Genomic DNA, 57,671 nt, shown 5'->3' with positions numbered 1-57,671 from the left:
CCAAGACCGGCCTTTTCGGAACGAGCGCCGAACAATGGAAGCTGCGCGAGGGATGGCTGGCATTCGCCGGGAGTGAGCAGGCGATCGAGGCAGTGCGCGGCAACGACGGGATCCTTGCGGTCGCGGCCGATTACCTGAAGCGTATGCCGCGGGAGCTATTTTTGCTGGCTCGGCACGTATCGCCAGTGCTCTTTCTCCTGGGGCTTCTCGGCATGTTCAGGAAGCGCTCGTTCCTGCTCGCCGCCATGATCTCGTTTCTTCTTTTTCCCCCGTTCACGTTCAGGAGCGAGCCCCGCTTCATCTATCCGTACATCCCGCTCCTGCTGCTCTACGCGTTCGTCGCCGTCGAGGGCATAGCGAGGCGCGGGTACCGGAATGCTGCATTGGCGTTGGGCGTTCTGTCGTTCGGCGCCTGTTGCATCCTGAACAGTGACCAGGTGACGCAGCCGGTGTCGAACGGGTATGGGTGGGCGAAGCGGCTAGGGCGCCGCTTCGACGGGCAGATTTCTCCGGTCGATGCGGTCGCCGACCGGAAACCGTTCTTCGCCTTCTATGCGGGAGGGCGGTACGTCGAGATCCCCGTCGGACCGTACGACACGACCCTCGGCGAGCTATGGAAGAACGAGGTCGAGTATCTCGTTCTTCATCCTCCGCTCATCCATGTCATTCGGCCGAAGCTTCGGCCGATCCTCTACGACGAGGCGGTCGTGCGGGGCGAGTTGAGATATTCGCAGATCTACTTCGCCTCCGGTGTCGCGGCGATCTACCGGCGGAACGCGCGTGCCGGGGAACTCGAACGGCGGCGCCTCGTCCCTGAAAGCGGTATGCGCTGCTCGGGCCCGGCATGGTCTCCCGATGGAAAAAGTATCGCGTACCGGACGATCGATCGATACGGGAGAGGAGAGATCCGCGTGATTTCGATCGGGGGCGGGCAACCCAGGCGCATCGCGGTCGGGGAGGGAATCGAGGATCCCGTCAGTTGGGCGCCCGACTCAAAGCGGATCGCGTTTTCGCGACTGACCGGCGAGGGGTACGAGATCTGCGTATTGGACGCGTCGGATCACGTAGAGTCGGTGATCGTGGCGGACGGCAGGAACGTGTCTCCCTGCTGGTCGGGCGACGGCGGGGAGATCGTGTTCTGCTCGGATCGCTCGGGCGGGAGCGAGATATGGGTGAATGATCTCGAGACCGGGCGATCGGAGCGGCTCACCGCTGTCGGCGGAATAAGCTATCCCGCTCTCTCGCCCGACGGAAGACGTGTCGCGTACATACGGAAGGGCGACGGCCTGTGCGTGCTCGACAGGCGTTCCGGCGCCGTCGTCACTGTCGAGTCGCCCAAAATGGTTCATTTCAGGCCGGCTTGGAGCCCGGACGGCGGATTCATCGCCGTCACGGCCAAGGACTGGGGGAACACGGATATATATGTCATGGGCGCCGATGGCCGGAATGCGCTGCTTCTCACCAAGGGGGGTGTCAAGGAAGGCATGCCGGCATGGAGTCCGGACGGCGAGTCCATCGCCGTCGTCTCGGTCACCGACAGCAGCATGGCCATCGACATCCTGACGGGCATCGCACCGTACAGGGACAGCATCCTCGAAAGGAACACGATAGAGGTGTTCAAATCTCCGCGGCAGGGCGCATCCCTGTAACGCGTGAAAGACGTAGTTGACTGCAGCCGCTGGAAGCCGAGCACCGGGCGGTGCGCCCGTCGATTCGTTTTCCCGCCTCATATCCCGATTGACGCTCGCGCGGCCGTCGCGTAGCATGATTCTCGAAGCGGCTGTTTCAATCAATACATCGCACGTGCGGGCTTCCTCCGGTGCGTCGCGTCGGCGGTTCGCCCGAACAAGGAGGAAGACATGAAACGATCGATCCTGCCGGCGCTCGTTCTCGTCGCCGTGCTCGCATGTCCCGGCGCCGCCGAGATCGCGGACGCCGTCAGCTACCAGGGCGTCCTCACCGACGCCGGGGGCGTCGCGGTGCCCGACGGCGCCTACCCGATCACCTTCAGGATCTACAACGTCGCCTCGGGCGGCACGCCCCTCTGGGAGGAGACGCACCCGTCCGTGCAGGTGACGAAGGGGATCTTCGGTGTGATGCTCGGATCGGTGATGAAGCTCGACCTCCCGTTCGACGCGCGCTACTACCTCGGCGTATCGGTCGGAGCGGAGGCGGAACTCGCGCCGCGCGTCGAACTCTCGGCGACACCCTACGCCTTCGCCGCGAAGGGGGTCCACGGCGAATCGAACATCTTCCCCTCGAGCGGCAACGTGGGCATCGGGACGTCGACATCCCCCGGGTATCCCCTCGTCGTCACCGGGGAGAGCGACACACAGGTGGGGATCCTCTACAACGGTCACAACGGCAGCTACTCCAGCATCTACGTGAACGCCGCGGAGTCCTCCTCGCGTCCCGCCATCGGGTACATGCGGGGCGGGCTGCGCGCGATGACCCTTTTCGACACCGACGACCACTTCAGGACCCGGATCGACGGCGTCAATCTGCTGAGCCTCGCCCCAGACGGCGATTACGGCATCGGCGTCTACAGCCCACTCGAGAAGCTCGACGTGGCGGGGGCCGTCCGTCTCGGCACGACGGCGAACACGCACGCCGGCACGATCCGCTGGACGGGGAGCGACTTCGAGGGATACGACGGCTCGAACTGGCAGTCACTCACCGGATCGGGCGGTGGCGCGCTCCCGCCGGGGATCCTCGGCATGACGCTGCGCCACGACGGCATGGAGTGGCACCAGACGAGCAACCTCTACAACGACGGCATCCACATCGGCATCGGCACCACGTCGCCGGCGACGGACGTGCACGTCAGCGGCACCGGCACGGTGGGGGAGCGGATCTCGACGGCGAGCACGAACGGCCGTTCGGAGATCGATCTCAAGACGCCCGGGGGCGATTACGACTATCTCCGCCTCGCGAAATACGCCGCCGAGGCGGTCGGCACGACCGCCAACGGCATTCCGCTGGCGAACCTCTCCATGATCCATGCCGGGACCGCCGCCGGGCCGATGCTGATCGACGTCATGACGGCCGATCCGCTCATGTTCGCCACGGGCAACGTCGAGCGGATGCGTCTCGACGCGACGGGCAATCTCGGGCTCGGCACGACCGAGCCCGCCGCGCGCCTGCACGTGGACGAGGACGTCAGGATCGGCGCCGCCTCGCGCAACGGCAGCCTCACCCTCTACGACGAGCTCGAGCAGACGACCGCGGCGCTCATGTACGACGTGAACGGCGAGGGCGGCTACTTCTACGTGAAGCGCGATCCGACCTACACGGCGTTCCGCGTGGACGGCAACTACAACGGCACGGGCGATCCGCTCGTCTCGATCTTCGGCACCGGCGGCTCGGCGGTCTTCGACCTCGGCACGACCGGGGACGACGCCGTGCGTCTGCCGGCGAGCTCGATCTCGAACGCCGAGATCGTGAACGAGGCCGGCGCGGCGAGCTTCGAGGAGGGGGGCCTCGGCGTCACGATCGAAGCCAGTCCGGCGATCACCGTGATCGCCTCCCAGAGCATCACCGTGCCGACCTCGGGCTACGTGCTCGCCATCGCGACCTGCCAGGCGCAGATCGGACACGTGACGGGAGAAACGATGGGAGCGAACTTCGGCGTGTCGAACAACGCGTCGATCTTCCCGGCGAATCAGGACGTCTACCTCGGGTTCGCCGGCAATTCGCCCACGGGGACCTACAACGTGCCCGTCACCTGCTCGGGGCTCTTCCAGGTCTCGGCGGGGACGCGGAACTACTACATGCTCGGCACCACGTTCGGCGGCACGTATCTCGCCTACGACCGGCAGCTCTCGCTCGTCTTCATCCCCACCGCCTACGGCACGGTCGAGCCGACGATCGCTGGTCCGGGCGAGGATGTCCCCGGCGAGCCGATGACCGCGGCCGAGCTCGACGCCCAGCGGGCGGCGTCGATCGCGGCGAACGTGGCCCGGATGGAGCGGGAGCTCGCCGAACTGCGCGCGCAGGTGGAGTCGCTGCGGCAGGAGGAGCCGGTGGAGTAGGAAACACGCGGCGCGGTCGAATACACGTGAGCCCGGGGACCCCCCGGCCCCGGGCTCGTCGCTTCGGTTCGCTCCACTGCTTCGAGAATGAATCTATCTGTAGAAACCCTTGATCGCTCCCCACGATGACGCTTCCGTGCCGATCGTGATGTCGTGCGAGAAGGCGGTGAAGCACTCGCCGCCGTCGCGCGCGCCGTCGAAATCCTCGTCGGCGAAGGCCCAGACCCGCAGCCCCTCGCAGTAGCGCCACGTGATCTCGAGCTCTCTCGTGTCGGAGTAGTTGTTGCCGTTCGCCGCCGGCGTGAGAGCGGCGATGTCGCCGATCGGCACCACGGGGCTCGCGATCCGGACGCCGTTCACCGTGATCCGGGGATCGCAGTCCGCGCGGTCGTACCAGTCGAAGATGAGAACGACGTTCCTGAAGATCCGCGGCGTGTTGCTGAAGGCGTCGACGACGATCGTGAAGGGATTCTCGTTGAAGAAATACCCGTCCAGCCCCTCCCATGACGGCATGAATCCGTAGAGGCCGGGCGCCTGGTAGATCGTGTGGTCGATCTCGTCGGTGTTCGTCTCGAGGAGCACCTCGCCGCCGCGATCGTAGGCGGCGTCGTAGAGCGGATGCCCGGGGGCGACGGTGTAGTATTCCGACGTGTCGTACATGTAGAGTGCAGGCGCGGTCGGGTAGACGATCAGGCAGGGATCGGCGGCGGCGCCGGCGGCGCCGAAGAGGGCGGCCGCGAGCGCCAGCGAGATGATGATCGATCTCCGGTTCATCGTTGTGTCTCCGTTTCGGACTGCCGGGTCCTTTCCCGGTCGCCGCGTTTCTGTCGGGCGCCCGCCGATGACGGGCGATTGATGGCGCCTTCACCTGTACGGACAAAGCATAACAAATAATATTGTAACTGTCAACATTGCAATAAAATGAGATCATTATTAATAATTATTACAACGAGTTGCGGGTTCCATCGACGGGTGGCGCGGAGATGGGAGGCGAGCCGTCGCGGTAAAAATAATTGACCCCCGCGGCATTCCGCCGCGGGGGTCGGATTCGTTCACTGACGGGGGGGTGAATCAGGAGAGGCTGTCGAGCGCTTTCCTGATCTCGCCGGGGTCGGGCATGACGCCGGGATCGTCCGAGACCCATGCGTAGCGGATGATGCCCTTCTTGTCGATGACGAAGGCGGCGCGCTTGTCGACGCCCTTCAGGGGGCCGAGCTCCTCGTGGAAGGCGCCCCAGGCGGGGCCGACCTCGCGGTTGAAATCGCTGAGGAGCTGGAAGGGCAGCTTGAGTTCGTCCTTCCACTTGGTGAGCACGAAGGGATTGTCCACGCTGATCGCAACGACATGGGCGTCGAGGCCCTTGAACTCGCTGAATCCGTCCCTGAACGAGCACATCTCCGCGTGGCAGGGCGGGCTGTAGGCGAGGGGGAAGAAGAGGACGACGATGTTCTTGACGCCGAGATGATCCGAGAGCGTCCAGGTATCCTCCATCGTCATCGGGATGGTGAAATCGGGGGCCCGATCGCCGACGTTGAGCGTTGCCATGGTGGCCTCCTCCGTGTGTGGGTGATAGTCGCGAGCCGTATCGAGAACTGTTTCGATCATGGACCACCGGGCGACGCCGGTCAACCCGAATCCAAACGGACTCAGTCCCCTGGCAGGGCGACAGGAGCCTTTCCGTCGAGCTCGTCGAGAAGGAAACGGGCCGATCCGGCGCTCGCGCTGTGGGGGTAGCTCGCGATCAGTTCCCTGTAGGCGTCGCGGGCCGCCACCGTGTCGCCGATCTCCTCGACGCAGGCGAACCCGATCATGAGCAGCGCCTGCGGCGCGTATCGATGACGCGGGTGGAGCGTGACGATCTTTCGCCACGTCTCGATGCGCCGGGCCGGATCGCGCAGGCCCTGCGCCCGGTCCCAGAGCGCCTCGGGCGTCTCCGCCGCGCGGGCGGGCGCCGGGTGCCCCCCGCTGCCGCCGGCTCGGCGCCGTCCTGCCGCAGGCGAACCTTTCTCGTAGAGGCTGCAGCAGGCGCGGCGGAACTGGCGCCGGTCCGTGCGGACGTATCCGGCGTTCTCGATCATCTGCCGATGCTGCCGGTCGTTGATCCCGCCTGATAGCAGGAGGATGTTGTCGTGTTCCCGTTCCTCGAGAAGCGCCTTCACCTCGCCCCAGTCCCGGGGATGCCGGAAGTTGATGTCGGCGACGCGCCCCCGGCGGAGGCCGCGCAGGTAGTAGTCGAAGTATTCCTTTTGGTGCGCCACGGTGACGAAGAGCGTCCTCTCCGCGTCGAGGATGCGGCTCGACGCGTACTCTGCCGCCTCGCGGAACTGCTCGCCGGACGGCCGCGAGTAGAGTCGCGTCGAATAGACGAGCTGGTCGGTGAGGAGCGCCGCGAGGAGGACCGCCGCGGCCGCGTGTGCCCCGCGGGGCAGGGGGACGAGGGCCAGGGCTCGCGCGACGAGCAGGATCGCGGCCGGCAGCGAGATGATCATGTTCCGGTTGGTCAGGATCGGCGAGGAGACGCGGGAGAGGATGAACGCCGCGGCGAAGGGGGCGACGGCCCAGAGGACGAGGCCCGCCTCCCGCGAGACCGCCGCGCGGCCGAGGACGCGCCACGACCGGCGGGCGACGGCGACGCCGAGCGCGGCGAGGGCGAGCGCCGGCGCTGCGGCGAGGGCGATGCGGCCCATGATCCGGGAATCGTCGAAGAAGAATCGCCAGACATGGAGCAGATGGTACCACGGGCTGAACTGCGGGCGCCGGATCCAGATCGGCCCGCGGGCGAGTTGCTCGCGCATCGCGGGGAGCCAGGGAACGAACACGAGGAGGACGGCCGCGTAGAGCCCGGCGGCCCGGAGGAGCGCGCGGCGGTCGGTGGCGAGGAGCGCGAAGGCGAGAACGCCCTGGAGGGCGACGAGCAGCAGGCCGAAGTAGTGCGTGTAGCAGGCGGCGATCGCCGCGGCGAAATAGAGGATCCCGTCGCGGCGGGGCAAAGTGGCGGTTGTGCGGAGGCCGCGGATCATCCCGGTCCAGAAGAGGGTCGAGAGGATCGACAGGAGGAGCAGCAGCGAGTAGGCGCGCGCGATGCGGCTGTACGTGACGGGGCACCAGAGCGTGGCGATCATCGCGGCGGCGTAGAGCCCCTCGCGCCACGAGAAGAGCGATCGACCGAGGAAAAAGATCGCGACGGTCGACAGGATGCCGAAGAGCACGGAGGGGAGCCGAAGGGCGAGAGCCGACTCGCCGGCGGTCCGCTCGACCGCCCACATGAGGATCTGGTAGCCGGGCGGATGTACGTCGGGGACGACGCCCTCCCTGACGACGTCGATCGGTGATGAGAAATCGCTCCGGTACCAGGTGGAGAGCTCGTCGTTGTTGAGGGATGCTGCCGTGCAGTTCCACAGGCGCAGGCCGGCGGCGAGCACGATGAAGATCAAAAGGGCGGCGGCGATCTCGCCGCGTCCGCCCGTGATTTGCCGAAAGCGCGTCATCGCTTTGATACTTCCTTGAACCGAGGGTGAGAGCCGTCCGGATAGTATATCAGATAAGCGGCATCGCCGGCAACCGACAAGGCATTTTCCTTGACCTCGCGCGGCGAGCGGGTACAATAAGGCGCGAACCTGCCGGGGATGCGGGGATTGGGAAGGGTTCGAAGGTTCGTTTCTTTTTTTTACGCAGGAGGCATGGTGATGAGTGGTGTCAACAAAGTGATCCTCATCGGCAATCTCGGCGCCGATCCGGAGGTGCGTCACACGCAGAGCGGAAGCCAGGTCGCGAACTTCCGTATCGCGACGAGCGAGGTCTTCAACGACCGTGACGGCAACCGGCAGGAGCGGACCGAGTGGCACCGGATCGTCACCTTCGGGAAACTGGCCGACATCTGCGGCCAGTACCTCAGGAAGGGCAAGCAGGTGTACATCGAGGGCCGGATCCAGACGCGCGACTGGGAGGACAAGGACGGCAACAAGCGGTACACCACCGAGATCGTCGCCAACACGATGCAGATGCTCGGCCGCGCGGGCGACCAGGGGTATGTCCCCGGCGAGGCTCCGCAGCGCGCCCCCGCCGACAACGGCAGCCAGGCGGCGCCGGCGGACGATGACGACGACCTGCCGTTCTAGCTGACCGGGGCGCGACCGGCGCGCCCGCGGGGCGGAACGGTTTGCCCGGCACGCTGCGCGCCGTTTCCCGGACGAGGTTCGACAAGGGACGCCGGGTTCTCCCGCGGGGAGAGCCCGGCGTTTTCCGTTGCCCGCCGGGGCGGGCGGCGCGGGGATGGGGCCCTTCCGCGCCCCGTGGATTTCTTCTTGACACCCTCCTGCACGCTTCGTATCTTTACTATGGTTATAGTAGATATCCGAGCATACGAGGAGGAAAGATGAAACGGAAGAAGCCGAAACTGACACCCGTCGAATGGGAGGTCATGGAGGCGGTCTGGGCGATCGGCGGGGCGCCGTCGGTGCGGGACGTGCTCGAGCGCGCCTACCCGCGCGGGGAGAAGGCCTACACCACGGTGCAGACCGTCATGAACACGCTCGAGCGCAAGGGGTTGCTGCGCCGCAAGAAGACGGGGCTCGTCAACTTCTACGAGCCGGCGCGATCGCGACGGGACCTGGAGCGGGACGAAACGGCGTCGATGATCCGGCGGGTCTTCGGCGGATCCCCCGCCGCCATGGCCAGCGCTCTCCTGTCCCTCGACGGCCTGGGTCGCGAGGAGATCGACGAGATCAAGCGGCTCGTCGCCAGGAAGGAGCGGGAGCTCGGAGAGGAGGGATCGTGAACGCCGCAGTTTTGATCCTGAACGAATGGGGACAGGCATGGGCCGGCTATTTCGGCGTCGCCGTCCTCCAGAACACCGTCGTCCTCGCCGCGGTCCTCGTCGCGCTGCGCCTCATGCGGCGTTCGCCGGCGGGCGTGCGCCACGCCGTGGCGGTCGTCGGGCTCCTGAAGCTGCTGCTGCCGCCCTTCCTGCCGCTTCGCCTCGGCGGGCCGGCCACCGTCATCGCCGCGCGGCTCGGCCGGGCGGTCGGCGCGGAGGGATTCACGGCCTGGTGGGAGACTGCGGGCGGCGCGGCGCGGACGACGGCGATGCCGGCGGCCGCCGGCGCCCGCCTCGATCCGGCCGCGATCGCCTTCCTCGCCTGGGGCGTCGTCGCCTGCGTCCTCCTCGCGTGGACGGTCCGGGCGACGGTGCGTCTCGCGCGCGACCTGCGCGCGGCGACGCCGGCGCCCGGCGCCGGGCGCTACGAGCAGGAGACGGGCGTGCAGGTCATGCGCAGCGAACGGATCGTCCTGCCCCTCGCCCTGTGGCTCGTCCCGGGCAGGGTCTTCGTGCCGCCCGCGTGGGACGGGTGGACCGACGAGTGCCGGCGGATGGTCGTCCGGCACGAGGCGGCTCACCTGCGCCGCCTCGACGGGCTCGTCCAGGCGCTGCAGCGCCTGGTCCGCGCCCTCTACTTCTTCCATCCCCTCGTGTGGGTCCTCGATCGCCGCCTGGAGGACTGCCGGGAGATGGCCTGCGACGACGACGCGGTCGGGCCCGAACATCGCGCCGGCGTCGCCTATTCGAGGTACCTCGTCGAGATCGCCGAGTCGCTCGTGCGCCCCCCGGCGCCGGGCGTCCCGGCCTCCTCGCTGATCGGCGGACGCAACGGCCTGCTCCGGCGGGTCAGGTATCGAATGGAGGAGGATGTCATGCGATCGATGTCGAGGAAACGTCGGCTGCTCGCGGTCTGCGTCGCGGGCGTGCTCGCCCTCTCGCTGTCGTGGTACGGGGCGACGGCGCAGGAGCAGGCGGATCCCCCGCCCCCACCGCCTCCGGCGCAGCCTGAGCGGGAACCGGCGCCTCTGCCGGTGGCCGAGCCGGCGCCGCCGGCCGCGAGCGAACCCGCCGCCGCTCCGGCGCCCCTCCGGGCGCCCGCAGCGGTCAGCATCGTGATCATGAGGAACGACGTGTTCGTCGACGACGAGCGCGTCGAAATCGACCTGCTCGCGGACCGTCTCGAGCGGATCGCGGCCGACGCCGGGGAGAAGGCGGTCGTCGAGATCGTCGCCGCCGACGACGTGCCGATGGAACAGGTGCACGCGGTGCACCGCGCGCTCGTTGCGGCGGGGCTCTCCCGCGTCCGCTACGACGGGCCGCATCGGCAGGCGATTCCCCTCGTGCTGCCGCCCCCGGCGGCCGCGGAGCGGATCGAGTCCCTGCCGGCCAAGCTCGTGATCGACGTGCTGATCGGCGGCGACGGGCGCGTCTCCGTCGACGGCGAGACGGTCGAGATGGAGCGATTCGTTTCGATCGTCGAAGGGCGCCTGGTCGGCGAGGGGAGCGGGAGCGTGGTCAGGCTGCGCTCCGCCCCGGATGCGCCGAAGGGCGCCTTCCAGGATGTCCTCGAAGCCCTGAACGAGGCGGGCGCGAACCGCGTGTTCGTCGATTTCCTGGAGACGCCCGGCGACTGACGGTCCCGCAGGCGCGACACCCTCGATCCGTCGCGGGGCGCCGCAGCGCGCGGCGCCCCGCCCTGTTTCTCGCGGCCGCGTCCTTCTTTCCGCGGCCTCCCGCCCACTCTCCCCGATTGCGGCCTGCGCCCGGACGGCGTATAGTCGAAGCCGACGCTTCGACGAACCCCCGCTTACGGAGGCATGCAGCGATGACCAGATCGATCCGTTCTCTCGCCGCCGCACTCGCCGCGATCCCGCTTTTCGCTTCCTGCACCCTCGTCCACGAACCGCCCCGGGAGAACGTTTCGATACGGACCGAGACGATGCGCGGCGTCATCGAGTTCCTCTCGAGCGATCTCCTCGAGGGCCGCGCGCCGGGGACGCGCGGCGGCCGCCTCGCCGAGGAGTACATGCGGAGCGTCATGCGCACGCTCGGCATCGAGCCCTGGCAGGGATCGTATTTCCACGAGTTCACCCTCGAGGGCTTCACGCTCGAGTCGCTCGACATCGAGGCCGCGGGCGTGCGCCTCGCCCTCGGCGACGACGCGGTCGGCTCGTACGTGGGGGGCGGCGGTCCCTTCGCCCTCGAGGGGGAGGCCGTCTTCGCCGGCTACGGGATCGACGCCGCGGACTGGGAGTGGAACGACTACGGAGACGCCTCACTCGCGGGGAAGATCGCGATCGTCCGCGTGAACGAGCCGGGGCGGGACGACCCGGACCTCTTCGAGGGGCCGGCCATGACCTACTACGGCCGCTGGACGTACAAGATCGAGGAGGCGGCGCGCCGCGGGGCGCGGGGGATTCTTCTCGTCCACACGACGGAGACGGCCGGCTACGGCTGGCCCGTCGTCCGCAACTCCTGGGGGGGCGAGGAGCTCTACCTGCCGTCGATGATCGGCGGCGACCTCCTCTTCCGCGGCTGGATCCGCGAGGAGCGGCTCCGCGAGATCCTCGCGGAGGCGGGGCGGTCGTTCGACGAGCTCTGCCTGCTCTCCGAGACGCGCGGCTTCCAACCCGTGCCGCTCGGCTTCTCCGTGTCGATCTCCGGGACGGCGGCGCACCGGTCCGTGACCGCGCGTAACGTCGCCGGCGTCATTCCCGCCGGCTCGCCGGCCGGGGACGGTCGGGCGATCCTCCTCTCCGCGCACATCGACCATCTCGGCCTGAATCCCTCCCTCGAGGGGGACGGGATCTTCAACGGGGCGATCGACAACGGCGCCGCCGTGGCGGCGATGATCGGGACGGCCCAGGCGCTCGCCGAGCGCAGGCGACAGCTCAGGCACCCGGTGATCGTTCTCGCCTGCGGGGCGGAGGAGGCGGGGCTCCTCGGCTCGCGCCGCTTCGCCGCCGGGCTCGACTCGTCGAGCGTCCTCTGCAACGTCAACTTCGAGTCGTCGCCCGTCTGGGGGCCGTCGCGCGACCTCTTCGCCGTCGGCGCGCGCCACTCGACGCTCGACGGATTCATGTGCGAGGTGGCCGCGGAGATGGGACTCGAATACGGAATGTTCTCGATGTCCGAACAGGGCTTCTTCTACCGCTCCGACCAGTTCAGCTTCGCCCGGCGGGGGATCCCCGCGATCTGGATCTCGGCGGGGGAGGATTTCGAGGACGGCGTGAACCATATCCGGGAGTTCTTCACCGGCGAGTACCACACGCCGGACGACGAGTACGATCCCGCCTGGACGCTGGAGAGCACGGCGCAGACCGCCGAGGCGGCCGCCCGGCTGGCCGTGCGCGTGGATCGCGCGGGGGCGGTGGTACGCCTGCGGGGCCGGCGCGCCTTCCCCGTGGGGGAGTAGCCGCGCGGCCTTATTTTTCTTGCATAATTCCGCAGGAGGCTATACATTAAGGCCTCCAAAAGCAGACTCGAGCACGTGGTGCGCCGCTAGCTCAACTGGCAGAGCAACTGACTCTTAATCAGTAGGTTCGGGGTTCGATTCCCTGGCGGCGTACCATTTAACTTCTTCCCTGACAATCAATAACGCGACCATGCCCGCTTTGGTTGGGTCGTGGAATCGTCTGCGGTGCTGGCGGCGATTGATCCAAATCGTCCTCGACATATCGGTGGTCATGGTCCTCGTCTTCACAACCCGCGGTCAGGAATTGTTCCGCTTGAAGACCGCGTTTTCGTATGATACCCTATATTTATGAGCGGCTTGAAGATATGCCATTTGCTGCTGTGCTTCCTCCTCGCGTTTGTCACCCTCGGCACGGCGGCGGCGGAGGCTGCCGCGCGACCGCCCGGATTGTCGCTGCCGGCCGTCGACAGCCTCTTCGCTGCGGGTCGGTACGATACGGTCGCCGCGGCGATACCGGGGATGCTGGAAACGGCAAGATCTTCGGGCGATTCGGCGGCTGTCGTCCATCTGCTCGTCCTGCAGGGACGGATGGAGCTCGCATGGGATGCTCGCAGGGCCGAAGCGACCCTCGAGGCCGCCCGCCTGACGGCCGAGGCCGCGGGCGACACGGCGGGCTGGTCGGACGCCCTCGGATTCAAGAGCATCGCGACCGCCTTCCTCGGCAGGTACGAGGAGAGCGTCGAGCTCAACGGGAAACGGCTGGCCCTGTGCGTGCGCTCCGGCGACCTCGCCGGGGAAGCGTGGGCGAGGACCGGCCTCGGATACGTCTACCTCAAGACGGGCCGGTTCGAGGAAGCAGAATCCGAGTATGCCAGGGCAGCCGGGGTGTTCGAGCGCGGCGGCCGGACACACGAACAGCTGATCGCCCTGGTCGGTCTCGGACGGGCCCTCAACGCGCGCAAGCGCCCGGACGCGGCCCGCGACGTCTACCGGCGGGTCCTGGAGACGAGCATCGAGATCGACGACACGGCGCGCCGGTCCGAAGCCCTCAACAACCTGGGCAACCTCGAATACCATTACGGCGACATGGCCGTCGCCGCCCAGTACTTGCAGCGCGCCTACGAGTTGAACCTCTCCATCGGCGACGGGCGTGGGGCGATCGTCCCCGCCACCAATGTCGCCCTGGCCAAGTCCTACCTCGGCCAGTACAGCGACGCGGCGGCGATACTGCTGGAAGCGCTGGAGAGATGCGAGACGCGAGGGTACCGGGACCTCGCCGGCATGGTCCTCTGCACGCTGGGTCAGGTCCGGCTTTCCCAGGGCCGGACCAATGAATCGGCCCGCATCTATCGACGGGCGCTCGCCCTCGGGGAGGGGCTCAGCCGCAAGCAGCGCGACGATGCCGCATACGGTCTCGCCCGCGCGCTGGCATCGAGCGGAAAGGCCGATTCCGCGGCCGCCGTCCTGGTCGACGCGCTCGACAACGGAATGCTCGCCGAGTTCGAACCGGGCATGGGGCAATATCTCTCGCGGTGCCTCCGCCGGCTGGGCAGAAACGAGGAGGCCCTCGCACGGGCCCTGGCGGCGGTGGACGCGGCACGGCGCACCGGGTCGCTCGAGGACCGCTTTTTGACATCCCTCGAGCTGTGCGCCGCCTACAGGGCGACCGGTGACCCGCGCGAGTCGCGCGACTGGTATCTCCGCTCCGTGGACACGCTCGAGGACTTCAGGCTGAGCACGGGCGCCCTCGAGTGGCGGGAAGCGCACGGCCGGATCCGCGACCTCGTCGACGTCGGCCGCGTGCTGCTCGAATACCCGCCGGAGGACTCGTTCGAGACACGGGCCGCCGCCCTCTTCGACCTGCTGCAGCGGTTCAAGGCCCGCACGCTCGCCGAGCGGATGACGGCGCGCGGACAGCGCCGCACCGAGAATGAGGAGGCAGGGCCGGTCCAGACGATACGGCTGTCCGCCCTCATGGAAGAGGTCCTGCAGCCGGGGGATCTCTTCGTCGATTTCGCGGTCGGCGATTCGGTCACCTTCCTCTTCGCCGTCGATTCCCGCTCGTTCCGGCTCGTCGAATTGCCCGGACGCGATTCGGGTCTCGCCGAAAAGATATCATTCTTTCTGGAAGGGCTTGACAGACCGCCCGGATCCGATGGCGGCGTCGATATATCCGCGGAAGAGACGGCCCGCATCGGCGCGTCCGTCTCTCGCCTCCTCCTCGGCGAGGTGGACAACATGGTGCACTCGGCGAAACGGATACTGATCTCTCCCGACTCGTACCTCAGCGCCGTCCCCTTCGGCGTCCTGCCGGCGCCCGGACCCGATCGCGCCCGCCTGCTGATGGATGCGTACGAGATCGAGTACCTGCCGTCCGCCACGGTCCTGGCTCTCCTTCGCGACCGTCCCGCCGGCCGGGGGGACCGCGCGTCTGCGGGCGGCATCGTCGCGCTGCTGCCGGCTGGAGACGCCGGGATGAAGGGGGCGGCGAAAGAGGTTTCGACCATCGCCCGGATGCTCGAAGGCGTCACGATACGGGAGGGGAAACCGGATCTGGATTCGCTTGGAGCGGGCACGGACGGATTCGAGGTCTTTCACGTCGCGGCCCATTTCGTGGCGAATAACGAGAAACCATGGTTCTCCGGGATACTGCTCGGGGCGGGGCCGCGGGAAGCGGCGGGGCCGTCCGGCACGGGCGTCGGCAGCGGCGAAGGCGCAGGCGTGCCCGTCGATCCCTACCTGCGGGCGAAGGACATCGCCGCCCGCACCATACCGGCGAAGCTCGCCGTTTTGTCGGGATGCGAATCGGCCCTCGGACGCGCCAGCAGCGGTGAAGGGGTGCTGGGCCTGACCTCGGCCTTCCTCAGCGCGGGTGTACCCGTCGTGGTGTCGACCTCATGGCCCGTCGACGACGACGTCACGGCGACGCTCATGTCGGCGTTCTACCGGGGACTCGCCGCCGGCAGTCCGGTCTCCATCGCCCTCACCTTCGCGAAGAAAGAGATACGAAGCGATCCCCGCACGAGTCATCCCTTCTACTGGGCGGGATTCGTCGTGGTCGGCGACGGCTCGCTCGCGGTGGATATCCGCCCTTCCGATCCCCGTCTTCCGGTCCCGGTTCTCACGGTAATCCTTTTCATGCTGTCGGTGATCGTGCTTGTATGGTTCAAACTCGATGCCTCGAGAAGAGAATCCGGCGGCCAGGTGTGATTTCTTTGCCATGCAGGTGTTTAACAACAAGAGAGAGCCGGACGCGCGTACCGACGAAGACCTGATCCTGATGATACAGGAGGGCCCGGACTCCGAGGCGGGCAGGTCGGCGGCGGAGGCGCTTTTCGGCCGGTACAGGCGGCGGGTCTACCTGATGTGCTACCGCTACGTCGGCGAGCACGAACGCGCGCTCGACATGAGCCAGGAAGTCCTGCTGAAGGCCTACGAGGCCATCGGCAGGTACCGGCACACTTCGGAGTTCTCCTGCTGGCTGTTCACGATCGCGCGCAACCGGTGCCTCAATGCGCTCCGATCGGTCAGGCTGTGGGACTGCAGCGAAGCCGACCCGGAGTCGCTGCCCGGCGGCTGGATCCTGCCCGACCGGGACGTCGAGGAACGGGAGGACGAGGAGAGGATGCTCGAGCTGATCAGGAAGACGCTTGATCCCCTCGAGCAGCGGGCCGTCTGGCTGCGGTGTTTCGAGAAGGTGCCGGTCGACGAGATCACCGAGCTGCTCGGCATCGAATCGGCTTCGGGCGCCCGGGGTGTCTTGCAGACATCCAGGCGCAAGTTGCGCGCCGCCATGAACAAGGGATAATCGCCATGAAATGTATCGACCCGGAATCGATAGAAGAGGTCCTGGCGCTCCCGCCCGATTCGCCGCGTCGGCGGCACCTCGAGGAGTGCCCGCGCTGTTCGAGCATGCTCCTGCTCTACCGGAGCTTCATGGCCGGGGAAGCGGCGGCGGGCTCGGATCCGATCGACGCCGACGCGCGCCTCGAAGCCTTCATGCGGGACGCGACGGCCGCCGGCACCGATCCCGGCGGCAGGGAGCAGCGTTCGCGCCCGGCCCGTCTCGCCGGCATACTCGTCTCGAGGCCGGTCCTGGCGACCGCGGCATCCGTGCTGATCGTCGCGGCGGTGCTCTGGTGGTCGCCTTGGACCGATCGGGCGCCGGTTCTGCGCGGCGAGGGCGAAGCACCTCCCGCGTCGAGGCCGGTGTCGCTCCTCGCGCCGCGGACCGTGGACGACGGCGCGGTCATGCTGTCGTGGCGCTCCCTCGACGGGGCCGATGCATACCTCGTACGCGTCAGGAACGCCGATCTCGAGGAGATCGCCGGCTTCGGACCCTCGCCGGACACCGTCCTGGTGCTGCAACGATCGATGCTCCCGGCGGGGACGGCGGCCACGGTCTTCTGGCGGGTCATCGCGCTGACGAGGGGGGACGAGACCGGTCGCTCCGCCCCGGCTTCCATCGACCTTCCAGTTGCGGACGGCGAATAGCGGTCCGCATCCCCTTCCCGACGGACGTAACCCGATCTTCCCCGCACGGAGGAGATGCCTTCCGCGGCGCGGTCCGGTAACGGCACGGAAAAAGGCCGGCCCCGGAGACATCGAAGGTCCCGGGACCGGCCCTCCCCTAGGCCGCCGCCCTGAAGTCCGGATCATCTCAGCAGGATCATCTTGCGCGACGCCGTGAACGCGCCCGCCCTGAGCTTGTAGAAATAGATTCCCGAGGCCACCGTACGGCCGTTGTCGCTCTTGCCGTCCCAGACGCAGGTGTGCACTCCCGCCTCCAGCTCGCGATCGCTCAGCAGCGTCCGTATCCGGCGGCCGGCGACGTCGTAGATCCGCAGGCTCACCCGTTCCGGGCGGGCGAGCCCGAGGCGTATCCTCGTGATCGGGTTGAAGGGGTTGGGATAGTTCTGCTCGAGGAAGCTCGCACTGGGCACGTCGGCGTCCTCGACCCCCGTAATCGAGCACCCCTCGCCGTGGGCGCCGATCTGCACGCCGCAGCTGTTGCCGGCGGGGAGGCACGGCGAGCTGTCGCCGACGGTCAGGTCGCCCGTGGACAGGCCGCACAGCAGCGGGTTCTCCGAGATGTTGCCCGAGACGCCGAGTTGACCCGCGATGGAGCCCGTCCAGTCTCCGCCCGCATTGCCGTAGATGTCCGAGCACGAGAACGAGGCCGTGCTCGTCTCGTCGACGTGGACGCCGGGGCCGTCATGGTCGTAGGCCAGCAGGCAGTTCTCGAACACGGGGTCGGCGTTGACGAGGACCGACACGGCGCCGCCGCCTCCGGTGGTCGTGTTGCCCGCCACCGAGCACCCGGTGAAGGTGGCCTGCACGTTGCCGCGCAGGTACATCCCCCCGCCCTCCGAAGCGGTGTTGCCGAAGAAGCTGCAACCGGTCACCGGGCCGTACGAGTAGACGACGGCGAGGCCGCCACCGTATCCGGCCGTGTTGCCTTCGAAGACGCACGCGTCGAGTGTGGGGAAGCTGTTCACCGTGAATATCGCGCCGCCGCCTCGCGTGACCGCCTGGTTGCCGTCGAATATGCAGCCCAGCATGACCGGCGACGAGAAGTCCGTCGCGTACAGCCCCCCTCCCTTCTCGCCGGCCGAGCAGCCGTCGAAGACGACCTCGGTCAGCGCGGGCGAGGAATGGTCGACGCACCCGAGCCCGCCGCCGTCCGTATCGGCCGTGCAACCAGCGAACCGGACGTTGAATATCGCCGGCGAAGCGCCGGAGCACCGTATGCCGCCGCCGGTTGCGGCGTGGCCGTTGAGGATCGTGAAGTTCTCGAGGATCGTATCACCGGTCTCGCCCGACTGGAAATTGAAGGCCCGGTGCGGGCCGGCGGCGCTGCCCTCGCAGTCTATGACCACCAGCTCGGCCGTCCCGCTCCCCGACCGGATCCGTATCCGCTTGCCCTGCGTGTCGAGGTCGCGGTTCCCGTCGCCCGTGTAGGTGCCGTTGCCCAGCTCGATCACGTCGCCGTCGGCAGCGGCCGCTATCGCGGACTGGATGTCCGGGTACTGCCCGCTTCCGTCGGCCGCGACGCTGAGGGTGAAGGCGCAGCTCACCGGGCGCGCGCCCTGGAGGCCGCACCCCGAGGCGGCGCATGGCGATTCGGCGCTGAGCCCGAAATCTCCGGACGGGGCGTCGCAGAACATCGGATCCGCCGAGATGTTTCCACCGACCCCCTCGAGGCCCTCAATGCAGTTGTTGTAGTCGCCGCCTGCGTTTCCGTAGACGTCGTTGCAGATGAACTCCACCTCGCTGTCCACGGAGCAGTAGGTGGCCGCTCCGACGGTGCTCGAGGCGAGGATGCAGTGGCTCACCGTCACGGATGCTCCGTGGCGCAGGTAGATGGCGCCTCCGCTCGGCGCGGCGTTTCCGTAGAAGGTGGAGTTGTTGATCTCGTGGCCCGAGCCGTAGTCGAAATGCACCGCACCGCCCCAGGCGTAGCTGTCGTTCCCGTCGAAGAGGCATCCGGACGCGGAGAGAGTCCCGTAGTACGCGTACAGCGCGCCGCCTCCCCAGTGCCCGTAGTTGCCCTCGAAATCGCAGTCCTGCACGAGTACGGTGCAGTCCGGGTTGACGCGCAGGCCGCCGCCCGCGTTGCTGGCGCTGTTTCCGGTGAACAGGCAATCGGTCACCGTGCCCGAGGCCGCGTCCGTGTAGAAGACGCCCCCGCCGTCGGACGATGTGCACTGCTCGAAGCGGCAGCCGTCGATATCGACGTCGCTCGCGTTGGCCTGGACCCCGCCCCCGTAGTTCCTCCACCCGTTGCGTATCGTCAGGTCGGCGAGCAGCACCGTGCCGCCGGTAACGCTCTGTATCGTCAGAGCCCGGCGCGGTGTGGTCTCGTTCCCCTGGCAGTCGATGACGCACGCGGCCGGATCGCCGCTCTCCGACCGGATGGTGCAGGGGATCCCCACGCTGACGTCGCGGTTGCCGCTGCCGGTGAAGGTCCCGTCGGAGAGCAGGATCAGGCTTCCGGCGGTCGCGGCGTCGATCGCCGCCTGTATGGTGGGATGGTCGCCCGAGCCGTCGGCCTTCACGACGTAGGTCTGGGGGCCGCATCCCACCGGCCAGGCCCCGATCAGGCCGCAGGCCGACTGATCCTCCGCGCACGGGGACAGGGAGTGTATGGCGAACTCCTCGGGTTCGTTGTCGGGGCAGTACATCGGGTCGGCCGAAATGTTCCCGTCCACGCCGAGCTGGCCGCTCAGGCAGCCGGTGTAGTCCCCGTTGGCGTTCCCGTAGAGATCGCAGCAGTCGAGGTCGACCGCCGAGCCGCTCACGCAGGCTATCACGTCACCGGTGCCCGACTGGCCGGTGAGAAGCACGCGGGTCAGCACGGGGAAGGAACCGACCACCGACATCGCCATCCCGCCGTTCGTGCCGGAGTTCTGGTGGAAGGTCGAAGCGGTGATCGCTGGATTGGCGCCCGAGTTGCAGTAGCCGGCGCCGCCCCACGCGGCGCTGTTGCCGACGAATGTGCAGCCCGACACGGCGGGGGCGCAGTCCTCGAAGATGAACCCTCCCCCGCCGTGGGCGGAGTTCCCGGTGAAGAAGCAGTCAGTGACCGCTCCCGTCGACCCGTTCCAGTACGAGACGGCGCCGCCGTTCTCCACGGCGTCGTTTCCACGGAACGTGCAGCCCGTGAAGGTCACGTGGGCGTCGTCCACGTACGCGACTCCCCCCCGGGTAGCCGCGCTGTTGCCCTCGAAGCTGCAGTCGTTGAAGGTCGCCGTGTCACCGGGTTCCACATGGATCACTCCGCCCGTGAGATCGCAGGTGTTCGAATCGAACTTGCAGTTGTTGAAGACCGGGCTCGACCCGTAGACCACCCAGATCGCTCCTCCGCTGATGGTCGCGGAGCAGTTCTCCACCACGACGTTGTTTATCGTCGGAGCGCTCCCCCCGAAGTAGAGGGCGCCGGCGTGGTCGAAATAGCCGTTCCGTATCGTCACGCTCTCGAGGACCGTCCCGGGCCCTTCCCCGTTGTAGAACCGGAAGCCGCCCTGGAACTGCGACGAGGTGCCCTGCGGATCGATGATGCAGTTCTCGCTGTTGCCGCTGGCCGACCTGATGGTGATGGCCTTGCCGAGCAGATCGATCGCCCTGTTGCCCCCGCCCGTGAAGACGCCGTCGGCGAGCTCGATGACGTCCCCGTCACCGGCGGCGTATATGGCGAGCTGGATGGTGGGGTAGTCGCCGGTGCCGTCGGGCTTGACCAGGTAGACGTGCTGGCCGGTGGAGCCGCATCCCTCCTCGAGCGCGCCGACCCAGCCGCAGTCGATATTCTGAAGATTGTGGCAGGGAGAATCGTGTGCCAGGGTGTAATTATCGCCGCCGGCGTCGCAGAAATACGGGTCGGCCGAGAAGTTGCCGTCGACGCCCAGCTTGCCGTCCAGGAAGTGGACGAAATCCCCGCTGGTATTCCCGTACACGTCGCTGCAGCTCAGCGCGATGTTCGCGCTGCTGTAAGGCTCCACCCCGACCGGGCCGTAATACCCGCCGTTATAGGCGATGATGCAGTTCTCCACCTCGGGCCATGCCTCGCCGCCGAGCCGGATCGCTCCCGATTCCTGGGCGTAGTTGCCGACGAAGGTGCAGCGCGTGATCAGCGGGTAGGCGGGAACCGACGAGGATATCGTCAGGGCGCCGCCGCTGTTGTTCGCGTGATTGTCGCGGAAGATGCACCGCTGTATGGTGGGTTCCGCGTCGCCGATGGAAACCGCCCCGCCCGAGTTCATCCAACCGCCGATGATGGTGAGGCCGTACAGCCTCGCCGAACGCGACTGCCCCGAATCGAAGGTGAACGCCCTGTGAAGGTCGGGGTACTCCGGGCCGCCCTGGCAGTCGATCACGGGAAGGCCCTCGTGCCCCGTCAGGCTCTTGATCTCGAATTCCTTGCCGTTGAAATCGATGTCGCGGTTGCCCTCGCCGGTGAACACGCCGTCGGCCAGATAGATCCGCACCCCGGCGGGCAGGGCGTTTACCGCCGCCTGTATCGTCGGAAAATCGCCGCTGCCGTCCGGGTAGACCATCACGAAGACCGGGGGCGCGACCTCTATCGTCTCGAGGCGGTCGTTGTTCCCCTCGTCCGACTCGGGCACGACCACGCCGACGTCGGCGAACGCCTCCACCTCGATCGTGCCGCCCCACGACCCGGCGATGACGAACGACTCCGCGGCCACGGTCTGACCGGCGGGAACCGGAGGCGTGTCGAGCCAGGGCGCCGCGATGTCACCGTCGACCCAGGCTCTCGCGCTCGACGCGGGAGCGTCGGTGCCCCCCTGGTTCCTCACGTATACGGTGACGGTTATCGGCGTGTTCGCTTCGGCCGTGTTGGGCTCGATATGGTCGATGACGAGATCCGCCATGGCGGCAGGCTCGATGACCAGCGGTTCCGTGGCGGTGTTGTTTCCCCCGTTGGTCTCGGGAAAAAGCGAGGTCACGTTGGCGTGGGCGGAAAGGTCGAAGGTGCCCCGCCAGAGTATTCCGAGGTTGCAGGAAACCGACACCATCTGCCCGGCGGGGATGACGGGAGTGCTGATATTCCCGCACACGATCGTTCCGTCGAGGGATATGCTGGTGCGCGACATCTCGGCGTCTCCGGCCCCCTGGTTGTAGATGAAGGCCGTCGCTGTCACGGCGCTTCCCTCGATATGGGTATCGGGGTCCAGATGGTCGATCACGAGATCCGGTTTGAGGCGCATCGTCAGTACGTCCATGTCGCAGTTGTTGTCCTCGTCCGCCTCGGAGACCGTGTCGTAGATGTCCGCGCATACCTCGATGTCGTAGTCTCCCGCGGGGAGCGGATTGAGGTAATAACCGACGATCGCGCTGTTGCCGGCCGGCAGGTCGCCCGTGCTCCATGTATGGACCGTGGTGCCGCCGACCTTCAGCGAGGTCGTGGAGGCTCCCGCGGCCGCCCCTCCCATGTTGGTGATGGTGGCCTCGACCCACGCGCTCTCGTCCTGGTAGTTGTTCTCGAACGCGATGGAGGAGACCATGAGGTCGGGCTCCGGGTCGGGGCTCGCCGCCTCCACCCTCAGCGTGTAGGTGCCGCCCGCGGTGCTCACGGTATTGTTGAAGACCACGAGGGCGTAGGTGCCCGACTCGAGCGCGAGGAAGGTATGGGTCGTCTCCACGCCGCCCGGGGCGAGCGCCATCTCCCAGAGCGACTGGCCCCGGGACAGCCAGACATCGTCGCCCCCGGCGTAGAGCAGCGCCATACGGACGTCGTCGTCGGGCTGGGTCGTCTCGAGCGAGAAGTCGTAGTGCTGCCCCGAGGTGAGCGTCACGTCCCACACGCGGAACAGGCCGCAGTCCCAACCCGTTCCGCCGTACGCCACCGCGACGTCCTGGGCGAGGGTCAGCTCGCCGAGCCCGGGCTCCCAGTCGATCACGAATGTCGCGTTCGTCTGCGGGACGTTGAAGACCTCCACGTAGCCGTGTTCCGCGGTGGTCCAGTTGCGCACCAGGAAGTTCGTCTGACCGTCGTAGGTTGAATTGCCGAGGTTGACGCCGTTCCCGTACTCGTCGCTCCAGGCTGCGAGATACGTGTCGTAGGCCGGCTCCAGCGGGCCCACGGCCACGCCGGTCCACTGCAGGTCGGACTGGTAGAACTCGAACATCTGCGGAATGACGGTGTAGCTCGCGCAGTTGTCGGGGTTCAAGGCCAGGGCCGCGTGCGCCGGGACTGCCGACAGCAGGATGATGACGAATACCGGAACGAGGGCGCTCAGGCAGCGCTCGGGTTGAAAGCGCGATCGCATCGGGTTCCTCCTCGCGTATAACCGTTCGATTGAAAAGTGAGATGCCGGCCTGGAAAGGCAGCCGGACGCGGCCGGAAATAATCCGGCGCTCACACCCGGAGAACACGCGGGAAGAGGTGGAATCACAGAGAAAAGGATGTTTTTTTCCGAAAGGAGCCCGGGTGCGATCCTGTTCGCCGAACCCGGGGAAAAAGGGGCCGGGAATCGCACGAGTCTTCCCGGGATGTCATGTATCCCGAAGGACATGTGGGAGCCGCTCGATAATCCGAACGCAATCGTCGTCATCGGTTGACAGCAGTACCATAATATGGTACAATGCTGGCATGAGGTTGTCGCTTGAGAAGATCGAGTCCCTCTGCCGGCACGACGGCACGACCATCGGGAACATGTTGATGGATGCCGGGGTGAGCCGGAACGCGTTCTACACGTTGGCCCGCAAGAAGACGGTGGTGCCGCGATCGCTCGTGCGAATCGCCAGCCATCTCGGAATCTCCATATCGGACCTGCTCGAGGAGTCGCCGACGCCGAGGGAGCGAATGGTGTCCCTGGCCGCCGAGGCGGCGAGTATCGCTCGCGAGCATCCCGGGACGGATCTCGACAACGTCAGGCACACGTTGATCCTGCTCGACGAGAAACCCGTCGAACGATTGAGGAGGGCGCTGCGACGTGGCAGATCCATTGATTTTCGGCGAGCGTGAGATCGAGTTCCTGAAGGAGCTCATCCGCCAAAAGGTCCAGTTCATGATCGTTGGATTGTCGGCGGCGGCCCTGCAGGGGGCTCCCGTCGTAACGCAGGGCGTCGATCTGTGGTTCAGGACATTGCCCGATCCCGGGCTGGAGAGCGTCCTGAAGAAGTTCGACGGCAGTTACATTCCGCCGGTGGCGGGCAATCCACCGATGATTGCCGGGGACGGGGTCGAACTCTTCGACATAGTCATTCGCATGGATGGCCTCGAAGCATTCGACGACGAGCTCGAGCACGCCGTCAAGATACCCCTCGGACGCATGAAGGTGCCGGTCCTTCCCCTGGAGCGGATCATCGAAAGCAAGAAGGCGGCGGGACGCGCGAAGGACAGGATCGTCCTGAAGGTTCTGGTCGATGCTGCCAGGACACTGCGGGAGCGGGAAGACGAGTAGAAGAAACGCCGTGCTCCCGTGCGCCGAAGTATGCTATAATGATTCCGATATACGCGGCTGAATACACATACATGTGAACAACCAATGTTCGCCGGCGATCCGTCTCCGCGCGCGGAGCGGCCCGGGTTCGCGAATCCGTTCCCGCTCCGTCCGGGGAAATCGCTCAATCCCCAGGGGGGTAGGAACATGCGCGCATGTCTCCGTCTCATCGTCTGCCTCGTTGCGCTGGCGTTGCTCGGCGCTTTCTCGCCGCTCCACGCAGTGTGGATCGAGCAGGGCGTTCCCGTCTGCACGGCGACCGGTTTCCAGATGAACGCGGACGTCGCCACGCTGACCTCGGGTGACGCGATCGTCGTCTGGCGAGACAATCGCTCCGGCACCTACGACATCTACGCGCAGCGGCTGAGCCGCGGCGGCGGACGCGCCCTCTGGACGGAAAACGGTGTTCTCATCAGTACGACAGGCATCAGCAACCTGTACGGCCAGCAAGTCGTCTCGGACGGCGCGGGGGGCGCCATCATCGCCTGGTACGACGCACGCACCGGCTACGAGAAGGTCATGGCGCAGCGGGTCGACGCCGATGGCAACCCCCTGTGGACGGCGAACGGCGAGTACGTCTGCGAGGTGGCGGGCTACAAGAACAGCGTGTCGATCGCGGCGGACGGCGCCGGAGGCGCGATCATCGCGTGGGTCGATCTCAGGGGCTCCGATCGGGATATCTACGTGCAGCGGGTCGACGCGGAGGGGAACATGCTTTGGACCGCGGACGGCGTGCCCGCCTGCGGGATGACGGGGCAGCAGTACGATCCCCGGGTCGTCTCGGACGGGACCGGCGGGGGCATCGTCGCGTGGCACGATCTCCGCGGAACGAACTACGACATCTACGCCCAGCGGATCGACGCGGACGGCTACGAGATCTGGTGGGAGGACGGCGAGGTGATCTGCGCGGCGGACGGCAGCCAGTCCGATGTACGACTCATCCCCGACGGCGCGGGCGGAGCGATCCTCACGTGGGACGACACGCGTGACGTCAGCTACGACGTCTACGCGCAGCGGATCGTCGCCGACGGCTACGTCCTGTGGGGCTCGGGGGGCGTCGCCGTGAGCACGGCGGCGAACAGTCAGCGAACGCCGCGCATCGCGTCCGACGGTGCGAGAGGCGCGATCATCGCCTGGCAGGACAGCCGTTCCGGCCAGGACGACATCTACGCGCAGAGAGTCGACGCCTCCGGAAACATGCAGTGGACGGCGGACGGCGTCGTCGTCTGCGACGAGACGAATAACCAGATGATACCGGTGATCGTCTCCGACGGCACCGGCGGGGCGATCATCGCCTGGCAGGACCAGCGGGCGAACGACATGGAGTACGATCTCTACGCCCAGGCGATAGATGGCACGGGAACCGCCAGGTGGGCGGACAACGGCGTTGCCCTCTGCACCGTCATCGGTACCGAGGCCGAACCGGCGATCGCCACGGACGGGGCCGGTGGCGCGTACATGGCGTGGTACGAGGACGGCCGCAGCGACGCCTGCGACGTCTACGCGCAGCGGGTCGAGCGGAACGGCTACTGGGGCTACCCGGCGCCGGAGATCGCCGCCGTTCGCGACGTCCCCGGCGACCAGGGGGGCTCGGTGAACCTCTCCTGGGAGGCGAGCCGCCTCGACCCGTGGCCGGAGCAGCTCATCACCAGGTATTCCGTCTGGCGGGCGATCGATCCGGGGCAGGCAGCCCTCATGGCGGCGTCGGGAGCGGCCGCGCTGACGAACTCGCCCGGGGACGCCCCGGACAGGGACGTTCCGGCGATCCGCGTCGAGGAGACCGCCGCCGGCACTTTCTACTGGAAGCTGATCTCGACGGTCGACGCCTGGTATCTCGAATCCTACGCGGAGGTCGTGCCCACCCTCTTCGACTCGACCGGTGCCTGCGACGAGCGGCACTACTTCCAGGTGATCGCCCACACCGCCGACCCGCTCCTCTGCTGGGTCTCCGAGCCTGACAGCGGCTACTCGGTCGACAACCTGGCCCCCGAGGCCCCCGTCGGCCTCGCGGCGGCCCAGTCGTACACGCCCGACGGGATGCTCCTCACCTGGAGTCCGAACGCCGAGATCGACCTCGCCGGCTACCGCGTCTACCGCGGCTTGGATTCCGGCTTCGTCCCCGGCGAGGGCTATCTCGTAACCTCGACCCCCGACACGACGGCCTTCGACGGCGGGTGGACATGGGAGGCCGGGTACTGGTACAAGGTGTCGGCCGTCGACATCCACGGCAACGAAAGCCCCTTCGCGGTGACCGGCCCCGGGGACGTCACCGGGGACGACCCGATGCCCGCGGCGGATTTCCTCGCGCAGAACTATCCGAACCCCTTCAATCCCCTGACGACCGTCCGGTTCGGCCTGCGGGAGGCGGGACCGGTGCGACTGGGCGTCTACGACGCCGCCGGGCGGCTCGTGCGGTCGCTCTTTCAGGGGCGGCGCCCCGCCGGTGTCTGGACCGTCCAGTGGGACGGCCGCGACGACGGGGGGCGCGACGTCGCGAGCGGCATGTATTTCTACCGGCTCCGCGCGGGGAATTTCGAGCGGACCCGCAAGATGGTGCTTTTGCGGTAGGCGGAGCGCGACACGTTACGCGCAACGGGGCGACGCTTGACAGACGGTCTGGATGGTAGAATAATTGCCCCGATTGAACAGGGGAATATCAGCCGACAACTCGACAGGGGAGGATTGTCATGAAGCGCATGTGCGCCTTCGTCGCGCTGGTCGCGTTCTGCGCGGTTGCGCCGCTCGCCGCCGGGCCGCCGCGGCTCGTCAACTACCAGGGGGTGCTCGCCGACATGGGGGGCGTCGTCGTCGATGACGGCGTCTACGAGATGACCTTCCGGCTCTGGGACGAGGAGTTCGGCGGGAGCGTGCTCTGGGCAGAGACCCGGATGGTGCCGGTGGGCAAGGGGATCTTCAACGTCCTGCTCGGGGACGTGACGCCGCTCGAGCTCCCCTTCGACGCCATCTATTTTCTCGGCGTCTCCATCGGGGCCGAGGCGGAGCTCGAGCCGCGCGTGCCCCTGACGTCGGCGCCGTACAGCCTGGGGGCCGGCGGCGTCTTCGGGACGGAGAACATGTTTCCCGGCGCCGGGCCGGTGGGAATCGGCGTCCACGAGCCCCTCGAGAGGCTCGACGTCGACGGGGCGATCCGGCTCGGCGGCACGGACGGCATGGCGCCGGGGACGATCCGCTGGACGGGGGTCGATTTCGAGGGGTCAGACGGCTCGGCGTGGCTATCGTTGACGGCATCGGGAGGGGCGGGGCTCCCCGCCGGCGCGGCCGGCCGCACATTGCGGCACGACGATGCCTGGTGGGTGGCCGACAGCACCATCTACAACGACGGCACGCGAGTCGGCATCGGCACGACGGCGCCCCAGTTCCCCCTCCACGTGAACGGCATCGCGCAGTTCGACCTGCCCGGCGGCAAGGTCGGCATCTCGACGCCCGGCGGCTGGCCGGGGATCATCGCCTACGAGGGAACAAGTTCCAACCGCCGCGACGTGATCTTCGATCAGAACGGCATCATCCTCTCGGCGAGCACGGACGGCAATCCACCGTCTGCGACCGGCGGCATCGTGATCAACGAGAACGGCAACCTCGGTGTCGGCGTCTATGAGCCGGCCTTTCCGCTCCACATTCGCGATGACGGTGAAACATACGCCTGCGTCGAGTCTCCGTCCGGATACGGATGCGGGATCGCCTTCAGGGTGGGAGGCGAGCTCCGCTGGCGGCTGCAGTACCATCCGGTGGAAGGGACCCTCCAGTTCTACCGCGAGGGGGTCGGGGAGAAGCTGGTGATCGGCGACGGCGGACGCGTGGGGATCAACACGGAGATCCTCCACGGGGACGCGATGCTCGAGGTGCACGACAACAATCCCGGCCCGGCGAGCATGACGATCGTCGGGTATTCGATGACGGCCGTCTCCCCGAGCAACGGGGGCGGTATCGGCGTTGCGGGGATCCGCTCGGACGACGGCGTCGGCGGTATCGGCGTCTATGGCAGCGCCACGACCGGTGCCATGGAAATGAATAACTCGGTCGGCGTCTACGGTCAGTCGGACGACGGGTACGGCGTCTACTCCGACGGCACCCTCGGGAGCGCCGGGCCGCTGGTCGCCGTCGCCCCCACGCAGGACTACGGGCACCGCGAGGTCTACGCCGTGGCGAGCGCGGAGAACTGGTTCGAGGACGTCGGAGAGGATCGGCTCGCCGGAGGCGAGGCGACGGTGCGGATCGATCCCGTCTTCGCCCAGACGGTGGACACCGGCGCGGGGTACCACGTCTTCCTGACGCCCCTCGGCGATCGCGCACTCTACGTCGCGGAGAAGAGCGGCGACCGGTTCGTCGTGAGGGGGCTCGGAGAGGGAAACGAGGACATCGCCTTCGATTGGCGGATCGTGGCGAAGCGGCGCGGACACGAGGCGAAGCGACTCGCCCCGGCACCCGACCCCGCGCGGCTCCGGCCGAGGATCGAGCGGAGGCGACCGGTCGTCGACGGCGGATGACCAGGCGACAGGGCCCTGCCCCGTGTGCTATACTGTCGATGTGAACAGGGGATCCCATCCGACATGGCCGCTCCTGGTCGCGGCGCTCCTCGCGCTCGCGGTGACGCCGGCGTTCGCCGCGCAGCCGCGGCGGCCGGCGCTCGATCCGGCGATCCGCTTTATCGACCGCGCGCGCGTGCCGTCCGGCATCCTCTATGACCTCGTCCTCCCACTTTCGGGGATCGAGCGCTTCGACGGCAGCCCCGGCTCGCCGGCCCTCGATCTCGGCACCTGGAAGCAGATACACTACGAGCTCTCGCGCGCCGCGCTCGATGCCGGCGCCCTGCCGGCGCAGGGCGAGACGCTGCGGCGCGGTCGCGAGGCCGCGCGCGCCGGCTGGATCCCCGTGGCGATCATCGACGCGCGGTACGACCGCGTCGTTCTCCGCGACGGCGGACCGGTCGACATCGCTGCCGCCGTCCGCGAGGGACGGCTGCGCGCGGGACGGGTCTTCGCCGCGGCCCCCCTCGACGAGACGACCTTCTCGGGAGAGCGCGTCCGGTTCCGCTTCGATCCGGCCCTCGTCGTCGGCAACCTTGAGCGGATGCCCGCGCGGATCGAGGTCGACCCCGGGGACGGCGGCGGCTGGCGCCCGGCGGCGCCCGGCGGCCTCCTCGAGGCCCGCTACCGCTCGCGCGGCGACAGGGAAGTGCGGCTGCGCTGCATCATGCCCGGCGGCGAGGTCCTCGAGGCCGGTTTCGTCTTCCATGTGGCGGCCCTCGCCACGCCTGCGCCGCACGACACGATGCACGTGACCGCCTCGGTGCCGTGGAACGGGGAATACGGCGAGGGCGACGCCTACGTCTACCTCGCCGACTCGCTCGCGGGGCTCCAGAACCCCGTGATCGTCGTCGAGGGATTCGACATCGACAACTCGATGGGCTGGGAGGAGCTCTACGATCTCCTCGCCCAGGAGAACCTCATCGAGCGGGCGCGCGCGGAGGGATTCGATCTCGTCGTCCTCGATTTCGCCGACGCCACCGATTACATCCAGCGCAACGCCCTCGTCGTCGCCGAGCTCGTCGGGCAGGTGCAGGCGGCGATCCCCCCCTCGCGCGACCTCGCCCTCATCGGGGCGAGCATGGGAGGGCTCGCCGGCCGCTACGCGCTCGCCTGGATGGAGACGGCGGGAAGCGGGCACCGGGTGCGCACCTTCATCTCCTTCGACGCTCCCCACCGCGGGGCCGACATCCCGCTCGGGCTCCAGTACTGGGTGAGCTTCTTCTCCGTGGAATCGGCCGAGGCCGCCGAGCTCCTCGCCGGGCTCGACTCCCCGGCGGCAAGGCAGCTGCTCCTCTGCCACCATACCGATCCGCCCGGCGCGACGGGGGAGAGCGATCCGCTGCGGGCCGGTTTCGAGGCAGACCTCGCCGCCGTCGGCGGCTACCCCGCCTCGCCGCGGCTCGTCGCCTTCGCGAACGGAAGCGGCCACGGCGCGGGGCTCGCGTTCGTCCCCGGCGAGCAGATCGTCCTCTACGACTACAACGGGTTCCTCGTCGACATCGTCGGGAACGTCTGGGCCGTGCCCGACGGCGGATCGCACATCGTCTTCGACGGTCTCATCGACCGCCCCTGGCCGCTGTCCGACGACGAGCTCGCCGTGACGGTGTCCGGAACCCTCCCCTGGGACGACGCCCCCGGCGGCACCCGCGCCTCGATGGCCCAGATGGATTCGACCGAGGCCCCCTACGGGGATATCGTCGCCCTCTACGATTCGCACTGCTTCATCCCCGTGACGAGCGCCCTCGATCTCGACACGGCCGATCTCTTCCACGACGTCGCCGCCGATCCGGCCGTCATGGCGATCACCCCCTTCGACACGCTCTACTGGGCGGAGACGAACGAGGAGCACGTGACGATCTCGGCGGCGAGCGCCGACCGCGCGCTCGACGAGGTGAAACGGGGAGTGACGGGCGTCGATGAGGACGGCTTGCCCGCGGCGGCGCTCGTGAACGGCCCGCGGAACGCGCCGAACCCGTTCAATCCGTCGACGACGATCTCGTTCCGACTGCCGCGCGCCGGGCGGGTCGATCTTCGGATCTACGGCGTGGACGGCGCGCTCGTGAGAATCCTCGCCGGCGGGACGCTGCCCGGCGGGCGTCACGAGATCGCGTGGGACGGGCTCGACGACCGCGGCCGCCCGGCCGCCTCGGGGGTATTCTTCTGCCGTCTCCGCGCCTGCGGCGAGACCCGCGCCTGTACGATGGTGCTCATTCGTTGACACGGACGGGGAATTCCTGCAACAAATAGAACGAGAATCGCGACATCGCAGCGATCGCACAACCGGGGGGACATGCCGTGGTGAAACGCGCATCCGACGAGACGACCGTGCCGCACGGCGGCTTCGTGACGATCGGGGGCGGGCGGTGGTACCGCATCGCCGGGTACGATCGGCTCGATCCCTTCCTGATGAATATCCCGAGCGACACCGATCTCTGGATGTACATCTCCTCGAACGGCGGCCTGACTGCCGGCAGGGGGGATGCGGAACAGAGCCTCTTCCCCTACGAGACCGTCGACAGGCTGCACGACGGGCATCACCACACGGGGCCGGTGACGATCGTCCGGGCGCGGGCGGCCGGGGGAGATGCCGTCGCCTGGCAGCCCTTCTCGGACCGGGCGGCCTGGGAGTTCCGCGTTGAGCGGAACATCTCCAAGAACCTCACGGGCAACCGGGTGGTCTTCGAGGAGATCAACCACGAACTCGGCCTCGCGTTCCGGTACCGCTGGGCGGCGTGCGACGAACTCGGATTCGTGCGTACGGCGACGATCGAGAACCGGGGCGGAGCGGCGGTCGCCCTGGATGTGCTCGACGGCCTCCGGAACGTGCTCCCCTACGGCGCGCCGCTCGCCCTCTACCAGCAGTCGAGCTCCCTCGTCGACGCCTACAGGCGGAGCGAGTGCGATGCGGAAACGGGGCTCGGGATCTTCTCGCTCACCTCGCGGATCATCGACCGGGCGGAGGCGGCCGAGGAGCTCCGGGCGAACGCGGCCTGGTTCAACGGCCCGGCGCCCGCCGGCATCCACCTCTCGGCCGGGGCCGTCGCGGCCTTCCGGCGGGGCGAATCGCCACCGCCGGAATCCGTCCTCAACGGTCGGCGGGGGAACTACCTCGCGTCGTTCTCTCTCGATCTCCCCCCCGGAAACGGGGGGACGTGGCACATCTGCGCCGACGTGGGGCTCGACCACATCCGGCTCGTCGAACTCCGCGACCGGCTGCGCGCCGGCGGGTATTCCGGCGAAGAGATCGAGGCGCTGCTCGACGCCGCCGACGAGAACCTGCTGTGCATCATCGGCGGTGCCGACGGCCTGCAATGCGGCGGACACGAGGAGGCCACCGCGCACCACGCGGCGAACGTGCTGTTCAACTGCATGCGCGGGGGCGTTTTCGCGGGAAACGGCGCCGTCCCGGCCGGCGACCTGGCGGCGTTCGTCCGGGAGCGGAACGCGCCCGTCGCGGAGCGGCACGGGGCGATGCTGGCGGCGCTCCCCGAAGAGACGGACGTCGATCGCCTGATCGCCGCGGCCGAAGAGACCGGGGACGCCGATCTCGTCCGGCTCTGCCACGAGTACCTTCCCCTCTGGTTCGGCCGCCGCCACGGCGACCCCAGCCGCCCGTGGAACCGGTTCTCGATCCGGGTGAAGAATCCGGACGGCACGCGGGCGCTCCGGTACGAGGGGAACTGGCGCGACATCTTCCAGAACTGGGAAGCGCTCCTGTGGAGCTTCCCCGCCTTCCTCCCGGGCGTCGTCGCGAAGTTCGTCAACGCGTCGACGGTCGACGGCTTCAATCCCTACCGCATCTCGAGAGAGGGGATCGACTGGGAGGTCGTCGACCCGGACGATCCCTGGAGCTACATCGGCTACTGGGGGGACCACCAGATCGTCTACCTGCTGCGTTTCCTCGAGATGCTGCCCGGCCGGTTCCCCGGCCTGCTCGGGAAGATGCTGACGCGCGCGATCTTCTCGTACGCCGACGTGCCATACCGGCTCAAGCCGTACCGGGAGATCGTCCGCGACCCGAAATCGACGATCGTCTTCGACGCGGAGCGCGACGCCGGGATCGCCCGGCGCGTCGAGACGATCGGCGCCGACGGCAAGCTCCTCCACGATACGGACGGCACGATTCGGCACGTCACCCTCGCCGAGAAGCTTTTGGTGCCCGCCCTCTCCAAGCTGTCGAACCTCGTTCCCGGCGGGGGGATCTGGATGAACACCCAGCGCCCGGAGTGGAACGACGCGAACAACGCCCTCGTCGGAGGCGGCCTCTCGGTGGTCACCCTCTGCTACCTGCGCCGGTATCTCCGGTTCCTGGCGGATCTCGCCGGGCGTGCGGGGGCGGAAGCCGTCCCCGTCTCTGCCGAGGTGGTCGACTGGTTCCGGCGGGTGCGGGACATCCTGCTCGGCGCCGGAGGGAACGAGGCGGGCGACGTCGACGACGCCGCGAGGCGGCGGATCATGGACGAGCTGGGCGAGGTCTTCTCGGCGTACCGGGAGACGGTCTACGCCGGCGGGTTCTCCAAACGGGTTCCCCTGGCCTTCGGTGACATCGTCGCCTTCTGCCGGGAGGCGGGCGAGGTCCTCGACGCGACCATCGGTGCGAACCGTCGCGATGACGGGCTCTACCACTCCTACAACCTCCTCGATCTCTCGCCCGACGGACGGAGCGCCGCGGTGCGGCGCCTCTACCCGATGCTCGAGGGGCAGGTGGCCGTCCTGGGCTCCGGCGCCGTCGGGCCGGCAGGCGCGACCACTCTCGTAGACGCCCTCTTCGCCAGCGGCATGTACCGCGAAAACCAGCGGAGCTTCATGCTCTATCCCGAGCGGCAACTGCCGTCCTTCCTCGATCGGAACGTCGTTCCCGAGGACGGGGCGGCGGCGGTGCCGCTCCTGCGCGAGCTCCTCGCCGCGGGAGACGAAACGATCCTGTCGCGGGACGTGGAGGGCCGGTGCCGGTTCAACGGCGACATCGGCACGGCCGGCGACGTCGCCGCGGCCCTCGACCGGCTCGCGGCCGATCCGAGGTGGGCCGCCCGGGTCGCCGCCGACCGGCGGGCGGTGATCGATCTCTTCGGGCGGGTCTTCGATCACGCCGCCTTCACCGGGCGCTCGGGCACGATGTACGGGTACGAGGGGCTGGGCTGCATCTACTGGCACATGGTCTCGAAGCTGCTCCTCGCCGTGCAGGAGACGGCCCTGGCCGCCAATCGCGACGGGCGGCCCGGCGGCGAGGTCGACGCGGTCGTCGATGCCTACTACCGCATCCGCTCCGGTCTCTCCTTCGAGAAGAGCGTCGCCGAGTACGGCGCCTTTCCGATGGACCCGTATTCGCACACCCCGCCCGCCGGGGGAGCGAAGCAGCCGGGGATGACGGGACAGGTGAAGGAGGAGATCGTCGCGCGGTGGGGCGAGCTCGGGGTCACGGTGCAGGAGGGCGTCGTGTCATTCCGGCCGTGGTTCCTCCGCCGGGCGGAATTCCTCGAAGAGCCCTCCGCATGGCGGCACCGCGCCCCGGACGGGCATCTCCGCTCGATCGATGTGCCGGCCGGATCCCTCGCCTTCATCTGCTGCGGCGTGCCGGTCATCTACGCGGCGACGAAGAAAGCGGCGCGCATCCGGGTAACGCGCGAGGGTGGACAGGTCATCGAACGGGACGGCGACCAACTCGATCTCGCCGAGAGCGAGGCGCTCCTCCGCCGGCGGGGCGGCATCGAACGGATCGATGTCCTCGTTCTCGAAGATCTCCTGGGATAGAGAAGGGGCCGGACCCGCCGATCGGCTGGTCCGGCCCCGTGGCACACGAATCGTTCGACCGCCTCACCGGAGCAGGATCATCCGCCGGGAGATCTTCTCCGTCGGGGTCTTCAGGACGTAGAAGTAGACGCCCGAGGCGACCGCGCCGCCCCCCTTCCTCCTGCCGTCCCACGTGACCCGGTGCGGACCGGCCTCGAGGCGGCCGTCCACCAGCGTCGTGACGAGCTTCCCGCTCACGTCGTAGACGGTCAGCTCGACGTCGCCGCTCGCCGGGATGTCGAAGTCGATGCGCGTCGTCGGGTTGAACGGGTTCGGGATGTTCTGCCGCAGGACGGCGGCCTTCGCATCCGGCATCGGGTCGACCGCGGTCGCGCCGATCTGCGAGAAGCTCACGTCGTCGACCCAGGCGGCGCCCCCCTCGAGTGCGGGGGAGACGAACAGGATGTAGGCCGCCGCCTCGACCGTGCCGGTCGGCGCCGTCCCGACGACCTCGTGATAGCCCCAGTTGCCGAGCGTCGACGTGCTGTCGACGATCACGACCTCGCTCGATCCGACCTCCACGGCCGAGACGTCGAGGAAGACGATCTTTGCGATCATGAAGTTCTGGTTCGATCCGGTGATCGGCGTCTCCACGCAGGTGGTCATCGAGTGGCAGCCGAGCTTCCAGATCGAGCCGGTGTCGGCGGGGAAGGCCTGGAAGATCCCCGAGGGGGAGTCGGCCGTGAAGGTGGAGAAGAGCTTCGCGGCCCCGGTCGGCGTGCGCCGGGCGAAGGAGCGCCCGTCGTAGTAGACGTTGCCGAAGGTGTTCCATCCCGTCAGGTCGACGTCGAAGCTCGGGTTGGCGAGCACGTTCGGGACCACGGGCGTGCCGTACGAGTAGAGGTAGGTGTCGTCGACGTAGACGGCGCCCGTATCGCACGCGGGCTGCAGGAAGAGGAAGAGGGTCTCCACCCGCTGCGCCCCCGCCGGCGCCACCGTCGAGACGGAGAAGGGGATCCATTCGCCGTAGGGGGTCCGCCAGTCGCCGATGACGATCTCGTTCGAGGAGATCTCGTTGCCCCCCGACGTTGCGTCGAAGAAGACGACCTTGGCGATGAGCCGGTTGTAGTCGCATGTGTTCGTGCCGGGAATGGCGTCCTCGCTCGAGACGAATCCGTATCCGCCCAGCTCGTAGGTCATGCCGGCGACCGGGGTGAAGGCCTGGCCGTAGCCGCCGACGGTGAACGACGGCGATCCCGGACAGTTCGCGAACTCTCCGAAGATCTTCGACGCGGCGGCGCCGGTGCGGATGATGTTGTCGCCGTCCGGGAGGGAGAGCTGCACGCCGCCGCCGAATGTGAACCAGCCGTCGTAGGACCCGCCGTTATCCTCGAATCCGGGGTTCGCGAGCAGGTTCGTCTGCGCGAGGGCCGGCGATCCCGCCGCCGTGACGGCGAGAAGCGTCGCCGCCGCGAGCAATCCGATACATGTACGTTTCATCTGTTGCCTCCTCCGGCGAGTGCCGCCCGGACAGGAGGAGCGTCGGTCTCGCTCGATCGTCCTCCGGGAATCCGGATACCGTCCCGGACGAGGCCGGGACGGTATCCGGGGGCGTTCGCCCTGCAAAAAACACTGCTTCCTTCTACTCGGCCGCCTTGATCGAGCTCCAGGAAGCGTCGTCGGTGCCCACCGGGCCGCCCGACTGGTACAGCACCGCGTTGTCGACGTGGCAGGCGCCGCCGTCCCACAGCGGCTGCAGGTAGAGCACGAGGGCCTGGAGCTTCACGGTGCCCTCGGGGGCAACGCCGACGATCGGCGCGTTGTCGAACCAGGTGTCGGTCGCGAAGGTGCCGTCGAGGATCGTCGACTCGACGCCGCCGATCTCCTCTCCGAGCGCGTTGAACCAGGCGATCTTCTGGACGACCCAGTTGGCGTCGGGCGCGCCGACGCCGATCATCGGGTCGCCGCCCCAGTGCCGCGACTTGCACGACATCGTCCACTCGGCGCCGGCGGTCGTCGGGAACTCCTGGAAGATGCCGGTGACGTTGAACACGCCCCACCAGTTGCCGAAGATGGAGGCGAGCCCGTCACCCTCGTAGGGGATGAAGCCCGCATCCGGGTTGGTCGTTTCGGCGTAGGCGTTGCCGAATACCTGCCAGCCGTTGAGGCCGTCCTCGAAGCCGGGGTTCGCGAGAATGTTCTGTGCGGATACGGCGCCGGCGATCCCGAGAAGGAGCGCGGCGACCGCGACGACGGCCAGCAAGCGATAGCGTTTCAGCATGTTCATGTCTCCCGAGCAGTACGTGTGCGGACCGGATCGGCCCGATAGACGGGCCGGTGCCGTGATCCAGTGCTGGTGCATTTACGATTCGATGTCATTTCAGGAGGACGAGCTTCCTCGTCTCCGAGAACCCGCTCGATCCGAAACGGTACAGGTAGACCCCCGACGCGACACGCGTGCCGGCGTCGTCTCGCCCGTCCCATCGGACCTCGTGGATCCCGGATGGAACGAACCCGTTCACGAGCGAACGGATCCGTCGTCCAGAGACATCGTACACGGTGATCCGTGTCATTCCTCCCTTCCTGACGGTGTAACGGATGGTTGTCGACGGATTGAACGGGTTGGGCAGCGCCACTGAACGGGGCGCCGGCGGCAGGGCGGCATTCCCCGCGTCGGTGACTGTTCCCTCGGGATAGAAGGTGAAGGCCTCGAAGACGACCTCCTGGTCGGCGGCCGGCGGGCCGTTCACCTGCCACAGGTTGATGTGGACCCGCGGCTGCTCGGGGCGGGGGATATGCGGCCCCGAATAGGTCCACTCGTGTATCATCGTCGCGGCGGACTCGTCGGCCGGCCCCCCGCGCCAGCTGCGGTACTCCACGCGGTCGCTCAGCCAGCGGAAGGCGTGGCTCGTCCGCTCGCCCGCGGAGAAGGAAGCGGCGAACCGCTCGATGTTTCCCGGATAATCGTAGGGCTGGGCGACGAACTGGCCGAGGTCCTTGCCGGGATCGCTCCACCTGCTGAACTCGATGTCGATCTCGTTGTAGGGATTCCACCAGAGGTAGGAAGGGTCCCAGCAGTCGCCGTACTCCCAGATGAAGAGGCCGAGGACGGCGTTCGGATCGAGCTCGTCGAGGTCGCCGATCGTCGTGAAGATGTAGTCGCCGTATCCGAGGGCCTCCTCGGGGACCACCTCGGTGCTGTACCAGGAGCCGCCGATGCGCTTTATCGTCATGTGCAGGCGGCCCTCGCCGTCGACCCATACGCAGTCGGCCGTGTCGCAGAAGAGGCTCGGGCCGGGGCCGTAGTAGCCCGGTCCCTTCACGCGCCACGTGCGCCCGCTGAACGAGATCGTCCGGCCCCCGGGGAAGTCGTTCCACTGGATGTCGTCGTGGGAGGGCGGCCCGATCTCGTGGAAGGTGGCCTGGTCGTAGTAGACGTCCGGAGACGGATCGGTCGGGCTCTGGAGGACGCCGAGCAGGAGGCGCGCCTTGGCCGTGCTCGTCGGCGCCGGCCCGCTGACGACGGAGAACTCCTGCACCACGTCGACGGGGGTCGACGCGTTCGCGACCTGGTGGGACTCGTAGTTGATCAGGTCTCCGCTCGCGTTCCGCCATTCGATGTTCAGGATGGCGGACGACTGGCCGGTGAGGGGGCGCACTGCCGTGTGCCAGCCCTTCACGGTGGCTTCCCAGCGCTCGCCGGGGGCGGTGTCGAACTCCTGCCAGTATCCCGAGACGTCCCAGCCGCCGAGGTTCGGACCCGAGACGACGGCTGCCGCCGATCCGTGCGTGGCGTTCGACGTCGAGCCGACGACGCCGAACTCGTTCCAGCCGCCGAACACCGTGCCGGAGCCGGGAAGCTCGAAGCTCGGATTCGCCAGGATGCATTGCGCGGCCGCGCTTCCCGCGGCGAGGAAGGCGATGACCGCGATCGAGATAAGAATGATTCCGGATTTTTTCACTGCGATTCCTTTGCTGTCAGGCGCTGGTTGCGGTTCCAAAAGCCCGATCGCACGATTTCCGTGTGAGATGGACATACCGGTTCCATGGGATTCTAACACATTTTCCGCGAATTATCAATAATATACCGAACTTGTAAGTTATTGCTCCTTGACAGTTACGAGGTTATCTGGCATCGTTCTTTCTTGTCGCGGGCGCTGTTCGCCGCAAGACGCTCCATTCGACCATCCGATACCCGGATCGCTCCGGCGCCGGGGGAAGTAGAGAGCATATGGCCCTCCTTCAATTTCCCGACGGGTTCCTCTGGGGCGTCGCCACCTCGTCGCACCAGATCGAGGGGGCGTTCGCCGAGGACGGCCGCGGCGAATCGATCTGGGACCGCTTCGAGGCGACGCCGGGAATGATCGAGGACGACTCAAACGCCGCCGTCGCCTGCGATCACTATCACCGCTGGCGCGAGGACGTCGACCTGATGGCGAGCCTCGATCTCGGCGCCTACCGTTTCTCCGTCGCCTGGCCGCGCGTCCTGCCGGCGGGCACGGGGGCCGTCAACGAGACGGGACTCGATTTCTACGATGCCCTTGTCGACGCCCTGCTCGAGAGAGGCATCGTTCCCTTCGTCACGCTCTATCACTGGGATCTTCCCCTGGCGCTCCAGGATCGCGGCGGTTGGGGCGCGCGGGAAACCGTCGATGCGTTCGTCGAATACGCGGATGTCGTCACGGCCCGGCTCGGCGACCGGGTGCGGCACTGGATCACCCACAACGAGCCCTGGTGCATCGCGGTCCTCGGCCACGAGGAAGGCGAGCATGCCCCCGGCCACAGGGATCCCGCCGAGACGCTGCGCGTCGCCCACCACGTCCTCCTCTCGCACGGCCGGGCGCTGGAGCCGATCAGGCGGAATTCCCCCGGCGCCGAGGCGGGTATCGTCCTGAATCTCGTTCCCGCCTGTCCGGCGACCGGTGCCGCCGCCGACGCCGAAGCGGCCCGGCGGTTCGACGGCGCCCTCAACCGGTGGTACCTCGATCCGATCTTCCGGGGAGCCTATCCTGCAGACGCGGTCGAGGACCGCGCTCGGCGCGGGCATCTCGCCGGGGAGGAGCTTCCCTTCGTCCAACCGGGCGACCTGCAGACGATCGCCTCGAGAATGGACTTTCTCGGGCTCAACTACTACACTCGCATCGTCGTGGCCGCGGGAGAGGATGGGGAGCCCGTCCCCCGCCCGGCGGCGCCGAAAGAGGCGCTGACCGGGATGGGCTGGGAGGTCTTTCCGCGGGGGCTGTACGAAACGCTCCTGCGGCTCGCGCGCGAATACCGGCCACCCGGGATATACATCACCGAGAGCGGAGCCGCCTTCGACGATCCGGCGCCGGTTGGCGGGCGGGTGCGCGATCCGCGCCGCGTCGAATATCTCAGGGCGCACCTGGCGGCGGCGCACCGGGCGATCGCCGACGGGGTGCCGCTCGAGGGGTATTTCGCCTGGTCGCTCCTCGACAACTTCGAGTGGGCGCACGGGTACACGAAACGATTCGGCCTCGTCAGGGTCGAGTACGAGAGTCAACAGCGGATACCGAAGGACAGCGCCGGCTTCTACCGCGCGGTGGCGGCCGGAAACGCGGTCGACGACGAACCGGGCACGAGCTCGAGGGAGGAAACGTGAGAAACCCCAACCGATGCAGTGGATCGATCATGCGGACCGCCGCAATAGTCATTGCCGTGGCGGTCGTCCAGCTTCTCGCCGCGCCGGCGACGGCCTCACCGTCGGCGACGAGCCCCGTGGACGTGCGGATCGTCACCGACGCCGAGGGATCGAAGTTTCTCGTGAACGGCGAGGATTTCATGATATTCGGCATGAACTGGGGCTACATGCCCATCGGCGAGAACTATCTCTACAGCCTGTGGGCGCAGCCGGACGACGTCATCGAGGAGGCCCTCGCGCGGGAGATGCAGCTGCTCAGAGCCATGGGCGTGAACGTCATCCGCCAATACGCGGGGATTCCGCCGCGCTGGGTGGAGCATATCTACGAGCGCTACGGCATCTACACCGTGGTCAACCACCCGATGGGGCGCTACGGTTTCACCCTCGACGGCGTCTGGCACCCGTCGGTCGACTACTCCGATCCGCGGATGAGGCAGGCCATCACCGCCGAGATCGTGGCGCTCGTCGACGAGTTCAGGAACACGAAGGGCATGCTCTTCTGGCTGCTCGGCAACGAGAACAACTACGGCCTGCACTGGGCCTCCAACGAGATCGAGGCCCTGCCCGAGGGGGAGCGCGACGCGGCCAGGGCGCGGCACCTCTACTCCCTCTTCGGCGACGTCACCGACGCCGTCAAGGCCCGCGACGGGCGCCCGGTGGCGATCGCGAACGGCGACATCCAGTACCTCGACATCATCGCCGAGGAGTGCCGGAACATCGACATCTTCGGGACGAACGTCTACCGGGGGATCTCCGCCCGGGATCTCTTCCGGCGGGTGAAAGACGAGCTCGGCGTCCCCGTGGTCTTCACCGAGTTCGGGGCGGACGCCTGGAACGCGCGCGAGATGCGCGAGGACCAGGTGATGCAGGCGCGCTACCTGGTGGGGCAGTGGCGGGAGATCTACGAGCAGTCCGCCGGCAAGGGCCGCGTCGGGAACGCCGCCGGCGGTTTCGTCTTCCAGTGGAGCGACGGCTGGTGGAAGTACCTGCAGGACAGCAATCTCGACGTCCACGATCTCAACGCGTCCTGGCCCAACCGGGCCTATCCCGAGGATTTCGTCGAGGGCGGGAACAACATGAACGAGGAGTGGTGGGGCATCACGGCCAAGGGGCGCCCCGACTCCCGCGGCCTCTACGAGGTCTACCCGCGGGCCGCCTACTACGCCCTCCAGAAGGCCTTCCGACTCGATCCCTACGCCGGGGGAACCGACCTCGCGACGATCGCCGAGCACTTCGGCGCGATCTCCCCCGTCATGACGGCCGTCGAGGCGCGCGGCGACAAGGTCGCGCTCGTCGCCGAGCAGACCGAGCGCGTCCGCGTGTCCGGCGTCCGGATGGAGTACGAGACGTTCAACACCGGCGGCACGGACATCAGCACGCCCGAGTCGGAATTCCCGCAGCTGAAGTTGCCCGGGTTCCAGGGCTTCGATCACCAGGAGTCCTTCTACACGGAGTTCGAGGTGAAGCCCGCGGAGAATTTCACCGGAAATCTCTCGATCAATATCCTCGGCAACGTCGCCGTCAATCCCATCGACGAGATCTACTACGAGAACCGCGGCCGGCGGCGGACGATCATCGCCGACGGGGAGCCCTACGATTTCAACGGGATCGAGCGGGTGAAGGTGTACGGCGCGTCCGTATCGTGGGACGATACCTGGTTCCATCTCGACGGCTTCTATCGCGTCGGCCACACGCACTGGGGCTACGAGGGGGATTTCTTCGGCCTCTACCGCGACGCCTTCTACGGCGAGAACATCGATATCTACAACAGCGATGCGCCGGTCGGCGTGGAGGTCAGCCTGAAGCGCGCCTTCGAGGGACTCAAGTTCGCCTACGGTCCGCAGCTCTGGTGGGGGGCGAACCCCTCGTTCTACGTGAAGTACACGCGCGCCTTCGGCCGGGTGGAGGCGACCGCCCTCTTCCAGGAGGAGTTCGCGAGCCAGAATGCGCTCACCTCGTCGATCGCCGTCCCGGTGCCCCCGACCCGCCGCGCGACGCTGGCCTTCAAGACGAACTGGGGGCGCCTCGGGATCGAGATCGGCGGCATCTGGGCCGGCTCGACGAAGGCCGGCGATCCCTTCCAGATCGTCGAGGCGACGGCGGACGGGTACAAGGTCTACGTCGACGAGATCAAGGACAGCGATGCCTTCGGCGCGAAGGCGAAGCTGACCTTCGAGACGGGGCGCTGGCACTGGTACGCGCAGTCCGCAGTCGCCGGTCTCGTCGCCGACGGGGGGCCGACGGCCATCTACAACTTCACCGGCTGGACGCTCAGGGACAGCGGCTGGAGCAACCAGCGGAACGTCATGTCCGGTATCGCCATGGACATCGGCAGGTTCCAGATCGGCCCGAACTTTCTCTGGCAGAAGCCGATCGAGGACCCCATCCCCGCCGACGCACCCGCTCCCGCGAGGCCGCGGAACGTGCTCGACGACCCCTTCGCCGTCCGCTACAACCGCGAGACGGTCGGCGCGGAGCTCGTTCTCGCGTACGATCCGACGCCCGCGACGTGGATGTGGGCATGGGACAACGATATGCGTGAGGACGCGAGTCTCGCCTGGAGCCTCGGCTACGTCTTCCGCCACCTTCCGACGACGATGGACGCAGGAATCGGGATCATGGAGGACGGCGTGACGTCGTTCCCCTTCCCCAACGCGACGCCTCCCCGCGACCTGTGGGAGGTGCACGCGCGCATCGTCTCCAGGCTCGCTCCCGGGCGGCGCGTCGTCGCCCATTTCTACGGCGGCTGGGCGGAGCCGAACGGCGAGGATCTCCGCAAGATCGAGCGCTTCGGGACGGCCGCGAGGATCACGTGGGGGCCCCTGGCCCTCGCGACCTTCGCGAAGTTCAACGACTGGGGGCCCTACGACTACCACCGTGATTTCAACTACACCTACCCCGTGCAGGTGATGGGGGACATCTCCTACGCGATCGGGTCGCCGCGGTGGTTCGCCTTCCCGCAGACGCGCGTGGGCATCCGCGGCCTCTGGCGGTCGCTCGACGAGTACTCCAACCGCTACTGCCCGGCCCTGGTGCCGGGCGTCGGCGGCGACCTCGTCTGCGACCCCACCGCCCCCGGCGACGGCTCCGAGTGGGAGATCAGGACCTATCTCCACGTGTCCCTGTAGGGGGCCGGGGGAGATCGTTTCGATGGGTGGCGTGCGGCCCGGCGATCCGGGCCCGGGAAGACGGAATCGATGCGGCCTTCGCGCCGGATCGGCGTGAGCGTCATTCCATGCTGTAGACGCGGACCCGGTCGACGAGCATCGTTTGCGGGAAGACGGTCGTCTCGTCGTCGGGCGGCCCGACGAAATTGCCGCCGACGGCGACGTTCAGGATGATGAAGAACGGGTGGTTGAACACCCAGCGACCGCCGGCCGGAATGTCCTCCGTCGTCACCGTGAAGGTGCGGGTGTCGTCGACGAACCAGGTAATGCGCGTGCGATCCCACTCGATCGCGAACACGTGGAAGTCCGCGTCGAACCCGTTCCCGGGAAGCACGTATCTCCGGCTGATCGCCGAGCCGCCCGAGTAGCCGGGACCGTGCAGGCTGTTGATGGCCACGTTCGGTTCCTGCCCGCGGTATTCCATGATGTCGATCTCGCCGCACTCCGGCCAGCCGACCACGTCGATATCGGTGCCAAGCAGCCAGAAGGCCGGCCAGATCCCCTGCCCCACCGGCAGGCGGATCCGCGCCTCGAACCGCCCGCGCGTCTGCGAGAAGCGCCCCTCCGTCTTGATGCGCCCGGACGTGTACTCCCGCCCGAGGTATTCCTCCCGCCGCGCGACGATGGCGAGGTTCCCCCAGCCGTCCAGGGAGACGTTTTCAGGCCGGTCGGTGTCGTACTCGAGCTGGTTGTTGCCCCAGTTCGTTCCGATGTCGAAGTCCCAGCTCGCCGAATCCGGCGACGTCCCGGCGTCGCCGTCGAAGGTGTCCTCCCAGACGAGCTTCCATTCCGCCGCGTCGTCGTCGCGATCACAGCCCGCCGTCGCGGCGAGCAGGAGGGCGATCGCGGCAATGAGCAGTGCCGCCGGCGGCGCTCCGACTCGGCTCGCGCGTCGATGTCTCCGGTATCGAGTCGTCACCGGCGTCGCCTTTCCTCGGCTATCGGCCGGCTCCGCCCGGTAGCCGGTAGAAGAACACGTTGTCGATGAAGGCCGTGATGTTCGCGCCGGAGATCAGGAGCTGGGCGAGATGCTCGCGGCTCTGCAGGCCCGTCGGCCCCATGAAGTCGGCGAGCGGGATGTCGAGGCCCACCCAGGCTCCCGCCGTGAACGGGGGGACCGAAGCGCCCGTGAAGGTGAGCTCCTTCTGGCTGTCGGGCGCGCCGCCATACACGCCGTCCTCGCCGAAGTCGACGAGTTTCACCTTGATGGCGGAGGTGCCCGGCGGCGCCCAGACGTCGATGTGAAAGAAGTCCATGTCGGCGGCGTCGACGAGGACCGTCTCGAAGAGGATGCCGGCGTAGACGAGGTTCGTGTAGGCCTTCACCGGGTTGCCGGCGATCGCGAAGTCGGCGACGTCCGCCTGGTCGGGCCAGTCGGCCGACCAGGAGTCGACGGTGATGTCGTCGTAGACGTCGCTGAAGAGGGAGATGACGTCGTCGGCGGGAATGGTCGGCACCGGCGCCGGCGTCGTCGGAGCGGGATTCGCCGTCAGGGTGACGGCTCCCGAAGCCGGCACGTTTCCGAGCGCCGCCGTGATCGTCGCCGTGCCCGGACCGACCACCACGATGTTCCCGTCGACGACCTGCGCGACGGTGTCGTTCGACGAGGCGAAGGAGAAATAGCCGGGGAGGTGCTCGACGGTGACGTCCGTGCCGTCGACGTCGAAGGTGACGCTCGTGCCGGAGATGTCGACCGTCGCGCCGACGAAGGCGCTGGCGGCGCCGGGATCGAGCACGGGACGCGGATTGGAGACGAGGCCGGTCTTCTCGTAGACGATATCGTCGAACCAGATCTGGTAGGAGACGTTGTCCGACTCGTACCCCTCGGCGAAGAAGAAGAGCCCCTTCTCCATCGCGAGCTTCGCCGGGAGCGGGATCGGGATGATGTACTTCGTCCACGTCGTGGTGAGGGACAGGTTGTTCACGGACGCCTCGTAGATGGAGGTGCCCGTGTTGTCGTTCGCGATGCCCGCCGTATTGAGGACGGCCGGGCTCTTGCTCGCCCGTGCCCAGAAGGTGAGGGCATCGTACCCGCTGAAGTCGCGCGGGACGTTGGCCACGAACGCGCCGCCGGCGAACCAGCCGGAGGGATCGTCGGGGCCGGGCACGGTCACCTCGAGGGCGGTCGTGCCGCTGTGTATGGTGGTGGTCGTCGTCTGTAGCGCGTCGAGCTTCGAGTTGAGGAATGCCTGGAAGTCGACCCCCTGCCCGAAGGCGTCCGTGAAGACGACCGGGTCGGTGCTGATCGGCGCCGGATCGAGCGAGCCCGTGTCGCGGCCGCACCCCGCGATGACGACGAGGGCCGCGATAACGGCGGCGACGCGGCGTATCCTGGGTCCTGTCATGTCGTGCCTCCGTGATTTCCGGATTCGTTGTCGCGCGATCGGAAAAATCTCCGTCCGGTGTCGCCGGTCGAACCGTCGGGACGCGTCCGTGACCCGTCCGGCTGACGGCCGTTTCCGCGGAACGGCGCGCGCGCCCGTTAGGAATATAGGCGCGCCCTTCCGGGCCGGTCAATAATGCTTTTCAATGCGGCGCGACCGCGGGCCGCCAGCCGGGCGCCTTCAACGTTCAGCAGGTCGCCGGCGAACCGCCTCGCGACGGCGCCGGGCCCGAGAATCCCCCATCCGATCCCCACGTTCAGCGTTTCCCCCTATGGCACGTCCGCGCCGCGGGAGGCCCGGAGGATCCGGAACCAGTCCTCCCGCGAGATGTCCGTGCCGGACGCCGCGACCGATTCGGCGATCCGCTCCGGGTTGCCCGTGCCGATCACCGGGACGATGTTGGCGGGATGGCAACGCAGCCACGCGATCGCCAACCGGTCGATCGAGCCGATACCCCGCTCCTTGCCGATCTCCGCCAGCTCGCGGAGGACCGCGGAGGCCCGTTTCGACGAGGCGTCGAACAGCGCCCCGCCGCCGAGGGGGCTCCAGGCCATGGGCGCGATGCCGAGCCGCTGGCACGCGTCGAGCGTCCCGTCGTCGAGGGCCTCGGTCTGGAGGACGGAGCATTCGATCTGGTTTGTGACGAGCGAGAACGGGAGGCGCGATTGCAGCAGGTCGAACTGCGACGGGGTGAAGTTCGAGACGCCGAAGAAGCGCACGAGGCCGCGCTCGCGCAGCTCCGTGAAGGCGGCAGCGATCTCCGCCGCGTCCATCAGCGGGTCGGGGCGGTGGATGAGCAGGAGGTCGACGTAGCCGGTGCGCAGGCGTTTCAGCGAGCCCTCGACCGAACGCAGGATGTAGGCGCGCGACGAGTCATAGTGCTTCACCACGGGGTCGGTTGCGCCCGGGCCGGGGATGCGGATGCCGCATTTCGTGACGAGCCGGACATCCTCCCGCGCCACCGCCATCGACGAGAAAGCATCGCCGAAGAGCGACTCGCACGCCTGCCCGCCGTAGATGTCCGCATGGTCGAAGGTGTTCAGGCCGAGTTCGAGGCAGCGTTCGATCAGTTCGCACAGCTCCGGCCGCGCGAGTTGCCAGTCCCGGAGGCGCATCATGCCGAGCGCGACGCGCGACAGCTCCGGGCCATCATTCGACAGGTAGATCGTCTCCAACCCTTTTCCCTTCATGCCGGCGACGTGTTCCGTCGTCCGCGGGCGCAATTCCTACCGTGTCCGCGCGGACCGGTCGGTCCGCCCGTCGAAAGAGAGGCCCTCGACCGCTTCGACGACGCCGCCCTTGCCATCGGCGAACCGGAGCCGGAAGGCCGGATTGCCCTCGAGGGCGAAGGTGCGCTCGTCTATCGGCACGAGACGGTACTCGGGGCCGTCCCCGCGCCGGTAGAAGAGCTGGTCGCCTCGCCGGAAGATGTGGCGTTCCCCGTACTCGCCGGCCAGGCGATCGAGGAGCCGGACCGGCAGCTCGGGCGGTCTCTCCGCCTCCAGCCGCATCTGCGCGCGCGCCCAGTCGAGCAGCCGAGCCGCCTCCGCGTCCCCCGGCCGTGCGGCGAGGGCCGCCTCGAAGTCGGCGGCGGCCGCCGCCGGGTCCCCCGCCTCGAAAAGCCACACGCCGCGGGCGGTCAGGACACCCGCCGTCAGTGGCAGCTCGTCGACGAGTTGGCGGGCGATCTCCATCGAGCGCGTCGCCATCGCCCCCGAGTAGAGCGTGAGGAACTCGCGTGCGAGAGGCGGGTCGGTCTCCCACAGCTCGAGCGCCGTCTTCTCGACGGCCGCCTGCATCCCGAGCGCCTCCGCCTCGAACCCGTCCCATGTCTTCCGCACCATCCCGATCGTCCGGGCGTAGTCGCCGTCGACGAGCCGGCGGTAGAACTTGAAGAGCCCGCCGGAGGAGGCCGTATCGAGCGCGAAGGTCTCCGGCGGCATGTGGAAGTGGAAATCCACGCGCTGCGCGCGGGCCGTGTCGGCGCGCAGCGGGGCGGCCTGGAAGGCGGCCGGGATCCGCGTGATCCCGAGATACCACGGCACGAATCCGCTCGTGCAGGGGGGCTCGAGGGCCCGCCAGACGACCGTGCCGATCGCGGGGGGCAGCCAGGAGCGCTCCTGGATGATCGTCGTCCGGTGGGTCGTGTTGCAGCAGATCGGCCGTCCCGGCGCGTGGTGCGGGGAGAGCCGGTAGCTGTCGGTCGAGTCGAGGGGGGTGCCCTCGTAGTGGTCGCGGAAGATCGCCATGAGATCGGCGACGGAGAGCTTGCGGTCCGGCGTGGCCGAGACGGGGAGGACGCCGGTGCGCGCCTCCCGCCACGAGACGGGGAAGCCAGCGTCGACGAGCCGCCCGAGATCCCACTGGCGGTCGGTGTTCGCGAAGTGGGTGAAGAGGTTCCGGTGGGCGTACGTCGCGGCGAAGTCGAAGGGCTTGCCCGCGTCCGGATCGTACCAGCCGCGCTCGACGGCGTACTCGACGAGGCGGGGCGAGCAGACGAAGTTCTCGCGGTCGGCGGGATCGACCTCGCGGATGCTGTAGGTGTTGGCGATGATCGCCACCTCGTCGTCTTGCACGCGGCGGGCGACGTACTGCTTGCCGCGCACCATCTGGAGTTGCCAGGCCTCCGCCGGGCCGACGATGTGGAGGCATCGCCCGCTCGCGTTGTAGCCGTGGCGGTCGAGGAGATCGGCGGCGATCTGTACCGCCTCGCGCGCCGTGCGGGCCCGTTCGGCGAGGATCATCCGCAGCTCGAAGGCGAGGCCGCCGTCGACGAGGTCGCCGCGCGCGGCGACCTCCTCCACCGGGTCCTCGCGCGAGAGGCAGGCGTTGCTGCCGATCGCGACGCCCCACTCGTTCACGACGTTGTTGGAGAAGGAGGTGCCGGGGCCCTGGTCCCACATGTAGGCGTACGTCTCGGCAACCTGGGGGATCGCCCCGCCGTTCTCGAGACGCAGGACCGAGCCCGGCGCGTATTGCCGTCGGGGGATGCGCCAGAGGAAGTCGATCGAGGCGGGGGTGTCGTCCTCGCTCTTGGCGAAGAGGATCGAGCCGTCGACCGTGGTGCCGCGGCCCGCGATGAGTCCGGTGCAGTTGCACCATGCGTCGAGGCCGGCCGGAACGCCGGCGGGGGGCGCCGCGGCGAGGACCGGCGCGAGCAGGAGCAAGGCCGCGAAGAGTATCGTGAAACGTTTCATCCGTGTCACCTCGCAGAGCGGATTGGGGCGGGATCGTTTTACCGGAGCGTAGCATATTCCCGATGCGATCGGACAGGATTTCGCTCGTCCGCGACCGGTACGGGGATCGGCGGCGCGCGCGGGGCGACACGGTGCCCGGCATCGATCCTCCAGCGCGGAAAAGACTTGCGTTCGACCCGCTTATTGTCTACTATGTTGGTGTATAAATGGAGGTGGTTTGTGCGTCTGTCCACGCGTTCACGGTACGGCCTGCGGGCGATGGTGTCGATCGTCCGGGCGAAGGGCGACCCGGTGACGAGCGACACGGTGGCGGCCTGCGAGAACGTGTCCAAGAAGTACCTGGACCGGATCCTCGGATCGCTGCGAGCGGCCGGCCTGCTCGAGAGTCACCGCGGCAAGGGGGGCGGCTACGTGCTGGCGCGGTCCCCCGAGCTGATCACGGCGGCCGACGTCGTCTCCGTCCTGGAGACGGGAAACGGCATCGTGCCCTGCGTGCCCGACCCCGGGGCGTGCCCGAAGTACGACGGTTGCCCGACGCGGTCGGTCTGGGAACGGCTCGCGTCGGCGATCGACGGGAGCCTCGGCGGCGTTACCCTCGCCGAGTTCGCCCGCGACGACGACTGACGACACGAACGAGAGGAGCGCAGACATGCGCCATCGCCTCCGCGCAACCGCCGCGGCGTCCGCCGCGTTCACCCTGACGATTCTCCTGTGCATCTCGAACGGCTCGGCCGCGTTCGTGCTCGCCGGCGAAGATCTCGTTCTCTCCGCCGACACGGCGATCGCGGTGCCCGGCTACTCCGTGCCCTCGTTCGTCCGGTGGGACGGCGACGACCTCCCCGATCTCGTCGTCGGACAGGGCGGCTTCGGGTACGGCCCGGGCAAGGTCCGCGTCTACCTGAACACCGGCTCGCCCGGCGCTCCCCGGTTCGACGACGGATTCGTCCACGTCCGGGCGGCTGGCGTCGAGATCGCGAGCCAGGAGGGCGGCTGCATGGGGATCTTTCCCCGCGTCGTCGATGCCGACGGCGACGGGCGCACGGACCTGCTCTGCGGCGAAGCGGAAGGGTTCATCCGCCTCTACACGAATACGGGGACCGACGACGCCCCCGTCTTCGACGCCGGACGCTACCTCGAGGTCGGCGAGCCGGGGGCCAAGGCGATCATCGACGTCGGGCAGCGCCCCACGCCGATCGTCGTCGACTGGGATCTCGACGGGCGCCGCGATCTCCTCGTCGGCGCCAAGGACGGCTACCTGCGCATATTCCGCAACGAGGGGACCGATGCGGCGTGGGACTTCCGCGGGTCGGCGCTCGTGCTGGAGAACGGCTCGCCGATGTTCGTGCCGACGGCCCGGCCGAGTCCGCAGCTGACCGACCTCGACGGTGACGGCAGGCGGGATCTCCTCGTGGGGAACACCGAGGGGAACATCCTCTTCTACCCGAACGTCGGCTCGAACGACGATCCGGCCTTCTCCGGCTTCACGTACGTCGAGGCCGGCGGAGAGACGATCGACCTGCCCTTCACCCCCCGCGCGCGCCCCTTTCTCTGCGACTGGAACGGGGATGGCCGCGTGGACCTGCTCGTCGGCTCCTCGCCGGGGAACGTCCGCGTCTACCTCAACATCGACACGACGACGGGCGTGGCCGACGGCCTGCCGCCGGCCGGCCTCCCCGCCCGGCTCGACGCGCCGTGGCCCAATCCCTTCAACCCGGTCGTCACGGTGCCCTTCGTCCTCGAGCGGCGGCAGCGCGTGCGGATCACCGTGCTCGATGCGCGGGGCGCCCTCGTCGCCGTCCTCGTCGACGGCGAACGGCCTGCCGGCGTGCACGAGGTCCGCTGGACGGGCGGGGGAGCCGGCGGCGGTGCGAGATCGGGCGTCTACCTCGTCAGGATGCAGTCCGCCGCCGGCGCGTTCTCGCGGAAGATCGTCCTCCTGCGTTGATGGCGGGGGGCAACGCGGGGCGGGAAAAAAGGGGCGGGTCCAGTCGACCCGCCCCCGTCGATTCCGATCGCCAGCGTGCGAAGCTACTTCATCATCGACTTTATCGCACCCCAGGTCCCCTCCTCGGTGCCGACTGACTTGTCGACGCACTCGTGGATGATGACGCCGTTGGCGAGATCGAAGTTCTCGCCCATGATGTCGATCGAGACCCATTCGGGGTTGTAGTCGTAGACGATCCAGTCGAAATCATAGTGCGTGTACTCGGCCGTCAGGTCGGTGAAGGGCACGGCAGGATCGCCGAGCATGGGCACGCGCTCGATGTAGAGCGCCTCGTCGAACGGGGCGCCGGGGAATTCGGGGATCGGCGGCCAGGTCTGGCCGAAGCCGAGGTAGGACCAGTCGGGCGTCGACCAGTTCACCGCGAAAACGAACTCGCTGGGGTAGTCGGTGTTGAAGGCCCGCAGGTCGAACTCGATGTGGATGATCTTGCCCCGCTGCCAGTCGAGGGGATGATCGTAGAACCACTGGTTCACCCAGCCCGACGGGTACTCGACCCAGGGCGGGTAGGGGAATCCGACGGGTTCGAATCCGGTGCCGGCGCCGCAGATGTAGCCGCAGCGCGCCTCGACGGCGCAGAAGGTGTCGGTGATGGGCTGCGCCACCGCCGAGCCGACGAGCGTGAGCAGCGTCAGGGCGGTCAAGAGCAGAATGGCCTTTTTCATTGGAGAGCCCCCTCCTTGCGATGCATGTCCCCGCCGGCCGGGAAGCCGCCGGGGGATGTCTTTCCCAGGGAAAGCAGTGATTGAACGGGTCGGCTGCGGGCGGCACGCGCCGCCGCCTGGAGCCTCATGATCGCCGTCTCAGCCGATACGCATCAACTCCTTCCGGCAGGGGGAGGCCGGGAGCAAAAAACACCCTTGCGGGCTCGGTCCGCGCCGCGCCTGCCCGTTTTCCCCCCCGGTTTTTCCGTTGGTCCCGATGAGCCCTGTTTCCGAGTGGGTATTCTATCACAAACGCAAAACGGTTTCAAGTACGCTCTCGGCAATACGCGTGCGGCACGCGCGCAAACCGTCCCTGACGCGACGCTTGCGGACCGCGCGAGAATATTGTAGATATCAGGTCAGGTATTCGCCGGGGCATGGCGCGCGGCAATCGGGAAACGGCCGCGGAGAGGCCGCCGGTCGGGAACGACATCGAAAGGAGCCCGTGGTGACAGGGATGTCCGTGCGAAGGATGGCAGCCGTGCTCGTCTCGGCGGCCGGTCTCCTCCTGGCCCTCGGGTGCGGCGGCGGCGCCCGCGAGGAGGCCCCGGCCGACGGGATCGGGTGGCTCGCCGACGTCGATTCGGCGCTGACCCTCGCGAAAACGCTCGGCGCGCCCGTCATGATCGATTTCATGGCCGTCTGGTGTCCCCCCTGCCGCAGGATGGAGGACACGACCTTCTGCGATCCGGCCGTCGTGGCGAAGGCCCGCTCCTTCGTGACCGTCCGGATCGACGTCGACGAGCAGCGCGATGTGGCGGTCCGCTATGGCGGCAACGCTCGCAAGTACGGTGGCGTGGGGATCCCCAACATCCTCTTCCTCGGTCCGTCGGGAGAGACCGTGAAGCACGTCGTCGGGTTCCAGGGCCCCGCCGAGCTCGTCGCCGCGATGGATTCGGTTCTCACCCTCGCCGGCGCGGCCCGCTGAGTTGGCCCGCCGGCGGGAGGCACGCGATGACGAAGCTCACGCAGCGGGATGTGCGGGAATTCCGGCGGACCGTCCTCGACGCCTACGCCGAGCGTGGCCGGCCCGGTCTCCCCTGGCGTCTCACGAACGATCCCTGGCTCATCCTCGTCTCGGAGATGATGCTCCAGCAGACGCAGGTGCCCCGCGTGGCCGAGCGGTACGGCGATTTCTGCCGGCGGTTCCCGGCGCCGGCGGACCTCGCCCGGGCCGGCCTTGACGAGGTCCTCGCCGCCTGGAGCGGCCTCGGCTACAACCGCCGCGCGATGTATCTCCACCGCGCCGCCCGCGTCATCGTCGAGCGGCACGGCGGCGCCGTGCCTGAGCGATACGGGGATCTGCTCGCCCTCCCCGGGATCGGCCCGGCGGCGGCCGGCGGCATCGCCGCCTTCGCCTTCGGCCTGGCCCACCCCTTCATCGAGACGAACATCCGCGCCGTCTTCATCCACCACTTCTTTCCCGGCCGGCGCGAGGTGCGCGACGCCGAGATCCTCCCCCTCGTCGAGCGGACGCTCGACCGCGACGATCCGCGCACGTGGTATTACGCCCTGATGGACTACGGCGTCGAGCTGAAGCGCCGTGACCGCGGCATCACCGCCCGCGGCGCCGACCGCTCACGCCAGGCCCCCTTCGCCGGCTCCGACCGGGAAGCGCGCGGTCGAGTCGTGCGGGCGCTGACGTCGGGCGGGGGCATGACGATACCCCAACTCGCCGCGGCGACCGGTCTCGAGCGCGAACCACTCGAGCGCGTCGTGGCCCGTCTCGTCTCCGAGGGGATGCTCGAGCGCCGCGGTGGGCGGGTGCGGGTGGATACCAGCCGCGGCCGCGACGATTGACTCGGGGCAGCGAAAAAATGTACAATATAAAGAGATAGGCTGCGTCCGCGACGGGCCGCCGCCCATGGTTGCCCCCGCCCGGCATTCCCTCGAACCAGGGACGTTCGATGACCGCGGAGATTGTCCCCGCGTCAGACCCGCGCCGCCGCGGGGCCCGCATGGGCGAACTGACGAAGCACGTGATCCGCTCGTACGACGAGCCGGTCATCCGCGCCTACTGCCGCCTCCGTTTCCTCATCATGAACATGCGGATCATGGAGGAGATCGAGCAGTACCTGCCGCGGGAGGGGACGATCCTGGATGTCGGCTGCGGATTCGGGTACTTCTCGGTCCTCTTCGCCTCCTGCGCGCCGCGGAGGCGGATGATCGGCTTCGACGCCGACCCCCGGCGGATCGAGATCGCCCGGCGGGTCGGCGGCCGCCTCGGTCTCGACGGCCGCGTCGACTTCCGCCGGTGCGACGTGGCCGACTATCCCTTCGAGGAGCGCGTGGACGCGATCTTCGTCCTCGACCTGCTCCACCACCTGCCACGGGAGCTCGCGCCGCGGCTCGTCCGCTCCTTCCGCCGGGCCCTCGCCGACGACGGCGTCCTCGTCGTCAAGGACGTGACGCGCCGTCCCAGGCACAAGCTCCTCTTCACCTGGCTGCTCGACCGGCTGCACTACGGCTCCGGGCCGCTCAACTACTTCGGCCGCGACGAGATGCTCGAGATGATCGGGGGGGAAGGCTTCGACGTGAAGCACCATCACCTGCTCGACGTGCTCCCCTATCCGCACGTCATGTACGTCTGCCGGAAACAACGGCCGGACGGACAGGTCACCGCTTGAGGTCCCACCACCCGTACCAGCCCATGTAGACGACCGCCTTCTGCTCGATTTCCTGGTCGCCCAGGATACGGCTCTCCCAGATATACTCCGCGCCGACCGAGAGGACGAGGCCCTCCATCGTGTAGGTGTCCAGCGCGATGCCGACACCGGGGCCGAACGTGTTGTTCCAGTCGAGACGCTCGGTGTCCCAGCGGTACTGCAGGATGCCGTAGGTGTTGAGCGTGGTGTTGCCCCATTTCGCCCAGTCGATCCCCTGCCGTATCCAGCCGTTGAGGACGAGGTTGTCATCCCCCTCCTCGGGCAGGTGCCAGCGGAGGTCGCCCCAGGTGGCGCCGCGGAACCCCTCGATGGCGAGCGCGCCGGCCGGCAGCGCCGCCGCGGTCGCCGCGACGATGCAGGCCCCGATGATGAGTTGCGTCGATCGTTTCATGTCTAGATCCTCCCGTAGATCCTCGCGTCGGTCACGCCCCACGAGTGTTCGATCCTGAAGTCCTCGAGGAGCACGTAGTTGCGTTCGATGTATTCCCGGTAGCCCGTGCACGGGCAGAAACTGCCGTAGTAGAGGTCCTCGCAGACGATGAAATCGGTGGCCGGGCCGGCGCCGGCCCCGTCGCCGTCGATCCCCGCCGCGGCGAGCGCGTTCTCGAGCTGCACGAAGGTGGCGCGCGGATACCGCTCGCCGAACACGTAGGTGTAGATGACCCCGTCCCAGCCGTTCATCGCCACGGTCATCCCGTCGTAGCCGTTCTCCTCGAAGAACTCGATGAGCGGCGTGACGTCGGGATACTGCCGCTCGAGCCAGCGCATGTTGTAGAAGCCGTAGGCCCAGGCGATCACGAGGACCGCGGCAGAGAAGAAGACCCGGACGGCCCTGACGCCGCTGCGCATCGAGAAGAGCGTGCCGATGTGATCCACGCCGAGCGCCGCCGCGGGGGAGAGGAAGACCAGGGCGAAGATCATGTTCTTGTTGACCGACTGCTCGGAGCCGGTCACGAGGTGCAGGAGGATGATCGGCGCCGACATGGCGGCCAGCAGGATCGCCGTTTGTCCATGCTTCGCGCGGAAGCAGCCGAAGACGGCGAGAAGGAATGCGAAGGCCACCCAGCGGAAGGCCCAGTCGGCGAGGACGCCGACGGGGACCTGCGTGAGCGAGCGGACCGTCTGGATGTGGCCGTACATGTTCCTGAGCGGCGGGTAGGGTACGGCGAAAAGAAACCACGCGCCGAGGGCCGCCGCGGGCAAAACGAACCAGAGCAGGGTCCGTCTCGTTCCGTTGCGGAACCACACCCAGGCGAGAAACGCCGGGACGAAGACCGGCACGACGTACTTCACGGCCGCGGCGATCACGAGCGCGGCGGCGCCGGCGGCGAGCGCGGCGGCGCGCAGCCGCTCCGTGTCGACCCGCTCGGCCGCGACGACGGCGAGGAAGGCGAGACCGAGGAAGAACGCGGCGAGCATGTCGTAGGTGGCCAGTTTCATCAGGTAGAGGGTCTGTCCGGCGAACATGAAGAGCGCCGCGGCGATCACGCCGAAGCCGTCGCCGAGGAGGAGGCGCGTCGTCAGGTAGACGACGACGGTGAGCGCCAGGCCGAGCAGGATGTTCAGCCCGCGGGCGGCATGCAGCCCGCCGAGGCGGTCTGCCAGCGCCGAGAGCACCGGGTGGAGCGTCACCGAACCCGTCGCGAAGGGGCAGCCGGAGCAGGGCTCGCCGCGGAGGAACTGGTTGCCGATCTCGATGTGGAAGGCCTCGTCGATGAAGACGGAGTTGTAGTCGATCGTGAAAACGCCGAGCGCCAGCCCGTAGAGGAGGACGAGTCCGAGGAAAACGCCGTTATGCCGGTTTCCGAGATGCATGATCTATCGAAGCGTTCCGGACTTCCGCGCGTACCAGGCGGTGTAGCCGACCTTGAAGGAACCGGGCTGCGAGAACCGGATCCCCGTGCGATACTCGGGGTAGGAACCGATCACGTGCCGGCGCATGCGGACGACCTCGCCGGGGATCGGCACGAGCTCCCCGCCGATGCCGGCGTAGAGGTTCACGCGGTCGCCCGGCGGCAGCTCCTCCCACGTGGTGATGAGCGCGCCCGTCTTCGAGATGTTCCTGATCACCCCGTAGGAGAGCGATTCGTGCCCGTTGCGGACGACGACGGGGACGAGTCCCTCGTGGCGGCGGGCGCGCCGCACGCGCCGGTGTTCGCGGTCGTGCCGCCGCTCGAGCCAGGTCCGGTACCGGTCCTCGTATTCGGCCATGAACTTGTCGACGGAGAACTCGTGGAGGTAGCGCGTCATCTCGTCGCGCACGACCGTCTCGATCCCGGTGAAGTGGAGGCCTGCGCGCGTCGCGTGGTAGCCGTTGACGCGGACCGAGCGCTGGTGGACGATGCGGCCCCGCGCGGCGATCCTGCCGCCGGGAACGACGAACTCGAGCCGCATCTCCCCCGTCGGCGGCCGCGCGCCGGTGAGGATCACCGAGGCGCCCCGGCCGGTCAGGTCGTCGGCCACGGCGAGCCGGCGGACGATGCGCTCGCCGTCGGAATATCCGCAGACGACGGGAACGGCGTCGCTGATGCGGAAGTCCTCGCGCCGCTGGACGAACTTCTTCCGCGCGTAGAGGATGATCCCGATTGCGAGGCCGCTGTTGTAGAGCGCCCAGAGGCTGTTCACCGCGACGATGAAATCGTCCCCGCGCCGCCCGAGGAGAAGCTGCGCGAGGGCGAATACGATCGCGGCGATGCTCACGAGTCCCACGAACGCCTGGACGGCGACGAGCCCCCAGGCCATCGGCGCGTGCCTGCCCTTCGGCGTGACCTGGAAGGAGGCGCGCCGCGGCAGCAGCACCATCCCCAGCGTCTTCATGTAGGCGACGAACTTGCCCATGCTGAACTGCTCGAGCAGGAGGATCCCGCCGTATCCCCGGCACATCTCGTTGAAGGCGAAGAGGGAGAGCGCGTAGTAGGGGATGAAGTGCACGAGGTAGGCGATGTCGAGGGCCCGCATCGGCAGGACGCCGGTGACGAGTGCGATCGGCGGCGTCAGGTAGAAGACGAGCTTCTGGAAGCCCTCGAGCGGGTAGATGAGGCTCTCGAAGTAGCAGAGCCGCTGGGCAAAACTCAGCCCCGGCAGGAAGAGGGGATTCGCCTTGAAGAAGACCTGCCACCCGCCGTGGCCCCACCTGGAGCGCTGGATGAGAAAGGGGCGGATCGTCTCGGCGGCGATGCCGTAGGCGAGCTTCTCGCTGTGGTAGGCGCTCCGCCACCCCCGTGCGTGGATGCGGATCGAGGTGAGCATGTCCTCGGTGATCGATCCGGTCTGGAAGCCGTCGATGTCGTCGAGGGCCTTCCGTCGGAGGACGGCGCAGGAGCCGACGAAGTAGGCCGCGTTCCAGCGGTCGCGCCCCGGCTCGATCAGCGAGTAGAAGAGGGACTG

General features: G+C 68.0%; 37 protein-coding genes and 1 tRNA gene (1 of these 38 running past the window's edge). 23 read left to right on the top strand and 15 right to left on the bottom strand.

The annotated features are described in order from the left end of the window. Both JW876_02385 and JW876_02380 read left to right on the top strand, forming a co-directional pair. On the top strand, positions 1-1,649 hold the 3' portion of the coding sequence (locus tag JW876_02385; protein ID MBN1884358.1) for a PD40 domain-containing protein. Its footprint begins 667 nt before the window's first position; the window shows 1,649 of its 2,316 coding nt (coding positions 668-2,316); its start codon lies off the left edge, out of view; its stop codon occupies positions 1,647-1,649. A gap of 210 nt (positions 1,650-1,859) precedes the next feature. Beyond that, positions 1,860-4,031, top strand: coding sequence for a hypothetical protein (locus tag JW876_02380; protein MBN1884357.1), 2,172 nt, complete (start codon positions 1,860-1,862; stop codon positions 4,029-4,031). A 93-nt stretch (positions 4,032-4,124) separates the two neighbouring features. Here the strand turns inward: JW876_02380 and JW876_02375 are convergent, their stop codons facing one another. The 3 genes from JW876_02375 to JW876_02365 all read right to left on the bottom strand — a co-directional run bounded on the left by JW876_02375 (position 4,125) and on the right by JW876_02365 (position 7,519). Then, positions 4,125-4,805: a hypothetical protein gene (locus JW876_02375; GenBank protein MBN1884356.1), complete on the bottom strand. Its 681-nt coding sequence runs from the start codon at positions 4,803-4,805 to the stop codon at positions 4,125-4,127. 297 nt (positions 4,806-5,102) lie between these two features. Further along, a complete protein-coding gene (locus tag JW876_02370) occupies positions 5,103-5,576 on the bottom strand; it encodes a redoxin domain-containing protein (protein ID MBN1884355.1) in 474 nt (157 codons plus the stop codon). Between the two features lie 101 nt (positions 5,577-5,677). Beyond that, entirely contained in the window at positions 5,678-7,519 is a 1,842-nt protein-coding gene (locus JW876_02365; GenBank protein ID MBN1884354.1) for a glycosyltransferase family 39 protein, read from the bottom strand. A 192-nt stretch (positions 7,520-7,711) separates the two neighbouring features. Between JW876_02365 and JW876_02360 the strand changes: the two genes are divergently transcribed. From JW876_02360 to JW876_02325, 8 genes are all read left to right on the top strand, one after another. Then, the gene (locus JW876_02360) at positions 7,712-8,149 is read left to right on the top strand and encodes a single-stranded DNA-binding protein (protein ID MBN1884353.1); all 438 of its coding nucleotides are present in this window, start codon (positions 7,712-7,714) and stop codon (positions 8,147-8,149) included. A gap of 257 nt (positions 8,150-8,406) precedes the next feature. Then, entirely contained in the window at positions 8,407-8,808 is a 402-nt protein-coding gene (locus JW876_02355) for a BlaI/MecI/CopY family transcriptional regulator (protein MBN1884352.1), read from the top strand. Next, the gene (locus JW876_02350; GenBank protein MBN1884351.1) at positions 8,805-10,484 is read left to right on the top strand and encodes a hypothetical protein; all 1,680 of its coding nucleotides are present in this window, start codon (positions 8,805-8,807) and stop codon (positions 10,482-10,484) included. Before JW876_02355 ends, JW876_02350 begins: the two co-directional genes overlap by 4 nt. 191 nt (positions 10,485-10,675) lie before the next feature. Beyond that, complete coding sequence (locus JW876_02345) at positions 10,676-12,265, top strand: M20/M25/M40 family metallo-hydrolase (protein MBN1884350.1); 1,590 nt, start codon at positions 10,676-10,678, stop codon at positions 12,263-12,265. An 80-nt stretch (positions 12,266-12,345) separates the two neighbouring features. Further along, a tRNA-Lys gene (locus JW876_02340) sits at positions 12,346-12,421 on the top strand. Positions 12,422-12,637: 216 nt separating this feature from the next. Further along, on the top strand, positions 12,638-15,475 hold the full coding sequence (locus JW876_02335; GenBank protein MBN1884349.1) for a tetratricopeptide repeat protein: 2,838 nt from the start codon (positions 12,638-12,640) through the stop codon (positions 15,473-15,475). 70 nt (positions 15,476-15,545) lie between these two features. Further along, on the top strand, positions 15,546-16,073 hold the full coding sequence (locus JW876_02330) for a sigma-70 family RNA polymerase sigma factor (protein ID MBN1884348.1): 528 nt from the start codon (positions 15,546-15,548) through the stop codon (positions 16,071-16,073). Positions 16,074-16,078: 5 nt separating this feature from the next. Then, on the top strand, positions 16,079-16,759 hold the full coding sequence (locus tag JW876_02325; GenBank protein MBN1884347.1) for a hypothetical protein: 681 nt from the start codon (positions 16,079-16,081) through the stop codon (positions 16,757-16,759). A gap of 161 nt (positions 16,760-16,920) precedes the next feature. On the opposite strand, the gene JW876_02320 is transcribed toward JW876_02325, so the two are convergent. After that, the gene (locus JW876_02320; protein MBN1884346.1) at positions 16,921-23,052 is read right to left on the bottom strand and encodes a T9SS type A sorting domain-containing protein; all 6,132 of its coding nucleotides are present in this window, start codon (positions 23,050-23,052) and stop codon (positions 16,921-16,923) included. A gap of 323 nt (positions 23,053-23,375) precedes the next feature. On the opposite strand from JW876_02320, the gene JW876_02315 reads away from it, so the two are divergent. From JW876_02315 to JW876_02290, 6 genes are all read left to right on the top strand, one after another. Further along, positions 23,376-23,750, top strand: coding sequence for a hypothetical protein (locus JW876_02315; GenBank protein ID MBN1884345.1), 375 nt, complete (start codon positions 23,376-23,378; stop codon positions 23,748-23,750). Then, entirely contained in the window at positions 23,719-24,189 is a 471-nt protein-coding gene (locus JW876_02310; protein ID MBN1884344.1) for a hypothetical protein, read from the top strand. The genes JW876_02315 and JW876_02310 overlap by 32 nt, the downstream gene beginning before the upstream one ends. Before the next feature lie 186 nt (positions 24,190-24,375). Next, entirely contained in the window at positions 24,376-26,796 is a 2,421-nt protein-coding gene (locus tag JW876_02305) for a T9SS type A sorting domain-containing protein (GenBank protein MBN1884343.1), read from the top strand. Between the two features lie 119 nt (positions 26,797-26,915). Then, positions 26,916-28,733 carry a hypothetical protein gene (locus tag JW876_02300; GenBank protein ID MBN1884342.1) on the top strand — a complete coding sequence of 606 codons (1,818 nt, stop codon included), beginning with the start codon at positions 26,916-26,918 and terminating at the stop codon, positions 28,731-28,733. A 40-nt stretch (positions 28,734-28,773) separates the two neighbouring features. Continuing rightward, positions 28,774-30,993 carry a hypothetical protein gene (locus JW876_02295; GenBank protein ID MBN1884341.1) on the top strand — a complete coding sequence of 740 codons (2,220 nt, stop codon included), beginning with the start codon at positions 28,774-28,776 and terminating at the stop codon, positions 30,991-30,993. Between the two features lie 80 nt (positions 30,994-31,073). Beyond that, on the top strand, positions 31,074-34,526 hold the full coding sequence (locus JW876_02290; GenBank protein MBN1884340.1) for a hypothetical protein: 3,453 nt from the start codon (positions 31,074-31,076) through the stop codon (positions 34,524-34,526). Positions 34,527-34,589: 63 nt separating this feature from the next. On the opposite strand, the gene JW876_02285 is transcribed toward JW876_02290, so the two are convergent. The 3 genes from JW876_02285 to JW876_02275 form a co-directional block, all read right to left on the bottom strand. Beyond that, complete coding sequence (locus tag JW876_02285) at positions 34,590-36,005, bottom strand: T9SS type A sorting domain-containing protein (GenBank protein ID MBN1884339.1); 1,416 nt, start codon at positions 36,003-36,005, stop codon at positions 34,590-34,592. A 142-nt stretch (positions 36,006-36,147) separates the two neighbouring features. Beyond that, positions 36,148-36,786 carry a hypothetical protein gene (locus JW876_02280; protein ID MBN1884338.1) on the bottom strand — a complete coding sequence of 213 codons (639 nt, stop codon included), beginning with the start codon at positions 36,784-36,786 and terminating at the stop codon, positions 36,148-36,150. A gap of 94 nt (positions 36,787-36,880) precedes the next feature. Next, positions 36,881-38,467 (bottom strand): T9SS type A sorting domain-containing protein, encoded by a 1,587-nt coding sequence (locus JW876_02275; GenBank protein MBN1884337.1) that lies wholly within the window; start codon positions 38,465-38,467, stop codon positions 36,881-36,883. 269 nt (positions 38,468-38,736) lie between these two features. Between JW876_02275 and JW876_02270 the strand changes: the two genes are divergently transcribed. Next, positions 38,737-40,125 carry a beta-glucosidase gene (locus JW876_02270; GenBank protein MBN1884336.1) on the top strand — a complete coding sequence of 463 codons (1,389 nt, stop codon included), beginning with the start codon at positions 38,737-38,739 and terminating at the stop codon, positions 40,123-40,125. 29 nt (positions 40,126-40,154) lie between these two features. After that, positions 40,155-43,292: a glycosidase gene (locus JW876_02265; protein MBN1884335.1), complete on the top strand. Its 3,138-nt coding sequence runs from the start codon at positions 40,155-40,157 to the stop codon at positions 43,290-43,292. 100 nt (positions 43,293-43,392) lie between these two features. Here the strand turns inward: JW876_02265 and JW876_02260 are convergent, their stop codons facing one another. The 4 genes from JW876_02260 to JW876_02245 form a co-directional block, all read right to left on the bottom strand. Further along, on the bottom strand, positions 43,393-44,190 hold the full coding sequence (locus JW876_02260) for a glycoside hydrolase family 16 protein (GenBank protein MBN1884334.1): 798 nt from the start codon (positions 44,188-44,190) through the stop codon (positions 43,393-43,395). A 79-nt stretch (positions 44,191-44,269) separates the two neighbouring features. After that, a complete protein-coding gene (locus tag JW876_02255) occupies positions 44,270-45,676 on the bottom strand; it encodes a hypothetical protein (protein MBN1884333.1) in 1,407 nt (468 codons plus the stop codon). Between the two features lie 308 nt (positions 45,677-45,984). After that, positions 45,985-46,890: an aldo/keto reductase gene (locus tag JW876_02250; GenBank protein ID MBN1884332.1), complete on the bottom strand. Its 906-nt coding sequence runs from the start codon at positions 46,888-46,890 to the stop codon at positions 45,985-45,987. Between the two features lie 51 nt (positions 46,891-46,941). Continuing rightward, complete coding sequence (locus tag JW876_02245; GenBank protein ID MBN1884331.1) at positions 46,942-48,912, bottom strand: C69 family dipeptidase; 1,971 nt, start codon at positions 48,910-48,912, stop codon at positions 46,942-46,944. 219 nt (positions 48,913-49,131) lie between these two features. Here JW876_02245 and JW876_02240 point away from each other — a divergent pair, with 219 nt between their 5' ends. Continuing rightward, a complete protein-coding gene (locus tag JW876_02240; protein MBN1884330.1) occupies positions 49,132-49,536 on the top strand; it encodes an Rrf2 family transcriptional regulator in 405 nt (134 codons plus the stop codon). 25 nt (positions 49,537-49,561) lie between these two features. Then, entirely contained in the window at positions 49,562-50,857 is a 1,296-nt protein-coding gene (locus JW876_02235; protein ID MBN1884329.1) for a VCBS repeat-containing protein, read from the top strand. Between the two features lie 83 nt (positions 50,858-50,940). Here the strand turns inward: JW876_02235 and JW876_02230 are convergent, their stop codons facing one another. Then, a complete protein-coding gene (locus JW876_02230) occupies positions 50,941-51,579 on the bottom strand; it encodes a hypothetical protein (protein ID MBN1884328.1) in 639 nt (212 codons plus the stop codon). 487 nt (positions 51,580-52,066) lie between these two features. On the opposite strand from JW876_02230, the gene JW876_02225 reads away from it, so the two are divergent. From JW876_02225 to JW876_02215, 3 genes are all read left to right on the top strand, one after another. Next, complete coding sequence (locus JW876_02225) at positions 52,067-52,546, top strand: thioredoxin family protein (GenBank protein ID MBN1884327.1); 480 nt, start codon at positions 52,067-52,069, stop codon at positions 52,544-52,546. A 26-nt stretch (positions 52,547-52,572) separates the two neighbouring features. Continuing rightward, positions 52,573-53,418: an A/G-specific adenine glycosylase gene (locus JW876_02220; GenBank protein MBN1884326.1), complete on the top strand. Its 846-nt coding sequence runs from the start codon at positions 52,573-52,575 to the stop codon at positions 53,416-53,418. 158 nt (positions 53,419-53,576) lie between these two features. After that, the gene (locus JW876_02215) at positions 53,577-54,245 is read left to right on the top strand and encodes a class I SAM-dependent methyltransferase (protein MBN1884325.1); all 669 of its coding nucleotides are present in this window, start codon (positions 53,577-53,579) and stop codon (positions 54,243-54,245) included. Here JW876_02215 and JW876_02210 read toward each other — a convergent pair. The 3 genes from JW876_02210 to JW876_02200 form a co-directional block, all read right to left on the bottom strand. Next, positions 54,235-54,675 (bottom strand): hypothetical protein, encoded by a 441-nt coding sequence (locus tag JW876_02210; protein MBN1884324.1) that lies wholly within the window; start codon positions 54,673-54,675, stop codon positions 54,235-54,237. The genes JW876_02215 and JW876_02210 overlap by 11 nt on opposite strands. Before the next feature lie 2 nt (positions 54,676-54,677). After that, entirely contained in the window at positions 54,678-56,099 is a 1,422-nt protein-coding gene (locus JW876_02205; protein ID MBN1884323.1) for a hypothetical protein, read from the bottom strand. A 3-nt stretch (positions 56,100-56,102) separates the two neighbouring features. Then, positions 56,103-57,671 (bottom strand): PilZ domain-containing protein (locus JW876_02200; GenBank protein MBN1884322.1); only part of this gene is annotated, 1,569 nt, incomplete at its 5' end.

The sequence above is a fragment of the Candidatus Krumholzibacteriota bacterium genome, from assembly GCA_016931295.1.
In the GTDB taxonomy this organism is placed as follows: Bacteria; Krumholzibacteriota; Krumholzibacteriia; order Krumholzibacteriales; family Krumholzibacteriaceae; genus JAFGEZ01.
The sequence above is the reverse complement of the archived record's forward strand: the minus strand, read 5'-3'. Positions and strand labels throughout refer to the sequence as shown.

Excerpts from the sequence above, each read along its gene's own strand:
- JW876_02380 (MBN1884357.1), top strand. The coding sequence starts at position 1,860 with ATGAAACGATCGATCCTGCCGGCGCTCGTTCTCGTCGCCGTGCTCGCA.
- JW876_02375 (MBN1884356.1), bottom strand. The coding sequence starts at position 4,805 with ATGAACCGGAGATCGATCATCATCTCGCTGGCGCTCGCGGCCGCCCTC.
- JW876_02370 (MBN1884355.1), bottom strand. The coding sequence starts at position 5,576 with ATGGCAACGCTCAACGTCGGCGATCGGGCCCCCGATTTCACCATCCCG.
- JW876_02365 (MBN1884354.1), bottom strand. The coding sequence starts at position 7,519 with ATGACGCGCTTTCGGCAAATCACGGGCGGACGCGGCGAGATCGCCGCC.
- JW876_02360 (MBN1884353.1), top strand. The coding sequence starts at position 7,712 with ATGGTGATGAGTGGTGTCAACAAAGTGATCCTCATCGGCAATCTCGGC.
- JW876_02355 (MBN1884352.1), top strand. The coding sequence starts at position 8,407 with ATGAAACGGAAGAAGCCGAAACTGACACCCGTCGAATGGGAGGTCATG.
- JW876_02345 (MBN1884350.1), top strand. The coding sequence starts at position 10,676 with ATGACCAGATCGATCCGTTCTCTCGCCGCCGCACTCGCCGCGATCCCG.
- JW876_02330 (MBN1884348.1), top strand. The coding sequence starts at position 15,546 with ATGATACAGGAGGGCCCGGACTCCGAGGCGGGCAGGTCGGCGGCGGAG.
- JW876_02325 (MBN1884347.1), top strand. The coding sequence starts at position 16,079 with ATGAAATGTATCGACCCGGAATCGATAGAAGAGGTCCTGGCGCTCCCG.
- JW876_02320 (MBN1884346.1), bottom strand. The coding sequence starts at position 23,052 with ATGCGATCGCGCTTTCAACCCGAGCGCTGCCTGAGCGCCCTCGTTCCG.
- JW876_02315 (MBN1884345.1), top strand. The coding sequence starts at position 23,376 with ATGAGGTTGTCGCTTGAGAAGATCGAGTCCCTCTGCCGGCACGACGGC.
- JW876_02305 (MBN1884343.1), top strand. The coding sequence starts at position 24,376 with ATGCGCGCATGTCTCCGTCTCATCGTCTGCCTCGTTGCGCTGGCGTTG.
- JW876_02300 (MBN1884342.1), top strand. The coding sequence starts at position 26,916 with ATGAAGCGCATGTGCGCCTTCGTCGCGCTGGTCGCGTTCTGCGCGGTT.
- JW876_02285 (MBN1884339.1), bottom strand. The coding sequence starts at position 36,005 with ATGAAACGTACATGTATCGGATTGCTCGCGGCGGCGACGCTTCTCGCC.
- JW876_02280 (MBN1884338.1), bottom strand. The coding sequence starts at position 36,786 with ATGCTGAAACGCTATCGCTTGCTGGCCGTCGTCGCGGTCGCCGCGCTC.
- JW876_02270 (MBN1884336.1), top strand. The coding sequence starts at position 38,737 with ATGGCCCTCCTTCAATTTCCCGACGGGTTCCTCTGGGGCGTCGCCACC.
- JW876_02265 (MBN1884335.1), top strand. The coding sequence starts at position 40,155 with ATGCGGACCGCCGCAATAGTCATTGCCGTGGCGGTCGTCCAGCTTCTC.
- JW876_02255 (MBN1884333.1), bottom strand. The coding sequence starts at position 45,676 with ATGACAGGACCCAGGATACGCCGCGTCGCCGCCGTTATCGCGGCCCTC.
- JW876_02245 (MBN1884331.1), bottom strand. The coding sequence starts at position 48,912 with ATGAAACGTTTCACGATACTCTTCGCGGCCTTGCTCCTGCTCGCGCCG.
- JW876_02235 (MBN1884329.1), top strand. The coding sequence starts at position 49,562 with ATGCGCCATCGCCTCCGCGCAACCGCCGCGGCGTCCGCCGCGTTCACC.
- JW876_02230 (MBN1884328.1), bottom strand. The coding sequence starts at position 51,579 with ATGAAAAAGGCCATTCTGCTCTTGACCGCCCTGACGCTGCTCACGCTC.
- JW876_02220 (MBN1884326.1), top strand. The coding sequence starts at position 52,573 with ATGACGAAGCTCACGCAGCGGGATGTGCGGGAATTCCGGCGGACCGTC.
- JW876_02215 (MBN1884325.1), top strand. The coding sequence starts at position 53,577 with ATGGGCGAACTGACGAAGCACGTGATCCGCTCGTACGACGAGCCGGTC.
- JW876_02210 (MBN1884324.1), bottom strand. The coding sequence starts at position 54,675 with ATGAAACGATCGACGCAACTCATCATCGGGGCCTGCATCGTCGCGGCG.
- JW876_02205 (MBN1884323.1), bottom strand. The coding sequence starts at position 56,099 with ATGCATCTCGGAAACCGGCATAACGGCGTTTTCCTCGGACTCGTCCTC.